Here is a 57,324-nt window from a genome sequence, read left to right as displayed (position 1 = left end):
CGTTGGACCTGCCATCCCAGAAACACCGTCCGCATGTAGCGCTCAGTCTGCAAGAGGCCGGGGATGTAGCCCAGCTGGAACTCTCGCACTCGGATTGCGTCGTGCTCCAGGCTGATGTAACCGCCGCTGTCCGGACCGTAGGCATGCCACCAGCCCTTCTCGCAGGCGCGCTCCCACATGTCGATGAACGGCGCCTCCTCCGCAACGAGCACGCCATAGAGGTCGAGCATCGCCCGCAGGCCGTGATAGTCCGGCAGCTGACCGTTCTCGATGCGGCTCAGCTTCTGGTAGTTGTACCGAAGCCGGTACGCCGCCTCGCGCTGGCTGAGCCCCGCGTGTTCTCGCAGCCTCTTCAGCGCCTCACCTAGGCGCACCTGCCGGAACGTGGGGTCGGACATAGCCCAAACGTTACGGATCAGATCTGACATTCGTGAATCACGCCAGCGAGGTCTGGTGAGGACCGTCCAACCCATGGAGTACGTCCACAGCATCCGGTACCACCACCGCAGCCGCAACGGCCGAATGACGCTCGCCTACGTCGAGAATGTGGAGGATCATGGTTGGTACATAAGGAAAGAAGATGACTGGAAGTCGCGCTACACGATCGCCTGCGCGACCGAGTATCTGGCGCGAGTGTCAGCGGCCGCGGGCACGTTCGCGATCACCGTGTGGCGGGACTCAACGCGCGTCTGCACGGTCGGCGTCGACTGGAATCCTCCGAACAGGTGAAATCAGCTCGGCCAGCAGTCCTGCGATGTTGTAGGCGTCGTCGTGGCCGCGGTGGTGGGTGCCGTCGAGCTCGTGCCCGGCGATGCGCATCGCTTCGGCCATACCGACTTCGCGCTTCAGTGCGTGAGAGAGGGCGAAGAGCGTCTTCACGTTGACGTGCCTCGGCCCGAAGGGATAACCCACGCCGAACGACGCGCACTGCCGTTCGAACATCTTGCGGTCGTAGTCGCCGTACGAAGCCCACACCCGGCGATCCGAGCGGAACTCCTTGCGCAGCACCGCACACGCCTCGACGAACGAGACGCCGTCGGCGACCTGATCGGCGGTCAGCGTCGTCAGCCGGGTGCAGAACGCGCTGACCCGCGACCGCGCCGGGCGCACCAGCACACTGCGCCGCTCACCGCGCACGCCGGTAGCGACCTCGAGCGGGCACACCCCGATCTCGATGATCTCCGACACCTCACCGGGAGGCGGAGATCCTTCCCAACACGTCGACTCCACATCGACGACCAGCACGTGGTCCAACACAATCACGTGCTGATCGTCCCCGACGTGTAAAGCGAAATCCGCCCGGACACACCACAGGGTGACTTCCACGTCTGACCGACTTGCGGGCCCACCACGCCACCTTTACGAAACAGGAGCAGGAATTTCCGCCGGAGCCCTCAGGAGACACTGGTGAGACGTCTGACGCAGCTGGCCATCGCGACGACACTGTTGTTCACAGGCATACCCGTGCTCGCCGGGCAGGCGGCAGCCGCACAGGCGGAGACCAAGCCTCCCGTCAGCTACACCGACTACGCGTTCGCGGAGTCGACGCGACCGCTCGACGACATCACCTTCGGCACCACGGTCCTGGTCGATCCCGGGCGCGCCAACGTCTTCTGGTCCAACCAGTTCGGCACCACGATCAAGGACCACGGCGGCTACATCGGCATGCAGAGCCATCGCGACGGCGTGGGCATGTTCCTGTTCTCGATGTGGAACACGACGGTCGCGGAGCCAGGAGACGAGGGGACGAGGTGCAAGACGTTCGGCGGCGAAGGCACCGGGATGCAGTGCTCGATCGACAGGAGCTTCGTCGCCGGCCACTCCTACCAGTTCTCCGTCAGCCCTGTGCGCGGCAACCGGCTCATGGGGGTCGTGACCGACACGACCACCCTCACCTCGATCGTGCTCGGGACCATCGAGGTCGGTGAGGGTGTGAAGATCGCGACCGGCGGCATGTCGAGTTTCGTGGAGTACTTCGACCAGGGCGAGCTGAAGTGGACATGTGCTGACGAGCCGTTCTCCAAGTCGCGGTTCGAGGTGCCTCGCGGCAACAGGTACACGATCGCGGCCACGATCACCGGTACGCCGTTCAAGGACTGCGACGACCAGATCAAGGTCACCAAGGCCGGAGCGCCCGCGACCGCGAACACGCCGAGCACCGAGTACGTGGTGCACGAGAACGCGATCGGCAACTCCGCGTCCGGTCCCATCCGGCACACCGACGGATCCTGCGTCTCCACCGGCACGGGTACCGCCGGCGGTGCACTCGACCTCGCGAAATGCACCGACTGGGTGCTGGCCGCGGACGGCACGATTCACACGATGACCAAGTGCCTGGACGTCGAGAAGGGCCACGCCCTGCTCAGCGCGTGCGACGGCCGCAAGTCACAGCAATGGACGCTGAAGAACGGGGTCCTGCGCAACGTCGACCTCGACCGATGCCTGGAGCCCTACCAGTCGGGCGACAGCTGGAAGTTCGGTCTCCTGTGGTGCGGCGACAACGACACCGGGCCGTGGACCGTGCCCGGCTGGATCAGGGAATCAACCGGCTAAACGATGACGGCTCCACCGTCGACGACGAGCGTCGCGCCCGTGACATACCCACCGGCCTCCGAGGCCAGGAACACGACGGCCGCCGCGAGCTCCTCCGGGTCGCCGACGCGCCCGGCCGGCAGGGCCGCCTGCATCTTCTCCAGGTAGCCGGGCGGGTACTGGTCGGTCATCTCCGAGGCGAAGAAGCCGGGGCAGATCGCGTTGACGCGGATGCCCTTGCGCCCGGTCCACTGCTGCGCCAGGTCGCGCGTCAGGCCCAGCAGACCGGCCTTGGACGCCGAGTAGGCGGCCTGCGGGATGCCACCCGTCACCAGCCCGAGCACAGAAGAGATGTTGATGATCGACCCGCCGGACTTCATCACCGCGGCGGCGGCCTGCGCCATCCAGTACGCGCCGTTGAGGTTCACGTCGATCACGCCGAGGAACTCCTCGGGCGTCTCGCGGGAGGCCGGCACCGCGGAAGCAACACCCGCGTTGTTCACCAGCACGGAAACGACGCCGAACTCGGCGGCGGCACGCGCTACCTCGCGGCAGTCGTCCGGGCGCGACACGTCGGCCTGCACCACGAGAGCGCGCCGGCCGACCGATTCGACCAGTGCTGCGGTCTCCTTGAGCTTGTCCGCGCGGCGGGCGGCCAGCACGACGTCCGCGCCGGCCTCCGCCAGACCGCGAGCGAACGCCACGCCCAGGCCCGAGGAGGCGCCGGTGACGATCGCTACCTTTCCGTCCAGGCGGAACTTGTCCAGGATTCCCACTACGAAAGCCTCTCCAGGATGATCGCCATGCCCTGACCGCCGCCGACGCACATCGTCTCGAGCCCGAACTGGGCGTCGCGGGCCTGCATGCCGTTGATCAGAGTCGTCATGATCCGGGCACCGGTCGAGCCGAACGGGTGGCCCAACGCGATCGCTCCACCATGCACGTTCAACCGGTCGATGTCGATGCCCAGCGCGCGCTGACTGCCGAGCACCTGGACGGCGAACGCCTCGTTGATCTCGACCAGGTCGATGTCCGAAATGGACAGACCGGCGTGCGCAAGCGCTTGCTGCGTCGCGTCCACCGGGCCGAGACCCATGATCTCCGGCGAGAGCCCGGAGACACCGGTCGACACGATGCGCGCCAGCGGAGTCAGCCCGAGCTCACGTGCCCGCACGTCGCTCATGATCACGACAGCGGCCGCGCCGTCGTTCAACGGGCAGCAGTTGCCTGGCGTGATCGTGCCGTCAGGGCGGAACGACGGCTGCAAAGAAGCAACAGCCTCGTAGGTCACGCCGGCACGCGGGCCGTCGTCCGTCGACACGACAGTGCCGTCCGGCAGTACGACCGGCGTGATCTCGCGCTGGAAGAACCCGTCCGCGATCGCCTTCTCCGCGAGGTTCTGCGACCGCACGCCGAACTCGTCCTGGTCGTGCCGGGAGATCCCCATCTGCGTGGCGACGTTCTCCGCGGTCTGACCCATCGAGATGTAGTAGTCGGGCAGCTTGCCGTCCAGGCGCGGATCGGTCCACGAAACGTTGGACGCGGCCGTGTCCAGCGTTCGCTGCTGCGCCTCGTCGAACAACGGGTTGAACGACGGCACGCCGGAGTGCATGTACCGGGAGACGCACTCGACGCCGGCGGAGATGAAGGCGTTGCCCTCCCCCGCCTTGATGGCGTGGAAGGCCATCCGCGCGGTCTGCACCGACGAGGCGCAGAACCGGTTGACGGTCGTGCCGGGCAACGTGTCGTAGCCGAGCTGCACGGCGACGCGGCGCGCGATGTTCTGGCCGTGCTCGTCCTGCGGCTCGGCACAGCCGAGGTGCAGGTCGGTGATCTCGGTGGCCGGGAGGTCCTTCAGCGCGGCGGAGATCACCTGCGCGGCGAGGTCGTCCGGCCGCAACGAGACGAGGGAACCCTTGCGGGCCCGGCCGATCGGCGACCGGGCGGTGGAGACGATGACTGCTTCAGCCACAAAACACCCCTTACAGGCCCAGGTCGCGGCCGATGAGTTCCTTCATGATCTCGTTGGAGCCCGCCCAGATCTTCGTGACGCGGGCGTCCATCCAGGCGCGGGCGACGCGGTACTCGGTCATGTACCCGTAGCCGCCGTGCAGCTGCACGCAGGAGTCGATGACCTCGTTCTCGATGTCGGCGCTCCAGTACTTCGCCTGCGCCGCCTCGACCGAGCTCAGTTCGCCGCGAACGTGCTGCATGGTCAGGCTGTCGACGAACGCCTGCGTCACGTCGAGCTTCGTGCGCAGCTCGGACAGCAGGAACTTGTTGTGCTGGAACTTGCCGATGGCCTGGCCGAACGCCTTGCGCTCCTTCACGTACTCGAGCGTCTCGTCGAAGACGCCCTGCGCGTGCGCGAGGTTCGAGATGGCGGCACCGATCCGCTCCTGCGGCAGGCGTTCCATCATGTAGATGAAGCCCTGGTTCTCCTCGCCGATCATGTTCGCGGCGGGCAGCCGGACGTCGGCGAAGAAGAGCTCCGCGGTGTCGGACGGGTGCTGGCCGACCTTGTCGAGCTTGCGGCCGCGCTCGAAGCCGGGCATGCCGGTCTCGACGGCGAACAGCGTGATGCCCTTCGCACCCTTCGACGGATCGGTCCTGGCCGCGACGACGATCATGTCGGCGGTGTAGCCGTTGGTGATGAACGTCTTGGAGCCGTTGAGGATCCAGTCGTCACCGTCGCGCACGGCGTTGGTCTTCAGCGCCGCGAGGTCGGAGCCACCGGAGGGCTCGGTCATCGCGATGCCGGTCTTGAGCTCGCCGGAGCACATGCCAGGCAGCCAGCGCTGCTTCTGCTCCTCGGTGCACAGGTCGACGAGGTACGGCGCCACGACGTCACCGTGGATGCCCAGCGACGACGCCACGGCGGCGTTGACCCGGCACAGCTCCTCGGCGAACACCGTGTTGAACCGGTAGTCGTTCGCGCCGCTGCCGCCGTACTCCTCGGGAATCTCGAGGCCCAGCAGGCCCTGGCGACCGGCCTCCAGCCAGACGTCGCGGTCGATCACGCGCTGCTCGATGAACTTCTCGACGTTCGGCGTGATCGTGCGCTCGACGAACGCCTTCGCCGACTCCCGGAACGCGGCGTGATCCTCGTTGAACAGCGTCCGCTGCACGACTACCTCCATACTAAGCGGTTGCTTAGCGCTAAGCGCCCGCTTAGCGTGCAGTACGATCCATCACCTGTCAACACGCGAGGAGCGGCAGATGACGACGACCGGCCTGGACGAGTTCGCGCTGCTCGACGAGACCTGGCGCGCGGTCACCCCGGACGCCGCCCGTCGCATGCTCATCGCAGCAGCACACGCGTTCGCCGGCAAGGGTTATCACGCCACTACGACGCGCGACATCGCCTCACTCGCGGGAATGTCCCCCGCGGCCGTGTACATCCACTACCGGTCCAAAGAGGAGCTGCTCTTCAACATCTCGCTCGTCGGCCACCAGACGTCGCTCACCCTGCTGTCCGGCATCGGCGGCAGCGATGCGGTGGAGCGGCTGAGGAACGCGGTGGCGGCGTTCGCGGGATGGCACGCGGAGTACCACACGACGGCGCGGGTGGTGCAGTACGAGCTCGGCGCGCTCTCGCCGGAGCACCACGCGGAGGTGGCGGAGCTGCGCCGGCAGATCGACCAGCAGATGCGGTCGTTCATCGAGGCCGGTGTGGCGGAGGGTGTGTTCGACGTGCCGGACCTGAAGGGCGCGACGCTGGCCGTGCTGTCGCTGTGCATCGACGTCGCGCGGTGGTACCAGCCGGGCGGGAAGCGAACCCCGGACGAGATCGGCGCGTTGTACGCCGATCTCGTCCTGAGGATGCTCCGGCCTGTCAGCTAGCCGACTGATTTGCGGCCGTACACGCCGGCGACGAGCGAGACGCCGATGGCCGCGACGACGATCTGCACGATCACTTCGATCCAGTCGATGCCGGGCGTGTCCTGCACGCCGAGCAGCCGGGCGATCCACGACCCGATGAACGCGGCCGCGATACCGACCAGCAGGGTCAGCCAGATCGGAATGGCCTGCTTGCCCGGTGCGAACAGCTTGCCGAGCAGGCCCAGGATCAAGCCGATGATGAGTGCGCCGATGATGCTTTCAACGGTCACGGTCGCCTCCTCTTGTCGTCCCCGGAGATACCCGGGAACCTTCGAGGAAAATCATCTCGTTGATCGTGGCGTTCCGCAGTTCGGGAGCTACCTGCGGCTTCCGGCCGTCCACCAGTCGGCCCTGGTCGGGTCACGCAGCGCGTTGGTCACGCAGTGCACCTCGCCCTGCCTCTCGTGGGCGAAGTCCCAGTCCTCGATCCACCGAAGCGACACCGGAGTGCCGGCGAGCGCCTGCTCCGTGGCTCGCTTGAACAGGTCGGTCCCGCCGACGCGCGGCCCGTGCGGGTCGGGTGCGCCGAACACGCCGTTGCCGAGCGAAATTCCGTTGGGGATGCCCGCCGAATGTGCGAGGAAGACCCGCTGAGGCGCCTTGCCGTCCCTCGGCGTCATCCGCTCCAGCAGCTCGGTCTTCATCTGCGGGGTGATCTGGCCGGACGCGTCGAGCCGCTCGCCGCTCGCGAGCTGCTCCCGAAGGATCTCCTTGAACAGCACCGGCACCCGGACGAGGTCGCGTTCGGTGAGACCCGTTTCCTTCTTGAGCACCGCGACCTGGGAGTCCATGTGCCGGGCGGCGGTCTCGTTGTTCTCCAGCACCACCGGATCGGCGAGCGCCTGGTCGATCGTCAGCTCCGAACCGGGGCGAGGCATCCCGTCCCAGCCGAGCGGCGGGCTGAGGAACGCGGCACCGCCGTGACCGTCCCGCGCGGCCTTGCGCACCAGGTCGATCGCGAGCCGGGGATCGGCCACCATCAACGTCCAGCCGCGTGCGTTGCGCGCCGGGATCACGTGCACGGTCTCGTCGGCGTGCCCCACGGTCAGCCAGGACGTGTCGATCACCACCGGGTCCGCGTACTGCGAGCCGATCAGCCTGGTGAACGTCGGGTCCGGCGTCTGTTCCTGCGTGGCGCCGTACAGCGGCCTGCCGAGCTCGTAACCGCGATAGGGCGGCAGGCTCTCGAAGTTGCCGGTCGCGTTCAGCCCGTCCCTGATCTTGGCGTCGCGCTGGAGGGTGTACTGCTGCACGACGCCGACGTCCGGGCCGCGCAGCGTGCTGAACGCCACCCGGCCACCCATCCGCAACGTCGCCGGGTAGGGCTGCCCGGACCAGTCCTCGCCGCCGGGACGGACGTTGGCGCTGCGCAGCAGGACGTGCATCACCTGCGGCTTGCCACCGGGGCCCGGCATGCTGGCCGTGGTGGGTTCGAAGATGTCCTGGAACCACGAGTCGAACTCGCTGACCGCGGTCAGCGAGCTCTCCGGCAGCCCGGCCGCGGCCATGGCCTTCTTCAGGTCCGCGAGGAACTCGTCGTACCCCAGCGCGATCTCGGCGACCGGCGGGATGGACGTGATCACCTTGCGCGGTGGCTTCAGATCGCTTTGCAGGATCAACGGCGCCACCCGGAGCCGCACCGAGTCCCTGCCACTCCCGGCCTTCAGCGTCACGGTCACTTCGCCGTTCCACACGGCTTTGTCCCGGATGACGTCGCGGCCCTCGAGCGCGAGCTTCACGCCGTTGCCCAGCTCCGCGGCGGTGAGGGTGCCGCCCTCGCCGAGCGACGTCCACGTGCCGCCGCGCTCGACCCACAGGCGGGCGTACTTCCCCTCACCCGAGCCGAGCGACACGGTGCCGTCCGCACTCCCCTTGCGCGGCAACGTCCGCAGTGGCGCGAGGTCCGCCACGTCCAGCGGCCCGTTCACGACGTCGTCCTGCGCGTCGTTGCACGCCACGAGTTTCTCGTCGATCTCGATCGCGTTGTTGTTTTGCAGCTCGTCCGGGTCGATCTTGCAGCGCTTCGCGTCGTCGTCCACGTTGGGCAGGAAGATCGCGCCGCGCCGCGGAGTCCACCTGTCCTTGCCCACTTGGTCGGCCCGGTCGACCGAGCCGCTCCGATCGGTGTCGGCCAGCAGCACCGCGCCGGGCGGTGCCGCGAGCGCGGGCATTCCAGAAAAGAGCACTCCCGTCAGCGCCAGCACACCTGACGCCGCAGCCACACGTCTCGGCACAGCTCCCCCTCCACGCACTTGATCAAGTGCGTGGAGGGTAAAAGCCGCGGAGGAACATCGCAGCGAATGTGCCCCATCAGGTGACTGTCGTGCCCTTTCGGACAACTACCAGCGGCTGCCGGAAACCTGGCTCATCCACTGGTTGATCGTCGCGGTCCAGTCCGTGCCGACCGCCTGCTGGTGCGACACGGCGAAACGGCCGTACGCGTCACCGCCCGCGCGGAGCAGGCCGGCGCGCTTGTCCGCCTCCAGCACCACGTGCAGCTCGGTGGGCGTGGTGACGAAGGTCAGCTCGACCTGCTTCACCCGGCCGGCGAACTGCGGCGGCGGGTAGAACTCGATCTCCTGGTAGAACGGCAGCGTCTGCGGCACGCCGTGGATGCGGCCCTTCTCGTTGTCCGCCTTGGTGAAGCGGAATCCCATCTGCCCGAACGCCTGCAGCACCGCGTCCTGCGACGGCAGCGGGTGCACCCAGATCGGGTCGAGGTCGCCGGGGTCGACGGCGCCGCGGACCTCGAGCTCGGTGCGCAGGCCCAGCTGCATGCCGGCGAGCTGCATGCCGCCCACGACGTTGAGCGGGCACTCGACCGGGACCGGGATCTGGAACGGCAGCGAGAGGTTCTGGTGCGGCTGGACCACGATCCGCTGTCCCACGGAGAACTTGTGGAACTCCATGTTGGTGTTGTACTCGTTGTCGCCGCTCTCGATCTCGACACGGGTGAGCAGCGCCAGCGTGACGTGGTCGATCTCGGCGGGATGGTCGCCACCGGCGATCCGAACCTCACCGGACAGCACCTCGCCGGGGCGCACGTTCGGGTTGGTCAGCACCGTGTCGACAGTCGGCCCGCCCACGCCGAACGCGCGCATCATCCTCTTGAACACCACTGCGGCCTCCTGAAGCCCTTCGCAACTTTGCGGGGAAGTCTGCCAACTGAATCGCCGATTTGCGGCGAAGCGTTCCGTTGACGCCTCACCACCCCGATCGGTTCCGTATGGACTTCCGTTGACTTCAGATGGCAACATGCGACCGCCGTCACATACTAAGCGGTCGCTCAGGAGGATTGCCGTGCTGCTCGTCGCCAACCGGGGTGAGGTCGCCGTCCGCGTGCTGCGCGCGGCTGCTGACCTGGGCATTCGCACCGTGGCGGTGTACGCGGAGGACGACGCTGCGGCGCTGCACGTGGGGCTCGCGGACCGCGCTGTCGCCCTGCACGGGCCCGCTCCGTACCTGGACATCGATCAGCTCCTGGACGCCGCCGACGGCTGCCAGGCGGTGCATCCGGGGTGGGGATTCCTGTCCGAGAGCGCCGCGTTCGCTCGGGCGTGTTCGGCGCGCGGGCTGGCGTTCGTGGGCCCGTCCGCTGACGTTCTGGAGTTGCTCGGTGACAAGCGGCGAGCCCGGGAGTTGGCGGCATCGCTGGGGATTCCGGTGCTGGACGCCCCCGAGGGCTCCTTTCCCGTGATGGTGAAGGCGGTCTCCGGCGGTGGCGGCAAGGGCATGCGGGCGGTGTTCGCGCCCGAGGACCTCGACAGTGCCGTCGAGGCGTGCCGGGCGGAGGCGCTCGCGGCGTTCGGGGTCGGGGACGTCTACCTCGAACGGCTGCTGCCCTCCGCCCGGCACATCGAGGTGCAGCTCGTCGGGACGTCCGTGATCGGTGACCGCGACTGTTCCTTGCAGCTGCGGCACCAGAAGCTGGTGGAGATCGCGCCCGCTCCCCTGCTGGATCCCGTTCTGCGCAAGGCGTTGCACACCGCCGCGGCTTCCTTGGCCTCCGCCGTGGGTTACACCGGTGTCGGCACGGTGGAGTTCCTGGTCGCCGGCGACGCGTTCTACTTCATGGAGGCCAACCCGCGGTTGCAGGTCGAGCACACGGTGACCGAGATGGTGTCCGGTGTGGACCTCGTACGCACGCAGCTGCTGCTGGCCTGGGGCGGCGAGGTGGACTACACGCCCGCTGAGCGCGGAAGCGCCGTGCAGGTACGGGTGAACCAGACGTCGGGCGGGGTGCTGTCGTCGTTCGGACTGCCTTCCGGCGCCGGGGTGCGCGTCGACACGCACGGGTACGTCGGGTATCGGGTCGGGACGCGGTACGACGGGTTGCTCGCGAAGCTCGTGGTGCACGGCGAGGACCTGGACGTGGCGCTGAACCGGGCGCGGCGGGCGTTGCGCGAGTTCCGGATCGAGGGCGTCGGGACGAACCTGGAGTTCCTCAAGTCGTTGCTGGACCGCGACATCGTCGGGGCCACGACTGACTTCGTCGTCGAGGAGCCGGCTTCCGGCATGCGAGCGCCGCTGGCCGGCACGGTGGTCGCGGTGTCCGCGGACTCCGTCGTGCTGGAAGCGATGAAAATGCAACACGTCGTCCGGGTGTCGGGCGACGTGCTGGTGGCGGTCGGCGACACGGTGACCGAGGGGCAGCTGCTCGCCTCGGGCGCCGGTGAGTCCACTGAGGACGCAGCGGAGGTCGATCTTTCGCTGGTGCGCCCGGATCTGGCCGAGGTGCTGGCCCGGCACGAGTTCGACCGGCCCTCGTCGGCTTCCCGCCGGCACGCGGCGGGTGGGCGGACCGCGCGGGAGAACATCGCGGACCTCTGCTCGGACTTCGTCGAGTACGGCGGACTGGCGATCGCCGCGCAACGGCAGCGGCGGTCTCTGGAAGAGCTGATCGAACGCACCCCCGCCGACGGCATGGTCGCCGGCATCGGTGTCGTCAACGGCCAACGGATCGTGGCGATGTCCTACGACTACGCCGTGCTCGCCGGCACGCAAGGCATGCGCAACCACCAGAAGAAAGACCGGTTGTTCGCGCTGGCACAGCAGGAGAACCTGCCGGTGGTGCTGTTCGCCGAGGGCGGCGGCGGACGCCCCGGCGACACCGACCACAGCATGGTCAGCGGCCTGGACTGCGGCTCGTTCCACGCGTTCGCCCAGCTGAGCGGCCAGGTGCCGCTGGTGGGGGTGGTCGCGGGCCGGTGCTTCGCGGGCAACGCGGTGCTGCTCGGCACTTGCGACGTGATCATCGCGGTCGAGGGCGCGAACATCGGCATGGGTGGCCCGGCGATGATCGAGGGCGGCGGGCTCGGTGTGTTCCGGCCGGAGGACATCGGGCCGCTCGACGTGCAGGTGCCCAACGGGGTCGTGGACATCGCGGTGGCTTCGGAGGAGCAGGCTGTGGCCGTCGCGAAGAAGTACCTCTCTTACTTCCGGGCTCCCGCAGGCTTCCAGGCTCCCGCAGGCGTCCAGGCTCCCGCAGGCGTCCAGGCTCCCGCAGGCGTCCCCCGCCCGAACGCGCAGACGTCGCCCACGCGCGAAGGGGGACCCCTTGAAGAAATTCTCCCAGACGACACCGACAATTTCGGATCGTGGAACTGCGCGGACCAGCGCCTGCTCCGCCACGCCATCCCCGAGAACCGCCTCCGCGCCTACGACGTCCGAGCCCTGATCGGCACCCTGGCCGACACGGACTCGGTGCTGGAACTCCGCAAGGGCTTCGGCAAGGCCATCGTCACCGCACTGATCAAGGTCGAGGGCCGCCCCATCGCCCTGATCGCGAACGACCCGAAAGTCCTCGGCGGCGCCATCGACGCCGACGCCGCGGACAAGTGCGCGAGGTTCCTCCAGCTGGCAGACGCGTTCGACCTCCCGGTCGTCTCACTCTGCGACACCCCCGGCTTCATGGTCGGCCCGGACGCCGAACGCACCGCCACCGTCCGCCACCTCACCCGCATGGTCGTCACGGGCGCCAACATCACCGTCCCCTTCGGACTCGTCGTGACCCGCAAGGCCTACGGCCTCGGCGCCCAGGCCATGGCGGCGGGCAGCCTCAAGGTTCCGCAGTTCGCGATCTCCTGGCCCACCGGCGAGTTCGGCCCGATGGGCCTCGAAGGCGCCATCAAACTCGGCTTCAAAAAAGAACTCGAAGCCATAGAGGACCCGGAAGAACGCAAGCAGCGCTACGACCAGATGGTCGCCATGGCCTACGAGCACGGCAAAGCGCTGAACGTCGCCTCGGTCTTCGAGATCGACGACGTGATCGACCCGGCCGACACCCGCCGCTGGATAGCGACGGCGCTGGCCCCCACAACTTCCCGCCCCAAGGGGAAGAAACGCCCGTTCGTCGATACGTGGTGAGGAGAAGCCGTGGTCAGTGTCGCCCCGACTGAACAGAAGACCTTGCGCAGGCTGATGGCAGCCGGACTCGTGGGTTCGTCCCTCGAGTGGTACGACTTCTTCATCTACGCGACCGCCGCGGCACTTGTGTTCCCGAAACTGTTCTTCCCCGAGGCAACGCCGATCGTGGCGCTGCTCCTGTCGTTCAGCACGTTCTGGGCGGGCTTCATCGCGCGTCCGATCGGCGGTCTGGTCTTCGGCCACGTCGGCGACAAGGTCGGCCGCAAACCCGCCCTGGTCATCTGCCTCGCGTTGATGGCCGGCGCGACGTTCCTCATCGGTCTCCTGCCCACGACGGCGGCCATCGGCGTCGGAGCACCGGTGCTCCTGGTCGCGCTGCGCTTCCTGCAGGGCATCGCGGTCGGCGGCCAGTGGGGCGGCGTGGTCCTGCTGCTCACCGAGACAGCGGGCCCCAAGAAGCGCGGCTTCGCGGGCACGTTCGGCCAGGCGGGCGTCCCGATCGGCGTGCTGCTCGGCAACGTCGCCTTCATCAGCGCCACCACGTCCCTCTCACCGGAGGCGTTCGCCTCGTGGGGCTGGCGCATCCCGTTCCTCGCGTCGGCGCTCCTCTTCCCGGTGGTGCTCTTCATCCAGATGAAGGTCGAGGACAGCCCGGTCTTCCGTGAGCTGAAGGAACGCCGCGCCTCCGCACCCGCCGTAGCCCCCGCACCGCTGAAGGAGGCCCTGCGCACCCACCGCAAGCCGATCCTGCTCGGCGCGGGCCTGATGTTCGCCTCGAACGCGGTCTTCTACGTGTCGATCGCGGGCGTCCTGTCCTACGCCACCACGACCCTGGGCCTGTCGCGCGAGTCAGTGCTGGTCGTGAGCCTGCTGTCGTCGATCGTGAGCATCCCGGTGATCCTCTACTCCGGGCACCTCTCGGACCGCCTCGGCCGCCGGCCGCTGATCATCGCGGGCGCTGTGGGCCTAACGCTTTGGGCGTTCCCGTACTTCCTGCTGGTCGACACCGGCTCGCTCGTCATGCTGTTCATCGCGGCGGCCGTCGGCGGCATCGCGTCGTCGCTCGTCTACGGGCCGATCGCGGCGTACCTGGGTGAGCTGTTCGAGCCGCACGTGCGGTACTCGGGCGCCTCGCTCGCCTACCAGCTGGCATCGATCCTGGTCAGCGGCGGTACGCCGTTCATCATGACGGCGCTGCTCGGGGCCACCGGGACGTCGATGTCGGTGTCGGCGTTCCTGTGCCTGATGGGGCTGGCGACGCTGTTCTCGGCGCTCAAGCTGCCCGAGACCCACCGAGCAAGCTGACCTGGGAGTTTTGTGAAACGGGGCGAGGTCAACCGGACATTTCGGGCTTCACTGTCAAGACCTCTGCGGAACACACAAGCGATGCCGTACGTTGCTGCCTCGTGACCACTCTCATGGCGCGCTTCAAGCAGCGGATGCGCCGGTTCGCGCAGAAACCGGCGTCGGTTGACCTCGCCCCGTTCCAAGCACTGCTGAAGGACGTGGAGCAACACGCGGACACGTTCAAAGCGTTCAGCGACGAGGAGCTGACGGCACACGCCGCCAAGCTGCGCGACGAGTGCGAAGACACCGAGCTGGTGGCGCTCACGCGTGAGGCCGCCGAGCGCGCCATCGGGCAGCGCCCGTTCGACGTGCAGGTGCTCGGCGCGCTGGGCCTCCTCAGCGGGCTCGTCGTCGAGATGGCCACCGGTGAGGGCAAGACGCTCGCGGGCGCCATGGCCGCGGCCGGGTTCGCGATCAAGGGCAAGCGCGTCCACGTGGTCAGCGTCAACGACTACCTCGCCCAGCGCGACGCGGAGTGGATGGGGCCGCTCTACAAGCTGCTCGGCGTCACCGTCGGGTGGATCAACGGCAGCTCGAAGGCCGAGGAGCGCCGCGAGGCCTACCAGTGCGAGGTCACGTACGCGCCGGTCAGCGAGATCGGGTTCGACATCCTGCGCGACCGGATCGTCACGCAGCCCGACGACCTGATCGTGCCGGAGCCGGAGGTCGCGCTGATCGACGAGGCCGACTCGGTGCTCGTCGACGAGGCCCGCGTGCCGCTCGTGCTGGCCGGCTCGACCAGCGCGGAGGCCGCCGACCCGGTGATCGCCGACCTGGTGAAGCGCCTGCGCCAGAACCTGCACTACGAGATCGACGACGAGGAGCGCAACGTCTTCCTCACGGGTGCGGGCTCCGAGGCCGTCGAGCGCGCGCTCGGCGAGATCGACCTGTACTCGCAGGAGCACGTCACCTCCACGCTGTCGAAGGTCAACGTGGCACTGCACGCGCAGGTGCTGCTGCACCGCGACGTGGACTACATCGTGCGTGACGGCAAGGTGCACCTGATCAACGACACCCGCGGCCGCGTCGCGAAGCTGCAGCGGTGGCCGGACGGCCTGCAGGCCGCCGTCGAGGCCAAGGAGAACGTGCAGACGACCGAGTCCGGCGAGATCCTCGACTCGATGACGGTGCAGGCCCTGCTGTCGCGGTACCCGACGCGCTGCGGCATGACCGGTACCGCGGTCGCCGTCGCGGAGACGCTGCGCGAGTTCTACGAGCTCGAGGTGCTCGTGATCCCGCCGAACAAGGAGAACATCCGCGAGGACGAGCACTTCCGCCTTTACGCGACGCTGGAGCAGAAGGAAGAGGCGATCGTCGGGGAGATCAAGAAGGCGCACGAGTCAGGGCGCCCGATCCTCGTCGGCACGCTGGACGTCGCGGAGTCCGAGCGCATCTCGTCGAAGCTGCGCGACGCCGGGCTCGAGTGCGTGGTGCTGAACGCGAAGAACGACGCCGAGGAAGCGTCGATCATCGCCGACGCCGGCTCGTACCAGCGCATCACCGTCTCGACGCAGATGGCCGGTCGCGGTACGGACATCCGTCTTGGTGGCCACGAGGGCGAGGACCACGACCGCATCGCCGAGCTCGGCGGCCTGTACGTGATCGGCACCGGCCGGCACTCCTCCTCGCGCCTGGACGACCAGCTGCGCGGCCGCGCAGGCCGTCAGGGCGACCCCGGCGGCTCGGTGTTCTTCTCGTCGATGCAGGACGACCTGATCACCCAGTACGCGCCGGACGCCGAGGAACCGTCCGAAGTGGACTCCGACGGCCGGGTCAGCGACAAGGGCCTGCTGCACACCTTCGAGCACGCGCAGCGCGTGGCCGAGGGCGTGAACCTGGAGATCCACCGCAACACGTGGCGCTACAACAAGCTGATCGAGCACCAGCGCGACCTGCTGCTCAAGCACCGCGACGTGGTGCTGCGCACGGATGCCGCGTTCGACAAGCTCGGTGAGAAGGAAGGCGCCCCCGACGAGGTGGCCGGTGACGCCGCCCGCAAGATCACGCTCTTCTACCTCGACGACCTGTGGACGCACCACCTGACGTTCCTGTCAGACCTGCGTGAGGGCATCCACCTGCGCGCGCTGGCACGGCAGAACCCGCTGGACGAGTTCCACCGCGAGGCCATCCCGGCGTTCAACAAGATCGTGCCGGAGTCGTGGGAGCAGGCCGGGGAGAAGTACGAGGCCGCGAAGATCACCGACGCCGGGTACGACCTCGCCGGTGCCGGGGTGAAGCGCCCGAGCTCGACGTGGACGTACCTCGTGCACGACAACCCGTTCGGCTCCGGACTGGAAGAGACGATGAAGGGTCTCGTCAAGATGGTGCGCGGCCAGCGCCGCTGACCGTCACAACTTCGCGGTCACAATTTTTCAGGGACGAGATCGTCGGCAGGCCTGGCGGGCCGGGGCAACGCCTCGGCCCGTCTTGCTGTGCTCATCTCCTCGGTGAGTTGTCTGATCTCCGCGAGGATGTCGAGGTGCTCCTGCGACGGCGGCGGGCCAACGAGGTTGGACCTGTTGTGCGCCGTCCGTTCCGCGCGCTCGGCCAGCAGCCGGATGCGGCGGAAGAGGTCGTGCTCCCCGTCCGGGAGCAAGAAGTCCGTCTGCTCCATCACCCGTGCAAGCTTTCGCGTGCACGGGTGACGCGTCGATCCCCTAGTCGGCTGATTCCAGTTTTTGGACGAGCCACTCGTGGAACCCGCCGATGTGGTGCTCAGACGGCACCAGCACCCCGCCGCGTGCGTAGGCGCGGGACGCCATGGCGGGCTGGCAACGCTCGCAGGCTTCGAAATCCTGCTCGTTCACCCGGTGGAACAGCTCGACCGAGCGAGAGACGTCACGGCCGGTGCTGACCACTTCCTTGGCGTAGAGCCAATCGCACTCCACGATCGTCCGGTCCACCGCCACCGGGTACATGCGGTGCAGGATCACGTGGTCCGGCACGAGGTTGATGAAAACCTGCGGTTTGATCGTGATGGCGTAATACTTCCGGTCGCGTTCTTCTTCCAGCGCCGCAAGTTTTCCGAAGCCCTCGCTGCCGTCGACGGTGAAGCCCTTGATGTCGTCACCGAACTCCGCGCCGTGCCCCACGTAGTACTGCGCCGCGTAGCCGTCGGCGAACTCGGGCAGCACCTCGGTCAGCTCGGGGTGGATCGTCGCGCAGTGGTAGCACTCCATGAAGTTCTCGATGATGAGCTTCCAGTTGGCCTTGACGTCGTAGACGATTCGTTTGCCCACAGACAACTCGTCGATCTCGTAGCCGTCGATGCCCCCGAGCGTGCCGAGGCGTTCCGTCACGGCCTGCAGGACGTCGTCCTCGAAGCTCGGCGGTTCGTCGGCGAGACAGACCCAGGCGTAGCCGAGCCATTCCCTGAGGTGGACTTTCGTCAGCCCGTACTCCACCCGGTCGATGTCCGGCATCGAGGTGAGGTTCGGCGCGGCGATCAGCTTGCCGTCCAACGCGTAGGTCCACGCGTGGTACGGGCACTGGAACGCCCGCTTGACGCTGCCCGCCTCGTCGACGCAGATGCGCGCGCCGCGGTGCCGGCAGACGTTGAGGAACGCGTTGAGGTTGCCGTGCCTGTCCCGCGCGATCAGCACGCTCTCGCGGCCGATCTGCACGGTGCGGAAGTCGCCGGGGTTCGCGAGGTCGCCCGACTTCACCGCGCAGAACCACATCTTCTCGAAGATGGCCGCCTGTTCCTGGGCGAAGATCAGCGGGTCGGTGTAGTAGCGGCCCTCAAGGGTGGAGATCAGGCTGCCGGTCATGCTCCGCCTCTCAAGCGAGCAGGGTCGAAAAGTGCGATCGGGTGCCGCGTGGCCCCGTCGATCGTGAGGTCGGCGAGGATCTCGCCGACGACGGGCACGAACTTGAAGCCGTGCCCCGAGAAACCGCACGCCACTGTGACGTTCTCGTGCCTGGGGTGATGTGCGATGACGAAGTGCTCGTCCGCGGTGTTGGTGTACATGCACGTGGCGGCCCGCAGGTACCGGCCGACGATGCCGGGCATCACCCGGCGCGTGGCCTCCGCGACGGCCCTGACCTCGTGCTCGTGCACCGTGCGGTCGATGGTCTCCGGCGTGCAGAGCTGCCCGCCGCTGTGGAACGCGACCTTCACCGCGCCGTCGATCTCCGGAAACCCGTAGAAGGTGTCCGCGCGGTCCCAGATGTAGATCGGGTGATCGCGGAACTCCTCGGTGTGCGGCTCGAAGAAGAACTGGATCTGCCGTTCGATCTCAAACGGGATGTCCAGGTCTGCCAACAGCGAAGGCGCCCACGGGCCAGGGCACACAACGATGTGGTCGGCTTCGTAGGGCGCGCGAGCCGTGGTGACCTTGCCGTCTTCCCAGTGCGTCACCGGCTCTTCGAAGTGCAGCTCGGCGCCCGCTGCGACAGCGAGGTCGAGGTGGGCTCGCACCGCGTTCTCGGGCACGACGAAACCCGCACCGGGCTCGTACAGCGCGACGTCGTCCACGGCCGGCCGCATCGTCGGGAAGCGGTCGCAGATTTGTGCTGCGTCGAGCAGTTCGTGTTTCAGACCGAACTGCTCGACGCTCGCCCGGCCACCCGTGATGGCGCTGCTGTCCGGGGGGCCGACGAGGATCCCGCCCACCCGGTGAAAGATGCTCTGCCCGCTGTCGCGCTCGATCTGGTCCCACATCTCGTGGGCCCTGAGCAGCAACGGCACGTACGCGGGGTCCTCGAAGTACGCCTGCCGCGTGATGCGCGACCCGCCGTGACTGGACCCCTGCGTGTGCACGGCCGTGAACTTCTCCAGCCCCAGCACCCTCTTGCCGCGCTGGGCAAGCCGGTACGCGGCGGCACTTCCCATGCCGCCGAGCCCGATCACGATGACGTCGTAGGACACCTCAACCCCTGAGCCGCTTCATCTCGGGGTCGAACAACGGCTCCTGCGCGGGCCGTGCCGTGATCCTGGTGCCGAAGTACTCGATCTCCACCTCGTCGTCGATGTCGCCGGGCAGCCACGCGTAGGCGATGTTGAGCCCGGTCGTGTACCCGTAGGCCGCGCTGGTGACGTAGCCGACCGGCTCCCCGCGGTGGAACACGGGTTCGCTGCCCAGAACGACGCTGTGCGCGTCATCGATGGTGAGGCACGTGAGCTTCTTCCCGGACGTGCGCTTGTCGAGCGCTTCCTTGCCCAGGAAGTCCTTGTCCTTGCGCACCGCGAACCCGATCCCGGCCTCGAACGGGTCGTGCTCGGTCGTCATGTCGGTGCCCCACGACCGGTATCCCTTCTCCAGCCGGAGGCTGTTGAACGCCCCGCGCCCGGCCGCGATGACCCCGTGCTCCTGCCCCGCCTCCCACAGCGTGTCCCACAGCTTCGCCCCCATGTCCGCCGTGGTGTAGAGCTCCCAGCCGAGTTCGCCCACATAGGACAGTCGCAGCGCCGTCACCGGCACGTTCTTGATGAACGCCCGCTGCGCCGTGAAGTACGCCTTCTGCGTGTCCAGCGTGTGCGCGACCCCGTCGAGCAGGTCGCGTGCTTTCGGTCCCCACAAACCGATGCAGCACGTGCCGGCCGTGATGTCCTTGATGTAGACGTTGTCCGGCGCGTGCCTCGTGAGCCACTCGAAGTCGAGGTTGCCGTTCGCACCGACCTGGAACGTGTCCCGGTCGAGCCGCGCGATCGTGAGGTCGCTCCTGACCCCACCCTGCTCGTCGAGCAGCAACGTGTACACGACCGCGCCGGGCTTGCGGTTGAGGTTGTTGGTCGTCATGCGCTGCAAGAACTCCAGCGCACCCGCCCCGCTGACCTCCAGCCGCTTCAACGGAGTCATGTCGAACATCGCGACCCGCTCACGCGTCACGAGCGCCTCGGCCCCGCAGATCGGCGACCAGTACCGCCCGGCCCACTCGTTGCGCGGCGGCACTTCCGCGATCTCGGGAAGGTCAGCGTTGGCCTCGTACCAGTGCGGCCGCTCCCACCCGGACGCCTCCAGGAAGAACGCCCCGAGCTGCTTCTGCCGCTCGTAGAACGGACTGGTCCGAAGCGGCCGCGGACTCTCCATGGGCTGCAACGGATGCAGCACGTCGTAGACCTCGACGAAGTTCTGGCAGCTGCGCTCCAGCACGTAGTCCGGCGCGAGCTGCACCTGCTCGAACCGGTTGAGGTCACTGGAATGCAGATCCAGCTCGGGCTGCCCGTCGACGATCCACTCGGCCATCGACCGCGCGACACCGGCGGAGTGCGTGATCCACACCGCCTCCGCCACCCAGAACCCGCGCAGCCCCGGATGCTCCCCGAGCAACGGCATCCCGTCACTCGTGAACGAGAACAGCCCGTTGAACCCGCTCTCGAGCCCGGCCTCGGCCAACGCCGGAATCAGCTCGACGGCCGCCTCCCACGACGGCTCGAAGTCCTCCTTGGTGAACGGCAACTCCGACCCGGCGATGTCCCTGGCCGCGATCGGCATGGGCCGATGCCCGTAGGCCCCGATCCCCAACGCCTCACCGTGGGCCCGGAAGTACAGGTCCGCCTCCTGGTGCCGCAGAATGGGTTGCCGCGCAAGCGCTTCCGCACCGACCCCCACCTTGCCCGTGAACGCGTACTGGTGCGCCATCGGCACGAGCGGAACGGTCAGCCCGACCATCTCCCCCAGCACCGGCCCCCACATCCCGGCACACGACACGACGATGTCGGCGGGATAGGTGTCCGTCTCGGTCCGCACACCGGTGACCCGATCCCCAGCGGTCTCGACCGCGACGACCTTCTGCCCGAACTCGAACCGCGCGCCCCGCCCAACGGCCCGCCGCGCCTGCACCTCCGCCGCGGCCACGGGCCTGGCAAGGCCGTCGCTAGGAATCAGGAACCCGCCCAGAATCGGCTCCGGGTCCAGCAACGGATGCAGCCGAGCCACCTCGTCCGGCCCGATGAGCCGGCTCGGCACACCCCACGACGTGGCCCACCCGTGCCGGCGGGTGAGGTCGGCCAGGCGGGCAGGCGTCGTGGCGATCTCCAGCCCGCCGATCTGGTCGAAGCACCCCAGCGCGGTGTACTTCTCGACCGTGTAGCGGGCGAAGGCCGTCATGCTGCGGCACGAGTTGGTCTGGAACACCAGCCCCGGCGCATGACTGCTCGAGCCGCCGGCGGCGAGGCCCTGCGCCTGGTCGAGGACCGTGACGTCGGTGAAGCCCCGTTCGGTGAGCTCGTCCGCCAGCGCACAGCCGACGATCCCCGCCCCCACGAGCACCACGCGAGGCACATCTCCAGGCATCTGGACACCCCTTCGCCGCCGTTGCGCGGAACGGAACCTGTTCCGCTATCTGCAACAAGTTGCGCCCAGCGCGTCCAGGTGTCAATACCGCGTTCGGGCGGCGGAGGTTTGGAGGACGCCGGAAACGGACATCCGGTGAGGTTCGGCCCAGCGGCAGGCCGACAATCGGGGGATGGAGTCCGGGGGATGGAGTCCGCCACTGGGTCCGCGAGTCGATCAAGCGACGGCTGACCCAGCCGGGCCTGGCGGTGGAGCCGCTGGGCTACCGCCGCGTGCTGACCGACGAGGAGTCTCTGCCAGGCGGGACAGCCCCGGTGCGAGGCAGGCCCACGTGGAGCTCGGCGCCCCGCGCGATTCCTTATACGCGACGACCGTAACAGCGTTTTGGGACACGTCGATCGGGTGAAACACGCCGAAGCCCCCTTCACGCTCGGTCACACGGCCGGACCTTCCGGCCCTCCGAGAACAAGACTGCGAAGGGGGCGATTCAGGACAACACGTTCAGGTGAAGCCGAGGCCCGAGCAGCTACTTGACCGAGCCGAAGCCGTCCCAGAGGCCAGGAAGATCAGCGGCCTGCGAAGAGCAGCCCGCGAAGGCCAGCGAAGACCAGCCCGGGGAGACCGGCCCTCGAAGGCCGTCGAAGATCAGCCCGGGGAGACCAGCCCGCGGAGACCGGCCCGAGAAGGCCAACGAAGATCAGCCCGCGAAGTACCCAAGCTGAGCCGAAAGATCAGCCGCGGCAGAAGACATCGCCGGAATGATCTGCTCCACCCGCTCCCGAGACAACCGATACGAGGGCCCAGAAGCACTCATGGCCGCAACAACCTCACCCCGATGCCCCCGCACCGGAACAGCGACCGCGTGCAGCCCAAGCTCCAACTCCTCGAAGCACGCGGCATAGCCCTGCGAAGCCACCGTCTCCAGCTCCAAAAGCAGCTGATCAGGAGAAATGACGGTGTTCTCGGTGTAGGAGTCGAGCGGCAACGACACCAGCCGCTTCCGCTCGTCAGCAGCCAGATAGGCCAACAGGATCTTGCCGGACGAGGTGGCGTGCAGGGGTGTTCGCTGGCCGATCCAGTTCACCGCCGAGACGGCGGCCGAGCCGCGGGCCTGGGTGATGTTGATGGCCACGCCGGCGTCGTGGACGGCGATGTTGACGGTCTCGCCGAAGGAGTCGGCGAGTGACTGGCAGACCGGCTGGCCCAGCTTGGTGAGGTCCATGCGGCCGGTGGCTGCACCGGCCAGGCGCACCACGCCGAAACCGATCGCGTATTTGCCTCTTTCTCCGAGTTGCTCGACCAGGCCACGCGCCTCCAGGACGGAGACGAGTCTCGACACCGTGGACTTGTGCACCCCCAGCTCACCTGCGATTTCGGTGATGCCGGCCTCTCCCTGGGCCAGAAGTTCCAGCACACTGATGGCTCGATCCACGGACTGCACCTGAGCTGCCGAATCGGAGTTGCTCATCACGCAACAGTAGTCGCAGGGCAAAACAACCCGCTCGAACTCTTGACGGCGCGTCGTTGGGGCCGCACATTGTGTTGCGTCATTCGGAACGCGTGCCGCGTAACGCAACGGAGGCCGACGATGATCCGCGCCTGCGCTCTCACGGACCTGCCCCCAGGAGAGGCGGTGCGCATCGTCGGTCCCCATGCGCCGATCGCCGTGTTCAACGCCGACGGCGTGCTCTACGCGATCGACGACACCTGCAGCCATCAGGACGCCTCCCTCAGCGAGGGGTGGCTCGAGGGCTGTTTCGTCGAATGCCCGCTGCACGCCGCGTCCTTCGACCTTCGCACCGGCGAGCCCACTTGTCTGCCCGCCAAAAGACGAGTGAAGACCTACCCCGTTCTTGTGAAAGATGGAGAGGTCTATGTCGATGTCGAGGTGAACGAGGACGTGGCGTGAGGACGATCGCGATCATTGGCGCATCACTCGCCGGTTTGAGGTCGGCGCAGGCACTGCGCCAGCAAGGGTTCGACGGGCGGATCGTCGTCGTGGGCGACGAGGTGCACCTGCCCTACGACCGGCCTCCCCTGTCGAAGGACTTCCTCCTCGGCAAGTGTGAGGCGGTGCCGCTCGCGGACCAGGAGGATCTCGACGCGCTCAACGTCGAGTGGCGGCTCGGCAACCGGGCCACCGCGCTGCTGTCGAGCGGCGAGGTCGCGTTGCAGGACGGGACGATCGCGGCCGACGGTGTCGTGATCGCTACCGGTGGGCTGCCGCGGGCCATCCCGGGCAGTCATGTGCTGCGCACCCTCGACGACGCCACCAGGCTCCGCAACGCCCTGACTGACGCCCAGAGCGTCGCCGTCATCGGCGCGGGCTTCATCGGTGCGGAGGTCGCGTCCAGTGCGCGCGCGCTCGGCAAGGAGGTCACCGTCGTCGAGGCGTTGCCGACGCCGTTGACGCGGGTGCTGGGTGCGGAGATGGGCGCGGCGTGTGGACAGCTGCACGGCGACCACGGGTCAACGTTGATTACGGGCGTCAATGTTGATTCAGTCAACATCAAGCATGACGGGATCAACCCCGAGGTTGACGGGATCAAGCTCGGCGACGGTCGTCATGTCAACGCTCAAGTCGTCATCGCCGGCATCGGCACGCGTCCGGCCACGGACTGGCTCGCAGGCGGGCCCGTCAAGATTGACAACGGCGTCGTGTGCGACGCGGGCGGCGTGACAAACCTCAAGAACATCGTGGCCGTCGGCGACGTCGCGAACTGCGCCGGACATCGCGCCGAGCACTGGACGAGCGCTACCGAGCAGGCGCAAGTTGCCGCTCGCAACCTGCTGGCGGGCGACACGGTCGCGACGCACACCAACGGCGGTTATGTGTGGTCGGATCAGTACGGCGTGCGCATCCAGTTCATCGGACGAGCGACAAATGATGTTCGCGTCGAAGATGGGTCCATCGAGGACCGGAAGTTCGTCGCGACCTATCGAGACGGTGCCAACCCGGAGGACGTCGTCGGCATCCTGGCAATGAGCAACGCTCGTCTTTTCACCCGATTCCGCAGGAATCTCAAGTAGAGACGGTCGTCACGGTTTACCGCCACCGGCGACCGGCTATACCCCGATGTCCTTCGTGGACATACGAACAGGGAGGCAGTCCGTGTCGCCGGTGCGGCAGATCATCAACCCCTTCGACCAGAGCGTCATCACCGAGGTCGAGGACCAGACCCGCGAACACGCCGAAGCCGCCATCGCGAAGGCCCGGCACGCCTTCGACCACGGCGACTGGCAGCACTCCACCCCCGAGCACCGTGCCGCCGTCCTGAACCGCGTCGCCGACCTGCTGGAACGCGACAAGGAGGACATCGCCCGCACCGAGACGCTCGACACCGGCAAGACGCTGGTGGAGAGCCGGATCGACGTGGACGACGTCGCCGCCGTGTTCCGCTACTACGGCAACCTGGCCGGCCTGCTGCACCCGAAGATCGTCCAGGGCACACCGCCGGACGTCATCAGCCGCATCGACTACGAACCGGTCGGCGTCTGCGGCATGATCGCCCCCTGGAACTACCCGCTGCTGCAGGTCTCCTGGAAGATCGCCCCGGCTCTGCTCGCGGGCAACACGCTTGTCGCGAAGCCCAGCGAGATCACCCCGCTCACCACGATCAAGCTGTTCGAGCTGCTGCAGGAGGCCGGGCTGCCCGACGGCGTCGCGAACCTCGTCCTCGGCACCGGCCCCGAGGTCGGAGCGCCGCTGAGCGAGCACCCCGACGTCGACCTGATCTCGTTCACCGGCAGCTTCGCCACCGGGCAGCGCATCATGGCCGCGGCCGCGAAGACCGTGAAGAAGGTCGCGCTGGAGCTCGGCGGCAAGAACCCGAACATCGTGTTCGCGGACGCCGACATCGACACCGCGGTCGACTACGCGCTCACCGCCGCGTTCTTCCACGCGGGCCAGGTCTGCTCGTCCGGCACCAGGCTCATCGTGCACACCGACATCTACGACGACTTCGTCGACGAGGTCGCGCGCCGGGCCGACCTCATCAAGCTGGGCAACGGCTTCGACGAGGACACCGAGTCCGGTCCGCTCGTCAGTGCCGAGCACCGCGCCAAGGTCGAGAGCTACATCCAGGTGGCGAAAGACGAAGGCGCCACCCTCAAGGCCGGCGGCAAGCGCCCGGACGAACCGGAGCTGCAGAACGGTTTCTTCTTCCGCCCCACGGTCTACGCGGACTGCCACAAGGACATGAAGCTCGTCCAGGACGAGACGTTCGGCCCGATCATCACCGCCGAGCGCTTCACGACCGAGGAAGAGGCCGTCAGCCTCGGCAACAACACCGACTACGGCCTCGCCGGCGGCGTCTGGAGCCAGGACCTCGACAAGGCCCAGCGGGTGGCGAAGAAGCTCCGTCACGGCACGGTGTGGATCAACGAGTTCGGCCCGTACCTGCCGCAGGCCGAGTGGGGCGGCTTCAAGCGCTCCGGTGTCGGGCGCGAGCTCGGCACCGCCGGTCTGCACGAGTACACCGAGCCCAAGCACGTGTACCAGAACCTCAAGCCTGAAGCCCAGAACTGGTTCGCGCGAAAGGATCCCAAGTGACCGCATACGACTACGTGATCGTCGGTGGCGGAACGGCCGGCTGCGTGCTCGCCGCGCGGCTCACCGAAGATCCCTCGATCACGGTCGCGGTCATCGAAGGCGGCCCGTCGGACGTCGGCGACGAGAAGATCCTCAACCTGCGCAACTGGATCAACCTGCTGGAGACCGAGTACGACTACGACTACCCCACGGTCGAGCAGCCCAGGGGCAACTCGCACATCCGGCACAGCCGGGCGAAGGTCCTCGGCGGCTGTTCCAGCCACAACACGCTGATCTGCTTCAACCCGCTGCCGCAGGACTTCGACGACTGGGGCCACGGCTGGACCTGGGACGCGCTCGGCCCGTACTACGACAAGGTCGCGCTCAACATCATCCCGGTCGAGGAGAAGGACCGGAACCCGATCGCCAAGGACTTCGTCGCCGCCGCGCAGAAGGCCGTCGACGTCCCGGAGATCGACAACTTCAACGCCAGGCCGTTCGAGGACGGCGTCGGCTTCTTCTCCCTCGCCTACCACCCGGAGAAGAACAACCAGCGGTCGTCGGCGAGCACCGCGTACGTCCACCCGATCCTGGACCGCCGCAACCTCACCCTGCTGCTCAACACCTGGGCCGGCCGGATCGAGTTCGACGGCGACCGGGCGATCGGCGTGCACACCGACAAGGGCTACATCGAGGCCGGCAAAGAGGTTCTGCTCTGCGCGGGTGCCATCGACACCCCGCGGCTGATGATGCTCTCCGGCATCGGCGACGCCGAACACCTGAGCAGCATCGGCATCGAGCCGAAACACGACCTGCCCGGCGTCGGCGAGAACCTGCTCGACCACCCGGAGTCCGTCATCGTCTGGGAGACCACGAAACCGTTGCCGGAGAACTCGGTGATGGACTCCGACGCAGGCCTCTTCATCCGCCGCGACGAGACCGACCCGCGCCCGGACCTGATGTTCCACTTCTACCAGATCCCGTTCACCACCAACACGGAACGCCTCGGCTATCCCAAGGTGGAGCACGGGGTCTGCATGACGCCGAACATCCCCAGGCCGCACAGCAAGGGCCGGTTGTGGCTCAAGTCCAACGACCCCGCCGAAAAGCCCGCACTCGACTTCGGCTACTTCACCCACCCCGACGGCTACGACGAGCAGACCCTCGTCGACGGCTTCAGGATCGCCCGCAGGATCGCCGAGCAGGAACCGCTGAAGTCCTGGCTCAAGCGGGAGATCGCGCCCGGACCGGACGTCACGAGCGACGAGGCTTTGTCCGAGTACGGCCGCAGGGCCGCCCACACCGTCTACCACCCGGCCGGCACGTGCGCGATCGGGTCCGTTGTGGACGGTGAGCTGAAAGTCATCGGACTCGAGGGCCTCCGGGTCGTCGACGCGTCCGTGTTCCCCACGATGCCGACGGTGAACCCCATGGTCACCGTCCTCATGATTGGAGAACGCGCCGCGGACCTGATCAAGGAGGCGTAGTGACAGCAACAGCCGAGGACAGGCTCCGGGATCTCGGTTACACGTCGGAGTTCAAGCGGGACATGAGTCCCTGGGCGAACTTCTCGCTGGGCTTCACCTACCTCTCCCCCGTGGTCAGCACGTACACGTTGTTCGGCACCGCCCTGATGCTGGGCGGTCCGCCGATGATCTGGAGCTTCGTCGTCGCGGGCGTCGGCCAGTTCCTGGTCGCGCTCGTGTTCGGCGAGCTCGTCGCGCAGTACCCGGTCGCGGGCGGCGTGTACCCCTGGGCGCGCCGCCTGTGGGGCAAGCGCTGGGCGTGGATGACCGGCTGGGTGTACATGATCGCCCTGCTGGTCACCATCGCGTCCGTCAGCTACGGCGCGGGCCCTTATCTGGCAACACTTCTCGGCTACACCGCCACCGTCGGCAACACGGTGCTGTGCGCGGTCGCGATCATCGTGGTCTCCACGCTGATCAACTACGCCGGGACCAAGGTGCTGAGCTGGGCCGCCATCTTCGGGTTCGCCGCGGAGATCATCGGCGCGCTCGCGGTCGGCATCTGGCTGCTCGCCGACAACCGGATCCACGGCCTGGGCGTGCTGTTCGACAGCTTCGGCGCTGGTGGTTCCGGCAGCTATCTGCCCGCGTTCTTCGCCGCCGGCATCATCGGCCTCTACCAGTACTACGGCTTCGAGGCGTGCGGTGACACCGCCGAGGAGGTCAAGGACCCCGGCCGCGTCATCCCGAAGGCCATGCGCCGCACCATCTACATCGGCGGCGCGGCGGCCACGTTCGCGTGCCTGTCGCTGCTGCTCGCGGTACCGGACTTCGGCAAGGTCATCAGCGGCGAGGACGCCGACCCCGTCACCAACATCCTGACGAACGCCTTCGGCCCGGTCGGCTACAAGATCGTGATCGCGGTCGTGCTGATCTCGTTCCTCTCCTGCACGATGAGCCTCCAGGCGGCGGCCAGCAGGCTCACCTACTCCTACGCCCGCGACAAGATGCTGTTCGGGCACAAGGCGCTCGCGAAGTTCAACCCGAAGCGCCACATCCCGCCCTACGCGCTGGCGCTCGCCGGCATCATCCCGGCGATCATCATCTTCGCGTCGATGCTGTCCTCGGACGCGCTGGCCAAGATCGTGTCGTTCGCGACGCTCGGCATCTACCTGGGCTTCCAGATGGTCGTGTTCGCCGCACTCCGCGCCAGGCTCAAGGGCTGGGTGCCGTCCGGCGAGTTCACGCTGGGCCGCTGGGGCATGATCGTCAACGTCCTGGCGCTCGCGTACGGCGTCGCCGCGATGGTCAACATGGTCTGGCCGCGCACCCCGGACGCACCCTGGTACGACAACTACGTCGTCATCCTGTCCGGCGTCCTGGTGGTCGGCATCGGCGGTGTCTACATGCTGATCGCCAAACCGTTCGGCAACAGCGACGCGCCCGCCGGAGACGCGCTACAGCAGGCGCAGTAGCCGCAGAGCGAGCTGCATCTCCAGCAACCGGTCCGGCGACTGCCAGTCGCCGAGCAACGACGACACCCGGTCGAGCCGTTGCGTCACCGTGTTGACGTGGAGGTGCAGCTCCGCCTTGGCACGACTCAGGTTCGCACCGCAGGCGAAGTAGACCTCCAGCGTGTGCACCAACTCCGTGCCGCGCTCGGTGTCGTAGTCCAGCACCGGCCCCAGCACCGACCGCACGTACCCGGAGACGTCCGCACGATCGCCGAGCAGCACCCCGACGAACCCCAGGTCGGCCATCGTGGCGGCCTCACCGCTGCGCCCCAGCTGCTGCAACGCCCGCAGGCACCGCCGTGCCTCGCCGAACGCCTCCGCGATCGCCACCGGCCCCACCACCGGCCCGGCGGCACCGACCGTCGCGTCCAGCGCCTTCGCGACCTCGCGCGCCACCTCCGTGGACGGCGACGGCAACGCCAGCACGACATCGCGGCCACGCGACCCGGCAAGTCCTCTGTGGACCGACGCGTAGTGCGTTGCCGCGGAAAGATTCCCGTCGGCAACCAGCACGACGTGCGGATCCTTGAGCTCCACGCCCACCCGCCGCGCACGGGCCAGCAGCCCGGCCGGGTCCCGCCCGTCCAGGATGTCGGTGATCAGCTCGCCGCGGACCTTGTTCTCCGCCTCCGCCACGGTTCTGCGCAGCAGCAACAACAACGCCGTCACCGCCGCCGACCGCTCGAACAACCGCCGTTCCGCGTCCGAGAGCTCCGGCCGCCCGGCCAGGGTGATCCCGCCCAGCAGCTCCGAACCGGCCAGCACCGCGCACACCCACGTCGAACCGACCAGCACGGCCCGCCCGTTGGCCCGCACCGCGAGCGACGGCACCGTGTCGAGCACCTCGACCGGCCCGCCGAGCAGCTCCCCCACGGCCGCCGCCACCTCGGCGGAAGAACCGCCACGCAGCACCAGGTCCGTCAACCGGTCGTGCGCCTCCTCGGCGCGTTTCATGGCCTCGTTGTGCGACTGGATCGTCGCGAACAACGACGCCGTGTCGATCGCGATGGCCGCGTGGTCGGCCAGCGACGACAGCAGCGCCACCTCCTCCGGCGGGAACTCCCGCGACGAACGATCCGCCGCGTACAGCACGCCGATGACCTTCGAGTCGAGCTTCAGCGGCACGCCCAGGATCGCCACCAGGCCCTCGTCGTGCACCGCCGAGTCGATCGGCCTGGTGTGGTTGAACCGGGCGTCGGCGAAGTAGTCGGAGGTCGCGTACGGCCGCGCGGTCTGCGCCACCAGACCGCCGAGGCCCTCTCCCAGGCCCAGCCGCACCTTCTGGAACAACGGCGAGACCGACCCGTCCGTCACCCGCATGTAGGTGCCGGCCGGGTCGTTCATCGACAGGTACGACACGTCGGTGCCGAGCAGCGTCCGCGCCCGCCGCACGATCGAGCGGAGCACCGCGTCCGGGTCGCGGATGCCCGCGAGCTCGGACGCGGTCTCGAACAACGCCGCCAGTTCGGCCTCACGCCGTCGTGTCACACCCCAACCCTGTCACGTCCCTCGAGATCCGCACCACGGGTCTCACGCGCGATCAGGATCGCCGCGGTCGTCACCACGCAGGTGATCAGCACGTAGATGGCGATCGGCACGGACGACTTGTAGGCCTGCAACAGCGCCGTCGCGATCAGCGGCGCGAGCGCACCGGCCACGATCGACGCCAGCTGGTAGCCGATCGACGCGCCCGAGTACCGCACCCGCGTCCCGAACATCTCCGAGAAGAACGCCGCCTGCGGCCCGTACATCGCGCCGTGCAGCACCAGCCCGACCGTCGTCGCCAGCGTGATCAGCACCGGGTCCTTGGTGTTCAGCAGCGCGAAGAACGCGAAGATCCACCCGCCCATGCCGACCGCGCCGATCAGGTAGATCGACCGCCGCCCGAACCGGTCGGACAACGCGCCCCACATCGGGATCGCGAAGAGGTGCACCGCCGAGGCGATGAGCACCGCGTTGAGCCCCACCGACTTCGACAGCCCGAGCCCGGTCACCACGTAGACCAGGATGAACGCCGTGATCACGTAGTACGACACGTTCTCGGCGAACCGCGCGCCCATCGCGATCAGCACCTCGCGCCAGTTGTGCTTCAGCAGCTCCACCACGGGAGGCTTCTCGAGCTTGGGCGCCTTCTCCAGCTTTTCCTGCGCGGCCAGGAAGATCGGCGACTCGGACACCGTCAACCGGATCCACAGCCCGATCACCACGAGCACGCCCGACAGCAGGAACGGGATCCGCCAGCCCCACGCCAGGAAGTCCTCGTCCGACTGCACCGCCGCCAGCACCGCCAGCACCGAGGTCGCCAGCAGGTTCCCGCACGGCACACCGGCCTGCGGCCACGACGCCCAGAACCCGCGGCGCGCCGGATCGCCGTGCTCGGACACGATCAGCACGGCCCCGCCCCACTCACCGCCCAGCGCGAAGCCCTGCACCAGCCGCAGCAACGTCAGCAGCAACGGCGCCGCCAGCCCGATCGTCGCGTACGTCGGCAGCACGCCCATCAACATCGTCGCGCCACCCATCAGCAGCAACGACAGCACCAGCAACTTCTTGCGCCCCAGGCGATCCCCGTAGTGGCCGAACACCAGGCCGCCCAGCGGCCGCGCCAGGAAGCCGATCGCGTACGTGGTGAACGCGAGCAGCGTGCCGGTCAGCGGATCCGCGGTCGGGAAGAACAGCTTGTTGAACACCAGCGCGGCGGCCGACCCGTAGAGGAAGAAGTCGTACCACTCGACCGTTGTTCCGATGAGCGAAGCGCCTACCACTTTTTTGATCATCGAGAACTCCTCCGTGAGGGACCGCGCCTCATTGCGCGGTCCAGCCGCCGTCGACGACCAGCGACGTGCCGGTGACAAAACTGTTGTCGCACAACCACAACACGGCGGCGGCCACCTCGGAAGGCTCGAGCAGCCGTTTCACCGCACTGCGCTGCAGGAAGATCTGCGCGGGTACCTCTTCAGGAGCAATCCCGTGCACCCGCGCCTGGTCGGCGATCTGCCGCTCCACCAGCGGGGTCCGCACGTAGCCGGGCGCGACGCAGTTGGACGTCACGCCGTGAGGGGCACCTTCGAGCGCGGCGACCTTGGAGAACCCCTCCAGGCCGTGCTTCGCGGCGGTGTAGGCCGACTTGAACGCGGACGCGCGCAACCCGTGCACGCTGGAGATGTGGACCAACCGGCCCCAGCCGCGGGAGTACATGTGCGGCAGCACGTGCCGGGTGAGCCGGAACGCCGCCACCACCATCAGCTCGACCATCGCCGAGAAGCGCTCGGCGGGGAACTCGTGGATGGGCGCGACGTGCTGCACGCCGGCGTTGTTGACCAGGATGTCGATCTCGGCGGGCAACACCTCGACCGAGCCCGTCAGGTCCAGGACGTGCCCGGTACCGCCCAGTTCGGCGGCGAAGGTCAGGACCTGGGGATCGAGGTCGACCAGATGGACTTCGGCGCCCTCAGCGGCCAGCGCGCGGGCGCAGGCCAGGCCGATCCCGCTCGCGGCTCCGGTGACCAGCGCGGTGTGACCCGCAACACTCGACATACCCCAGAACGGTAGGGGTCACGCGCCGTGACCGACATGTGGCGGCCCCACATAATGCCTGGTAGCAAGGTGGGTTTAGCCAACATTTAGTCGCGCTCAGGCATATCTGGCGATCCGCCTGGGTACAGGGGCGTAAGCTCCCGTCACCTGTTCGGGGGAAGATCTGCAAGAGGGGGCTACACGATGTCAGCAACACCGATCTACGACGACCTCCTGCGCGAGCTCGAAGAGATCGCACAGGAGGCCGGACTGACGGGCGCGGAGCCCACTCCCGCACCCGTCAAGCAGTAGGAACAGCTACTTCGGAGGGGCGATCAGGTCGGCCGGAATCGGCTCGTCCTTGCTGATCAGGTCGAACAGCTGAGAAGCCTTCTCCTTGTTCCACTGCACGACCGAGCCCGCCCCGGGCACCGTCGGCGTGGACCCGACCGGCACCGTTCCGCTCGTCGCGTCGCTCATGTTGAGCGCGACGCTCGCCAGGTGCCACACGTGGTCGTCCTGGTTGACCGACACCGAACCGGACGCCGCGTTCATCAGCGGGATCACCCGGAACGGGTTCGCGAGCGTGGCCGGGCTCTTGACCTTCTCGAACAACGCCGACAGGAACTTCCGCTGGTTCTGCACGCGCTGCAGGTCGGCGGTCGCGAACGCGCGGGTCCGCACGAACCCGAGCGCCTTCGGGCCGTCGAGCTCCTGGCAGCCCGCGGGCAGGTCGATGCCGGCCAGCGGGTCCTTGATCGGCTCGTCGATGCAGATGTCGACACCACCGACCGCGTCGACCATGTCGGAGAACCCGCCGAAGCCGATCTCCATGTAGTGGTCGATCCGCACGCCGGTCGCACCCTCGACGGTCTGCACGAGCATCTTCGGCCCGCCGAACGCGTACGCGGCGTTGACCTTGTTGCGGCCGTTCTCCGGGATCGCGACGTACGAGTCACGCGGAATCGACAGCAGCGTCGGCTTTGCGGCGCTGTTGTCCGGCAGGTGCAACATCATGATGGTGTCGGTGCGCCGCCCGGCGGCGTCACCCGTGGCGAGCGCGTCCTTCTGCTCCTGCGTCAGGCCTTCGCGCGCATCCGAACCGACGAGCAGCCACGTGGTGCCCGGCGTCTCCGCAGGACGGCCCTCGTAGTCCGGCAGCGCGTCGATCCGCGTCAGCGTCGAGTCCACGTAGAACCCGAATCCGACGGTGCCCAGCACCAGGACGAGCAGCAGCACCAGGATCACGCGCCCAGGACGCTTCTTCTTCCTCGGCCGCTGCGGCGGCATGGGACGCCGCGGCTGCTGGTAGCCGTGGTGATACCCAGCGCTCATGTGTCGCCAACCCCGATCGCGTTAGTTTCGCTTTGCACCTAGGGACGCGAAGCGCCCGTTCAGGTTGCGAGGAAACCTACCTCGGAGGCAGCACCAGTGCTTCGAAAAGCCGGTTGACCTCGGCCGACGGGTCCTCGGTCCACCCCGTGTGCGCGGGTGAGGTCTGGACGATGGTGCTGCGCGGCGCGGTCAGCCAGCGGAAACGCTGCCCGATCGTCGTCCCGCTCACCGGACCGGCGTCGGGCGTGCCGTCGCACGAGTTCGTGAGGTGCTTCAGGCTCGTCTCCAGCACCTCGACGTCCAGCTGCGGGTCCAGCACCCGCAGCCGGTCACCGTCCACATAGGTCTTCGCGCACAGGAAGTCCAGCGCGGCGCAGTAGACGATGACGCCGACGTTCATGAACTCGCCCCGCTCCTGCCGCGGTACCGCCCGCAGCAGGGCGTACTCAAACACGTGCGGCACGCGCGGCCTCCAGCGAGTCGACCCAGCCGCGGTTCGCGAGGCGGTAGGTGAAGAAGTCCTTGTAGCGCTGCCGCATTTCGGCCGGGACGCCTTCCAGCCACTCGTCCGGGACGAGCGCGAGCACCTCGTCGAGCAGCTCCGGCGTCACCTGCCCTGCCAGCTCGGCGTCCACATCGGACAGTGCGCCGGCGTTCGGCAGCATCGCGTGGTCGGACGGGTCGAACCGGAAGTCCTTCGTGGCGGGCTTCTCCTGGCTCCACGAGTAGTGGAAGTACAGCGAGGCGCCGTGGTCGATCAGCCACACCTGGCGGTGCCACAGCAGCATGTTCGGGTTGCGCCAGCTGCGGTCCACGTTGAGCACCAACGCGTCCAGCCACAGCAGCTTCGTCGCGAGCCCGACGCCGGGGTCGCGCACGACCGGGTTGAAGTCGAACGAACCGGGCAGGTAGTCGAAGCCGATGTTGAGGCCGCCACTGGCCCGCAGCAGCTCCTGGACCTCCTGGTCCGGTTCCGCGCGCGCCAGCTCCGGGTCGAGGTGCACCAGCACGATCTCGGGTATGCGGAAGCCCAGCCGCCGGGCCAGCTCGCCGACGATGATCTCGGCGACCAGCACCTTCACGCCCTGTCCGGCGCCGCGGAACTTCACCACGTACATACCCAGGTCGTCGGCCTCGACCAGCCCCGGCATGGAACCGCCCTCGCGGAACGGCGTCACGTACCGGGTGGCCGTGACCTCCCTCAACGAATCCACTGCCACATTCACCAGCGCATGATCACACGAAGACCTGCTGGAAGCCGACCAGAATAGCGCCCCAGCCACCCTCTCCGGCGACACCCTCGCTCACGCGTTCCGGCTTGGTGAAGTGCCGCTCGAACGCGCCGTGCACCAGCTCAACGCGGGTGCCGGAACCCTCTGGCGTGAAGGTGATCTCCACCTCGGACGCCCGCGCCGGGTCCGGGTCGTAATTCCAGTCACCGTCGAGGTGCCAGGCCAGCAGCAGGCGCACCGGCGGTTCCCAGGCCTTGACGGAACCCCACTCGCACTCCGCTCCATCGGTGCCGATCTCGTACCAACGACCACCGCTGAACGGCTCGACGACGACATCTTTCAGGTCCGCCTCGCCGATGTGGTGCCCGGAAGGCCACCACGTCACGAACTTCTCCGTGAACACCTTGAAGGCGTGGTCCGCCGAAGCGTTGACCAGCACCGATCTCCGGACTTCCGTCATCGTTCCTCCACGACCGCAGCGAAGTTCGCGAGTGCCTGACCCCAGACGTCGTCGAGGTAGTCGCGCATCGCGGCCACCCCGACGTGATCGACGGAGTACCGCCGCCGCGTGCCCTCCGCCTCGACGCAGACCAGCCGTGCCTCCCTGAGCACCTTGAGGTGCTGGGACACGGCCGGCCGCGACACGGGCAGCTCGGCGGCGATCTCCCCCACTGCTCGCGGCCGCGCCACGAGCAGCGTGAAGATCTCGCGGCGGGTCGGATCGCCGAGCGCCGCGAACGCCACTTGGTAAGTCTCCACGAACGGTAAGTCTGAACTTACCAACCAGCGGAAGTCAACGCCTGGAGGTAGGCGGCCTGACCGGCCTTGTTCGGGTGGTAGGAGTCCTCGGTCGGGCTGACCAGCGCGTTGATCCACGGCTCCGAGGCACAAACACCGTGCTCCGCGAACGCGTCCCGCACGTCGACGTAGCGCGCACCGGTCCGTTCCGCCGCCGCCCCGATCACCCCGGCCAGCTGGTCGGCGGCCTCGTTGAGCACCGCGCGTTTGGCGGGGGTCAGCGTCCGGCAGCTCTCGCTGGGCGTGAACAGCCGCGGATAGCCGAGCACGACCAGCGTGGCGTCCGGCGCGGCCGCCTTGATCGTGGCGTAGGTGGCGTCGAGCCGGGCGGGCAACTGGTCGCGGATGAAGTCCCCGGCCTTCCCCACCCTCTTCGCGCACGCCCGGTCACCGCTGAGCGTGCAGGTCGTCAGCACGTCGACGAAGCCGAGGTCGTTGCCGCCGATCGTGATCGTGACGAACGTGGTGGCCGGGGTGAGCGCCGCGAACTGGCGCTTGAGCGACCTCGTGGTCGCACCCGAGCACGCGACGAACTTGAACGACGGGAAGCCCTCGCCGTGCAACGCCGGATAGGAGTTCGAGCTGCGCCGGCACGAGCCGTCCACATAGGAACCAGCGCCCGCCCCGCTCGCGTAGGAGTCGCCGAGTGCGACGTACTCCGGTGCGAGCGGAACGGGCGCCAAGAGAGCTACTGCGAGCACACCAGCCATGAGTCCCATAGGGCCGGAGTACCACTGTGGACGATCGACCAGAAGAGCGTTAACCCAGTCGTGTCGGCAGCACGCAGACCGGGATCTCGGTCTTGAGGGGCGTGCCGGACGGCGTGAGCTTGCCCGTGGCCCGATCCACCGCGAACGACGTGACCAGGTTCGAGTTCTGGTTGGCCGCGAAGAGGAACTGCCCGGACGGGTCGAACGTGATGTGCCGCGGGTACTTGCCGCCGACCGGCGTGGTGCCGACCAGGGACAGCTCCGGGCCGTTGACCGCGAACTGGGCCACGCTGTCGTGCCCGCGGTTGGACAGGTAGACGAACCTGCCGTCGCCGGAGACCAGCACCTCGGCCGGGTAGTTGCGCACGGTCGCGGGTGGCGCGGTCCTGAGCACCTGACCCGGCGTGAGCTTCCCGTCCGCGTAGGCGCAGGACACGATCGTCGAGTCCAGCTCGTTCGCGACGTAGGCCACGCGACCGTTGGGGTGGAACGCGATGTGGCGCGGTCCGGCCCCCGGCTTCAGCTTCGCCGTCGAGACGAGCTTGAGCTGACCGGCGGTGAACGAGTACACGAACACCGAGTCGGCGCCGAGGTCGACCGCCGCCGCGTACCGGCCCGCGGTGTCGAACACGATGTGGTGGGCGTGCGGCCCCGTCTGGCGCTCCGGGTCTGGCCCGGAGCCCTTGTGCTGCACCTTCTGCGTGCGCGCACCGAGGCTGCCGTCCGGGTTGACCGGGAACACGCTGAGCGACCCCGACGAGTAGTCCGCGGTGATCAGGAACTTCCCGGACGGGTCGAGCGTCAGGTGGCACGGGTCCGCGCCGCCCGTCGCGACCTTGTTGATCACCTTGAGCGTGCCCGCGTTGATCGCGGTGACCTCGCCCTTGGTGTTCTCGTTGACCGCGTACAGGAACCGGCCGTCGCGCGACTCGATCACGAAGGACGGGTTGACCACCCCTGTGATCACGCCTGTCGTCTTCAGCTGGCCGTTCGCCGTGTCGTAGGTGCCGATGCCGATGCCCTTGGCTCCCCCGTTCCACGTCGTGTAAGCGCCGAAGAAGACTCTCCGCGTCGCAGGTGCCGCCTCGGCGGTTCCTCCGGTCATCAGCAGTCCAGCTCCCACACCCATGGCTCCGAGAAAACGTCGCCGGTCCACACCCACGTCCGCACCTCCGGGATAATCAGCGGCGGCGCATGACACAGTGGCCTAGACCATCAGGCCCAGGCAATAGGTGCAACGAAGATTGCGTCTAGCGCAACGGATCCGCGGAGATCAGCCGGGCCTTCTCGGCCTCGATGTCGTAGGCGGGCGGCGGGAACTTCGGGTCCATCTCGCGCATGGTCTCCAGCAGCAGCCGGCTCACCGCCCAGTTCCGGTACCACTTGCGATCCGAAGGAATCGCGTACCACGGCGTGGCCGAGCAGTTCTTCAACGCCTGGGTGTACGCGTCCTGGTACCTGGACCACTTCGAGCGCACGTCGATGTCGGCCGGGTTGTACTTCCAGTTCTTGCGCGGGTCGTCCAGGCGCGCCAGCAGACGTTCCTTCTGCACCTCGGGCGAGATGTGCAGGAAGCACTTGATCACCGCGGTTCCGGCGTCCGCGAGCTCCTTCTCGAACGCGTTGATCTCCTTGTAGCGGCCCCGGATCTCCGCGGCGGTGAGCAGACGCTCCACCTTGGGCACGAGGACGTCCTCGTAGTGGGAGCGGTCGAACGCGCCGATGCGCCCCTTCTCGGGCAGGACCTTCTTGATCCGCCACAGGAAGTGCTGGCGGCGTTCGGCGGGAGTCGGTTTCTTGAACGACGCGATGCGCACGCCCTGCGGGTTCACCAGCCCGACGACGTGGCTGACCACACCACCCTTGCCGGAGGTGTCCATGCCTTGCAGCACGAGCAGCACCGCGCGAGAGTTCTCCGCGTAGAGCGCCTCCTGCAGGTCGTTCAACTCGGCCCCGGTGGCGGCGAGGTCGTCCGCCGCCTCCTTCTTGTTCTTGGGACCGGTCGGGCGGCCGGCGGGGTCGAGGGTGGAGAGATCCACCTCATCGAGTCGCAGAGCTTCACGAACCGACTTCTTCGCCATCACCAGACCGTAGCGATTCACCGCCGATTCCGCCCGTTGTGCAAAGATCTGCCACAGATTGTTGAATCTACGCAACGAACTGAGGCAGTGCGCAACGCTTCACGGTCGAAATCGCTTGTCCGGGCCCCTAGCCTTGGAGGATGACCGCCATCGCTGAGCACCAGACCACCAGTGCGGACTTCGTAGCACTCGACGAGGAGTGGAGCACGCACAATTACCACCCGCTGCCGGTGGTCATCTCGCACGGCGAGGGAGCGTGGGTCACCGACGTCGAGGGCCGCCGCTACCTGGACTTCCTGTCCGGCTACTCGTCGCTGAACTTCGGCCACCGCCACCCCGCCCTGGTCGCCGCCGCCATCGAGCAGCTCGGCCGCGTGACGCTGACCAGTCGCGCGTTCCACCACGACCAGTTCGGCCTGTTCTGCCGCGAGCTCGCGGCGCTGACCGGCACCGAGATGGTGCTGGCGATGAACTCCGGCGCCGAGGCCGTGGAGTCCGCGATCAAGGTCGCCCGCAAGTGGGCCTACCAGGTCAAGGGCGTGCCCGAGGGCACCGCCGAGATCATCGTGGCCGGATCGAACTTCCACGGCCGCACCACGACCATCGTGTCGTTCTCGACCGACGAGACCGCGCGCAACGACTTCGGGCCGTTCACGCCGGGCTTCAAGGTCGTCAAGTACGGCAACCTCGACGAGATCGAGTCCGCGATCTCCCCGCGCACCGCCGCCATCCTGATCGAGCCCATCCAGGGCGAGGCCGGCGTCGTCGTGCCGCCCGCCGGGTACCTGGCCGGGATCCGCCGCCTGTGCGACGAGAACAACGTCCTGTTCATCGCCGACGAGATCCAGTCAGGGCTCGGGCGCACCGGCACGTTGTTCGCGCTCGACCACGAGGGCATCCGCGCCGACCTCTACACGCTGGGCAAGGCGCTGGGCGGCGGCATCCTGCCGGTGTCCGCCGTCGTCGGGTCGAAGGCCGTGCTCGGCGTGCTGAAGCCCGGTGAGCACGGGTCGACGTTCGGCGGCAACCCGCTGGCCTGTGCCGTCGGCCGGGCGGTCGTGCGACTGCTGGAGACCGGTGAGTTCCAGGAGCGTTCCCGCGAGCTCGGCGACTACCTGCACACGTCGCTGGGCCGGCTGATCGGCTCCGGCGTGGCCGAGGTGCGCGGACGCGGACTGTGGGCCGGTGTCGAGATCGCGCCGGGCGGCCCGGTCGGCCGGGCCGCGTCCGAGGCGCTGGCCGCACGTGGCGTGCTGTGCAAGGAGACGCAGGCGACCACGCTGCGGGTCGCTCCCCCGCTGGTCATCACCCGTGACGAGATCGACCTGGGCGTGCAGGCGATCGCCGAGGTCGTTCGTCCCGTTTAGGGTGATTTCGTTCCGCTGAAGGTCACAAATGCGGCGGACGGGCCACGCGGCTCGTCCGCCGCAGGCATCATGACCCTTATGGGTGAACGGGTGAGAGCGCAGGCCGCCGCCGCTCTGGGCACGTGGACGGAGCCGGAAGAGGTCTACGCACGGGGTCGCGCGCTGCGGTCCTCTGTGGACTTCAAGGCGCACCGCGCGATGTCGCTGGCCGCCGACCGCCCGTCGATGCAGCAGTTCATGCACACGTCCAACGACGGCCGGCTCGAGCACCTGATCCCGTTGCGCATCGGGCGAATGCTCGCCAACCCGTTCGCGTTCTTCCGCGGCGCCGCCGGTCTGCAGGCAGGCGATCTCGCTGCCGGAGTGTCAACGGGTGTGCACACTCAGTTGTGCGGTGACGCACACGCGGCGAACTTCGGGCTCTACGGCACGCCCGAGGGCCAGATCATCATGGACATCAACGACTTCGACGAGACCCTGCCCGGCCCGTGGGAGTGGGACCTCAAGCGCCTCGTCGCCTCGCTGGTGCTGGCCGGCCGCACCGGCGGCGTGTCCGACAAGGGCTGCCGCGACGCCGCGGAGGACGCCGTCAAGGCGTACCGCGCCGTGATCAAGCACCTCGCCGAGATCCCGTTCATGGACTCGTGGACCGCGCTGGGCGACGAGTCGACGCTGTCGAAGGTCAGGGCGGACGACCTGGTCAACGACTTCGCCAAGGCCGCGGAGAAGTCGCGCAAGAACACCAGCGCCCGCTTCGCCGCGAAGTGGACCGCGCACGACGGCGAGAAGTGGCGGTTCATCACGAACCCGCCGACGTTCACCGACGTCACCCCCGAGACCGAGCAGGCCGTGATCGCCGCGCTGCCGTCCTACGTGGACACCCTGCGCGAGTCGCGGACCAACCTGATCATGCGGTACGGCGTGTCGGACGTGGCGTTCCGCGTCGTCGGCACCGGCAGCGTCGGCCTGCGCAACTACCTGATCCTGTTGCACGGCAACGGTGACGAGGCCGTCGTGCTGCAGGCCAAGGAGGCCCGGCCCTCCGCCTTGGCGCCGTTCCTCGACGTGGAGCCCGCCAAGCACGAGGGCAAGCGCATCGTGCACGGCGCACGGCTCGTGCAGGCGGAGACGGACATCCTGCTGGGCTGGACGACGATCGAGGGCCGCCCGTTCATCGTGCGGCAGTTCCGCAACCGCAAGGGCGAGATCGACGCCACCACGCTGAAGCGCGACGACCTCGACGACTACGGCCGCTTCGCCGGCGCGCTGCTGGCCCGCGCACACACGCGTTCCCTCGACCCGCGGCTGCTGGCCGGGTACTTCCAGAACGGCGACGGCGAGGCGCTGGACGAGGCGATGGCGAAGTACGCGTTCGACTACGCCGACCAGACCGAGGCCGACCACGCTTCGCTGGTCGACCTGGTCAAGAACGGGAAGCTGACCGCGCACGTCGAATGATCGCCGCCGAGACGAGCCAGAGCGTCACGGCGTTGAGGATGTGCCACAGGAAGTGCATGCCGAGGGGCCACTCCCCGCAGAGTGGCTCGTCGAGCGTGCGCAGGGTCAGTGAGACCGCGAACAGATGCCGGGGCCGACGCGCACGACCAGGCCCGTTCCGATGGCGAACACGAGGAACGCCGGCGCGGCGAGCCACGCTCTCGACCAGCGCACACCGCGGTAGTGGTGGGTGAAGACGACCACGTAGTACAGGACGAACACCGCGATGAACGCGCTGTCCAGCGCCCCGGTGAGCGACGTGGCGAGCGTGTGGAACGACAGGCTCGCGAGCCCGACCAGCGCCAGCAGGATCGGCAGTGCCCTGAGCGACGGCGGTGCCTGGTGGCGCAGCAGCAGGAACGCGGCGATCAGGAACGCGAGATTGGTGATCGCGTTGAGCGGCTCCGCCCACAGACCGGGGCCGAGACGTTCGCAGTAAGCGTCTACGGACACGCCCGGTGTTGTAGCGCACGCAGGTGAACACAGAAAGATTGCTTAGCCTGGCGTCATGAAGATCCGACGCGCCGCCTCCCCCGACGACGTGTTCGCCGCAGCGCACCTGTTCGACGCGCCACCGCAGCCGGACGCGACCTCGCGGTTCCTCGCGCAGGATCACAGCCACCTGTTGATCGCGTACATCGGCGACCAGCCGGCCGGATTCGTGTCCGGGGTGGAGACGACACATCCGGACAAGGGCACCGAGATGTTCCTGTACGAGCTGGGCGTGGACGACGCGTTCCTGCGCCGCGGCATCGGCACCGCGCTGGTCGAGGCGTTGAAATCCCTTGCGGTGGAACGGGGTTGCTACGCGATGTGGACCGGCACCGCCGCGGGTGACGCGGCGGCGCAGGCCACCTATCGGAAGGCGGGCGGGTCGATCGCCGACGGCGCCTTCGTGAGCTGGGACCTCTAGGTCCAGACGGGTTCGTCCACTTCGGACACCCGGCCGTCCGCCCGGAAGTGCAGGAACCGGTCGAACGACTTGGCGAACCACCGATCGTGGGTGACCGCCACGACCGTGCCCTCGAAGTCGTTCAGGGCGTTCTGCAACGCCTCGGCCGACGCGAGGTCCAGGTTGTCCGTCGGCTCGTCCAGCAGCAGCAACGTCGCTCCGGACAGTTCCAGCAGCAGGATCTGGAACCGGGCCTGTTGCCCGCCCGACAGGTTCTCGAACCGCTGATCACCCGCGTGGTGCAAGCCGTAGCGCTGCAGCACGGACATCGCGGCGCCACGATCCTTCCCCGAGCGCTGGCCTTCACCGTGCCAGAGGATGTCCACGAGCGTGCGGCCGAGCCATTCCGGATGCTGGTGCGTCTGCGCGAACAGTCCCGGCACCACGCGCGCGCCGAGCTTCCACGCGCCGGAAGTCCTGACCTCGTCGCCGCCGAGCAGCCGCAGGAAGTGGCTCTTGCCCGAGCCGTTCGAGCCCAGCACCGCGACCCGGTCGCCGAAGAAGATCTCCTGGGAGAACGGCGCCATCAGCCCGGTCAGCTCCAGCCCCTCGCACGTGATCGCGCGAACACCCGTGCGGCCGCCTTTGAGCCGCGGGCTGACCTTCTCGTCGGTGGGGATCTCCGGCGGCGGGCCCGCTCGCTCGTACCGTTCGAGGCGCGCGGCCATGACCCGGTACTTCTGAGCCATCACCTCGGAGGACTTGGCCAGCTGCTGGAGCGTGCGGACGAGCTCCTTGAGCCGCTCGTGCTCCTCGTTCCAGCGCCGGTGATCTTCCAGCAGCCTCTCGATGCGTTTCGCGCGGGCGGCGTGCCAGGTCGCGAACGAGCCGGTGTGCGTCCACGCGGAGTGCGCCTCGACCGTGACGACGTGCGTCGCGGAGTTGGCCAGCAGCTCGCGGTCGTGACTGACGACGAGAACGGCCTTGTCGGTGGCTTTGAGCCGATCTTCGAGCCAGCGCTTGCCGGGGACGTCGAGGTAGTTGTCCGGCTCGTCGAGCAGGAGCACCTGTTCGTGGCCGCGCAGCAGCGTTTCGAGGACCAGGCGTTTCTGCTCGCCACCGGAGAGGGTGCGTACTTCGCGGAACCGCGCGCGGTCATACGGCAGACCCAGCGCCGCAACGGTGACGGTGTCCCAGAGGACCTCGATGTCGTAGCCGCCCGCCTCACCGAAGTTCGTGAGCGCGGTGGCGTACCGCATCTGGGCGGCTTCGTCGTCGGTGTCCATCAGCGCGAGCTCGGCTTCGTCGAGCGCCAGAGCCGCGTCACGCAGCGCCGCGGGTGCGACAGAAAGCAGCAGGTCCCGCACGAGCGAGGAGTCGCGGACCGAGCCGATGAACTGCGGCATCACCGCCAGGCCGCCCTGGACGTGCACGCTGCCCTGTTTCGGGGTGAGCTCACCCGAGAGGATGCGTTGCAACGTGGTCTTGCCGACGCCGTTCGCGCCGACCAACGCCACCACGGTGCCGCCGCTCACCTTGAACGAGACGTCGCGGAACAGCTCCCTGCCGTCCGGCAGGGTGTACGCGAGCCCGTTCGCTTCCAGATATCCCACGCCGTGATGGTCGGGGGTCCCCGGCGCGGGCGCCAGCGAGTTTCCGGCTAGCGGAGGCGGATCGGGTACCGGCGGAGCACGAAACCGGCGGCCACGACCAGCATGCACTGGAGCGCGGGACCGAACGCGCCGATCACCATGAGAAGTACGCCGAGCCCGCCGAACACGAGCAGGAAGAGGTAGAACAGCCAGGGCCGCACCCCGCGGTTCATGGTGCGGGCGAGCCTGGGTTCATCAGCTAACAACCGCTGCTCGATCTCCTGAAGCGAGCGGCGTTCGGCTTCACTCAGCATCGGTGCCTCCGGAGGACGTCGGGACGTCATCATTCCCGCCCGTCACCCAGTGGATACTCGAACGCCGCCGGAGTCAAACTCAGCTCGCCCCAATCGTTCATACTCTCGCGCATGTCCGGGGGATATTCGAAGAAGCTCGCGCTGAGACTCGACGCGCGGCAGTTCACCGCCTACGAGGGCACGCCGCCCACTCGGCCGGAGTGGACGGCGGCCCGCGTCGCACTGGTCGGGTTGTCCGCGGCGCTGGTGGTGCTGGTCGCCGGACTCGCCGCGCTGGGCGGGTGGCTGGTGCTGCGCGGCTTCCCGTCGTTCTCGATCCTCGGCGGGGTGCCTCTGCTGCTGGTCGCGTCGGCGCTGCGGCCTCGGCTGGGGCGCGCGGGAGACGCGTGGCACCTGCTCGGCCGCGACGAGGCGCCGACGCTGTTCGCGCTGCTCGACCGGATCTCGGCCGCTTCAGGGGCGCCGATGCCGGATCGGGTGGTGCTGGACGCGCGGTTCAACGCCTCGGCCGGAACCCACGGACTGTTGCGGCGGCGAACGCTGACCATCGGGCTGCAGTTGTTCGGAGTGCTCACACCCCAGCAGCGGGTCGCGGTGCTCGGCCACGAGTTCGGGCACTTCGTGAACGGCGACCCGGCACGGGGCCTGCTGACCGCACCCGCGCTGGTCACCCCGTTGATCGTCGCGGACCTGGTGCGGCCGAGCGAGGCGCACGTCAGCGGAGGTCCGCTGAGCAGGCTCGTCGAGCTGGCGATGCGGCCGTTCCAGCTGCTGCTGGAGCGGTTGTTCCTGCTGATCGGCGCCGGTGTCCAGGCGGTGGCGGCACGAGACCGCCAGAGGGCCGAGTACTGCGCCGACGCGCTCGCCGTGCGGCTGGCCGGCACCTCGGCGCTGGTGGCGTTCATGGCCGACGCGGCGTCCGCGGACAAGCTGGCCGCCGTGATCGCGGCGACCGAGCGCGGTACCCAGGCGAACCCCGAGACCGCCCGCCGCAACCATCCCGGTGCGGCGCGGTGGAAAGAGGCTGCCGACGCGTGGCGGGCGACCTCGGACGCGGACGAGGCGCTGGAGAAGTCGATCACCGAGGAAGCCTCGTTGTGGCAGGACCACCCGCCGTCGGGCCTGCGGGCGCGGATCGCGCGGTCGTGGCCGTACACCGATCCGTCGGTCGTGCTCAGCCAGGCCGACTCCGCGAAGATCGAGGCCGAGCTGCACCGCTTCTACACGCGTGCGGGCCGCGACATCGCCTGGTCAGCGGCTTAGCGCGACGAGCCGGGAGACGGCCCGCAGGTACTTCTTGCGGTAGCCGCCGCGCAGCATCTCGTCCGTGAACAACTCCGACAGCGGCTGCCCGGACACCGCGACCGGGATGTCGCGGTCGTACAGCCTGTCGCCGAACGCGACGAGCCTCAGCGCGACCGACTGGTCGGGTGCCGGCTTCACGTCCTTGAGGTGCACCGTCGAGACGCCGTCGACGAGCCTGCCGTACTTCGACGGGTGGATGCGGGCCAGGGCTTTGCACAGGTCGTCGAAGTCGTCGATGGTCGACCCGGGGTTGCCGGCGGCCTTGGTCTCGAGCTCCTCGGCGGACATCGGCGGCGGCGCGTCGGGCAGGCCGCGGTGGCGGTAGTCCGGGCCGTCCACGCGCACCACGTCGAACCTGGAGGACATCGACTGGATCTCGCGCAGGAAGTCGGCCGCCGCGAACCGGCCCTCGCCGAGCTTGTCCGGCAGCGTGTTCGAGGTGGCGGCGACGAACACGCCCTGCGCGGTCAGTTCCTTGATCAGCCGCGTCACGAGCATCGTGTCGCCGGGGTCGTCCAGTTCGAACTCGTCGATGGCGAGCAGCTTGTGGCCGCTGAGCCGCTTGACCGCCTCCGGGAACGTGAGCACACCGACGAGGTTGGTCAGCTCGACGAACGTGCCGTACGCCTTCGGGCCGGGCACGGCGTGCCACAGCGACGCCAGCAGGTGCGTCTTGCCGACACCGAATCCGCCGTCGAGGTAGAGGCCCTGCTTGCCCTCGTCCTCACCCTTGCCGAACAGCGACCACTTCTTGCGCCGCACGCTGACGCGTGCCGCGAAGAGCCGGCCTGCCTCGACCGCGGCGGCCTGGCTGGGCTCGTCCGGGTTGGGGAGGTAGCTGTCGAAGCTGACGTGGTCGAACCTCGGCGGCGGCACCAGGCCCTCGACGAGTTCGTCAGCCCCGATCTGGGGGTCCCGGTCGGACAGGCGCATGCCCGCAGCCTATCGGCGTGATGGGATGTGTTCGTGCAGATGTTGTGGCCCTCACCGGGCGTTGAGATGACCGACACAGCGCTGGAGTCGCTGTACTCCTACCCCGCGGACGGCACCTGGGTGACGGCGAACTTCGTGTCCAGCGTGGACGGTGCGGTGTCGGTCGACGGGCGCTCGCGAGGGCTGGGTTCCCCTGCCGACAAGCAGATCTACCTGCTCGGCCGCGACCTCGCCGACGTCGTGCTGGTGGGCGCGGGGACCGTGCTGGTCGAGGGGTACCGGGGCGCGCGGCCCGATGCGGACCGCCGGGCCCGGCTGGGGCTTGCGGCCTCGTTGCCGATCGCGGTGGTGACGGCACGGGGGACGTTGACGCCGGACCTGCCGCTGTTCACGGACGCTCTTGAGCCACCGATTGTGATCACCTGCGCCTCGGCCGGGATGTCGAAGCTGCCCTGCGACGTGATCACCGCAGGAGAGGACTCTGTTGATCTCGGGTTGGCGGTCGAGGCGCTGAAGGCGCGGGGACTGCACCGGATCAACCTGGAGGGCGGGCCGCGGCTGTTCGGGTCGATGGTGGAGGCGGGCCTGGTGGACGCGCTGAACCTGACCGTGTCGCCGTTGCTGGCGGTCGGCGACGCCCCGCGGATCACGGCGGGGCCGGTGGTTCCTCCCGTCGATCTGGCGCTGGCGTCGGTGCTGCGCGCGGACGACGTGCTGCTGATGCGGTATCACCGGCGAAATTCCAGCTGAAGGGGCAGGATGGCCGCGTGGACCTACCGCTGACACCCCCTCTGCAGCCGATGCTCGCCGCCGCGGTCGACGGCATCCCCGAGGACGCGGACCTGCTGTTCGAACCGAAGTGGGACGGCTTCCGCTGCTTGGTGTTCCGCTCCGGCGACGAGGTCCTCCTGCAGTCCCGCAGCGGCAAACCGCTCAACCGCTACTTCCCCGAGGTCGTCGCCTCGATGCTCGAGGTGCTGCCGGAACGCGTGGTCGTCGACGGCGAACTGGTGGTGGCGCGCAACGAGGAGCTCGACTTCGACGCGTTGTCCGAACGCATCCACCCGGCGGCCTCGCGCGTGACGATGCTGTCCGAGTCGACGCCGGCCACGTTCGTCGCGTTCGACCTGCTGGCTCTGGGTACCACGGTGCTGCTGGACTCACCGACCGTCGCACGGCGCGAGGCGCTGCTGAAGCTGCCCGGCCTCAACATCACCCCCGCCACGACATCGGTCGCCACCGCACGCGAGTGGTTCACGTTGTTCGAGGGCGCGGGCCTGGACGGCGTGATGGGCAAGCCGTCGTCCGGCCCCTACACGCCGGGCAAGCGCACGATGATCAAAATCAAGCACGCCCGCACCGCGGACGTCGTGCTGGCCGGCCTGCGCTGGCACAAGGACACCGAGCCCGGCACCGCCGTCGGATCGCTGCTGCTCGGCGTCTACGACTCCAACGACCTCCTGCACCACATCGGCGTGTGCGGCTCCTTCAAGGCAGCCGAACGCCGCGCGCTGGCGGCGGAGCTGGCACCGTTGATCGACACGTCCGGCACCCACCCGTGGGCGAATCCTGTTGCGGGCCAGCGGATTCCCGGCGAGATCAACCGCTGGCGCGGGCAGCAGGCCGAGTACGTGGCGCTGCGTCCCGAGCGGGTGCTGGAGATCCACTACACCCAGACCGAGGGCGACCAGCCGGTGCGGCTGCGGCACAACGGCCAATTCGCGCGGTGGCGGCCGGATCGCGAGCCTTCGTCTTGCCGGTACGACCAGTTGGAGATTCCGGCGCGGTACGACGTCGCGTCGGTGTTGAAGGGTGAGCTGCGGGCGCGGTGACGCTCGCGAGCTGATGGCGTCTGCAAGTACCGCCAACTCAACGTCAACTCGCACTTTTCTACTGCCAACTGTCTTCGCGACGGCCGGCCGCACCGGCAGATCCGTTCGGCGAGTGGTGGTACTTGCGGACGCCATCAGGCCGCGGCTGTCAGACCCGCTGAGTACGTTGAGATGTAGGGGTTCCCAGCTCGGGGGGACGCCTGCGTGAGCGTGCCCAGGCGGATCAGGGAGTCGTTGCAACGCTCTGGTTTGGGTGCGCCGGCCGGGATGACGAAGACGCTGCCGCGCCCGAAACAAGCCGAGCTCGCTGCGAACCGGCGGTTGTGTCCGCGGATCGACCGAGCGTCGCGCCGTGCCCGGTCAATCGTTGCAACGAGCGCCCAGGCGGATCAGGGCGGGCAGACGGTGCCGTTCGACGGCACCTTCGCGTCGATCAGATACTCACGAACCGCCGTGGTCGCGCAGCTCGACAACGTCAACGCGCCGTGCCCACTGCCCTGCCAGCCGATCAACGCCGAACCGGGCAGCCGCTGAGCAGCGCGCTCGGTGCCGGACGACGGGGTAGCGACGTCGTTGGCCGTGCTGAGCACCACGATCGGCGGAGCGCTCTTGAGCGGATCGAGCTTCTCGGCCTTGGGCGGCGGGAACGGGTTGCAGTGCAGCAGCTGGCGCGCGAACACGGCACCGAACATCGCGTGCTTGCCCTGCCAGTCGGCGGTGAGCGCCTTGACCCGGTCCGGCGGGATGCGGGTCGCGGTGTCGTTGCAGCCGATGATCAGGCCCGCGTCGAAGCGCGGCGGGTTCTCGTCGAGGTCGTTCACGAGCGGGTCGAGCAGCATGAACAGGCCGCTGCCGTCACCGGCGCGGGCCTTCACGATCGCGTCGGCCAGTGCGGGCCAGCGGGCCCGGTCGGCCAGGCCGGCCAGGATCGCGTTCAGGGCGGATCCCGGGGTCAGGTCCACGTACTCGCCGCGGATGCGGTTCGTGCGCAGCTGGGTCAGCAGCGCCTGGACGTCCGCGCGCGGGTTGGCGAGCGCGCAGGCGCGGGTCTTGCAGTCGACGGCGAACGCGTCGAAGGTCGCCTCGGCCGCCACGGCCCGTGACTCGAGGACGCCGACCTGGTCGAGCGTCGGGTCCGGGGCGCCGTCGAGCACGATCCGGCCGATGCGGCTCGGGTAGCGCTGGGCGTAGAGGGTGACCACGCGGGAGCCCTCACCGAGGGCGATCGCGTTGAGGCGCTCGGTGCCGAGGTAGTCGCGGAGGCGTTCGAGGTCGGCGGCCGCGCGCCACGAGTCGAACGCGGTCAGCCTGCCTTCGAGGTCGAGCACGCATTCCTGGCTCGCCTCACCGGCGGCGACGACGAGGTTCGACTGCTCGGGCTCGGCGGGGTCGTACTCGAAGAGTTGCGCGCGCGTCGCCGGCGGCACGCACCCCATGCCGTCCGAACGGCCGGTGCCGCGCCGGTCCACGCCGATGATCGTGTACGTGCTGAGCAGCTCTTTCGGCAACGCCGCCGCGAGCCGCGCCGCCTTGATCGTGCCGGGTTCGCCGCCCGCGTCGTTGACCACGACCAGCGGGGTCTTGCCGGTGCCGACGCGCAGGAGCGCGATCCCGAGCGTGCCGCGCCCGGGACGTCCTGGCGGGTCGAGCACGACGGTCATGCGCGCGCACTCGTACTTCTGATCACCTTGCGGAGCGTTGGTGCCGAAGCGGTCCTTCATCTGCTCGTTGCACGGCGACCAGCCCAGCGAGTCCGTCCGGTACTCGCCGAGCGGTGGCACGGGCTGTGGCCCCGCGAGCGCGCTCTGGTCGACGGGCAGGTTCTCCTCGCCCTTGACCGCGATGACAGGCCGGGTCGATGGTCCCGCGCTGCACGCCGTCAGCACGCTCACTGCCAGTAGGACCAGGGCAGCGCGACGCACAGATGTCCTCACTCTCGTTCACACTCCGGGGAGGTGAGCGTCGCACGCCCAAGGTGAGAACAAGGTGAGTCAGGTCGAGCAGACGAACATCGGGATCTTCCGCGAGGTGCGCCGCTGATAGTCCTCGAACGGCGGGTAGTTGCGCACCGCGACCGGCCACAGTCGCGTCCGCTGCTCGTCGTCCGCCTCGGCCGCGCGCATCACCCGTCGCCATCCGCCGACCTGGATCTCGATCTCGGGGTGCGCCTTCAGGTTGTGGTACCAGGGCGGGTTCTTCGGTGCACCGCCCATGGACGCCACCAGGATCACCTCGTCCCCGTGCGCCGTGTACATCAGCGGGATGGTGATCCGTTTCTTCGACCGGGCGCCGGTCATGGTCACGAGGCAGATCGGGGCGCCGTTGAGCGTGTTCGCGACCCGCCCCTTGGTGAGCCGGTAGACGACGACGTTCACCTTGCTGATCCACCGCATGATCGGCACCGGTGGCGGTTGGGAGGAGTTCACGGAATCCGAGTTTGTCAGGTGAATGACCGATGTGTCGTCGTTCACCGGCGGCCTTGCCCGAATGGACGTGAGCCAGACTGACGACCATGGCTCACGCTGACCGGCTCCCCGTCGCCCGCATGCTGGGCGCGATCCCGCCGCCGGCACTCGTGCTGCTCGGCATCGTGAGCCTGCAGGTGGGCGCGGCCCTGGCGAAGCAGTTGTTCGCCGTCGCGGGCGCGGCGGGCACCGTGACGTTGCGCCTGGTCTTCGCCGCGGTGGTGCTGCTCGCGATCTGGCGCCCGTCACTGCGCATGGACCGCCGCACGCTCGTGGTCGTCCTCAGCTACGGCACGGTGCTCGCGGCGATGAACCTCTGCATCTACCACGCGTTCGAACGCATCCCGCTCGGCGCGGCGGTGACGATCGAGTTCCTCGGCCCGCTGGCGGTGGCCGTGTTCGGCTCACGCCGGTGGCTCGACGGCGTGTGGGTGCTGCTGGCGGCTCTGGGAGTGCTGCTGCTGACCCGCGCACAGGGCGGTCTGGTGTGGACGGGCGTGCTGTTCGCACTGGCCGCGGGGGCGTGCTGGGCGGCGTACATCATGCTGGCGGCGAAACTCGGCAGCGCGACCTCCGACGGCAAGGGCCTCGCGCTGGCGATGGTGGTGGGCTCGCTGATCGCGTTGCCGTTCGGTGTGTCATCGGCGGGCACCGCGATGCTCGACCCGATCGTGCTGGCGGCGGGGTTCGCGGTGGCGCTGATGTCGTCGGTGATCCCGTACTCGCTGGAGCTGGAGGCGTTGCGCCGCATGCCTCCGCGCGTGTTCGGGATCTTGATGTCGCTGGAGCCCGCGGTCGCGGCGCTGGCCGGGTTGGTGGTGCTGGGTGAGCACCTCAGGCCGGCTCAGTGGGTCGCGGTGTGCTGTGTCGTCATCGCTTCGGTGGGGGCTACGAGGTCGGCTCGGCCGGACATCTAGGTCGCACACCGCTCAAAGCACGGCAACACGTCGTACCACCACGGATCCAGCTCCGCGTCCAGGTCGATCATGTTGCGGAAGTGACGGCGCTGGTGCGGATCGGGCAATGTCCGCCACCGGAACTCGACGTCGAGCGGCAGCACCAACCGCCAGAGTTCAGCCCTCGCGCGTACCGGCAGCCGTTCCAGCACATGTTCAAGCAGGTCACGGGCGTGCACGACGCTGTCGTCGAGCGGGCAGCCCGGGCACTCGCACACGACCGGCAACGGGTACAGCGGCCCAGGCCGGAGTGTGAACGCCCGATACGAGTCGACAGCGCGCCGGGTAGAGCCGACGAACACGTAGTTGTTGCCGGACGCCTGTTCGACGCGGAAGATCGCCAGCGAGGTGGCGGTGGAAAGCCCGCGGATCGGTTCCGGAATGCGTTGGGACCACACACGTGCGGCGCTCAGGCACGCGCTCCGCAGGGCGCCCGGCCGGTTACGCGGCATCGGCCTTTCGGGTCGTCATGACCGCAGACTACCTTGCCGCCCAACCGTTTTCCGCCGCCCGGAACAACGCGAGCCTGACGCGGGGAGCCTCCCCCCGCCGCCGACCAGCGCGGAGAAGCTCCCTGCTCGAACCTGATGTCAGCAGCTAGAACAGCAGCCGCAGCCGGGACCCGTGCACCCGGAACAGCACCCACACGTACCCATCAGGGCCTCCCCGTCCTCGTAACGCCGGACCTGCGCGGGACATCCGCGCAATCCACGGTCCGCCCCGGCGCCAGACCTGGGAACCCCTCTCACCCGAACGCGGCGGCACAACCACCGAGGCGTCGCAGCGCGTGAACTCGCTAAGCGCCCAGGTCGTCCAGAGCCTTCTGGGCTGCCTCCAGTTCGGCGCGCAGTTGCTCCACGCGGGCAAGTTGCTGTGCACGCGCCGCGTTCAGCACGCCCTCGACGATCTCGGCGACCTCCGGGGTGAGCAGCTTCGACGCCTGGGCCACCGATGCCGGGGACACCGGGGTCGGGCGGACGACCTTGCGGGTGCCCTGCAGCACCTCGACGGTCCACTCGCCCTCGCCGACGCTCACCAGCGTCACCGTGACCTCGGGGGTCGCGCCCTTGGCCGGCTTGCGCGCGGGCTTCGGCGCGGGCTCGGCGGCAGCGGGTGCGGCGGCAACGGGCTTCGGCTTGGGTGCCGCGGGCTTCACCGGCGCCTCCGGGACGTAGGGGTAGGTGACCACAGTCTCGCGCGGTGGCTCAGGTGGCGCAGGAGGTGGGGCCGCCGGCTTCTTGCGCGGCGGCGGTTTCTCCAGCGTCAGCTCCGCCGGGGAGAAGCTCATCTCGTCCTTCGAGCCCGTCGGCCGGACCTGGATGAAATCGCCCTCCGGAGGGTCGGTGAACGCGAGCACCTTCGCCGACTTCCCCGCCTCCATGCCCACCGCGGCCGCCGTGAACCACACCAGCGGCTGGGTGCCTCCGTCCAGCTGCGAGCGCAGGCTGTCGACCTCTTCCGCCGACAGCCCGCTCTTCTTCGCCATCGCGCTGCCTCCCGCCGTTCGAACACCTGTGCCCCAGCATGCCCTACACCCCTGACAATTCTGAGCACCGGGTCGGCGGCAAGATCATCACGGATTGCCATCGACTCCACAGATGTAGCCCGCGTTGATGCAGTTGCGGACGCGGCGTTCCAACTCGGCGGGCTCCCACGCGTTCATGAAGTCGCCGTGGAACGTGTAGCCGGGCACGCTTGTCACGTTCGCCCCGTTGAGCGTGCCTCCCAATGACAGGCCGGTGCCGTTCACCGGATAGGTGATCAGGAGCTCCAGCCGCGGCACCACCACGGGATGCGAAGACGGGCAGACCAGCCCGACCGCGAACGCCATGTGGTCGCGGTGGTTCGCCGAGTCCAGGTCCCGGCCGTTCCAGCACGTCGGGAAGTCCAGGTACGTCTCGACCTTGGTGCCCGCTGGGCAGTTCAGGAAGTTGCGGTCCGACGGCGACTGCGTGGTGCACGACCACCGCGCCGCCGGATTTTCGGCGGGTGACGCGGCCTTCGCGTTGCCCACCACGTACCGCAGCCCCTGCGGATGCGCGACCGCCCGCGTGCGGTCGTGAATCCCCTGGTAGTAGATCGTCACGCTGTCCGGCGCGACCGCCTGCCCGTTCTTGTACAGGGTCGGCACCCAGTACGCCGACCTGTCCGAGACCGGGTTGCAGTTCGTCGACCCCGCGCGCAACGACGTCAGCGTCGAGAACGCGTTCGTCGTCCGGTTGCCGAAGAACTCGTGCATGTGCGAGACACCGGACTGGTTCTGGAAGACGATCGGATCGTCCTGCCTCCGGTGGCTCGACGCGCAGGTCACCCGGAACTCGGACCCCGGAATCGCCTGTGCGCCCTGTTCGATCGCCTGCGCCTGCTCAGCGCTGTAGACATGGCTGTGGCCGGCGTGGGAAACGGACGGCTGCCCGACCACCAGACCTGCTGCCACGAGCGACACCGCCACCGCCGCGACGCCGATCGCTCCTCGAATCCTGACCCGCATGGACTCTCCTCTCGCACTTCGGTGTGTGAGAGCGCTCTCATGACAAGTAAGGTAAACCCGATTGCCAACGCGTGTCCACGTGAGGGTTGCTCAGACTTCGTCGGCGCGCAGCCGGTACTCACATCCGTACTCGACCGCGTACGACAGGTCGTAGACGTGAACGATCTTCGGGCCGCCATGCAGGTGCACGTACGTCACCGTCTGCTTCGGGTCTTCCGGCACGGACGGCAGCGAGTCGACCCGGCCGTCGAGAGGACCGCCGACGTACCGCACGACATAGGGCTGAGCCATGGCGACCTCCTCTCGCGTTGCACTCATTCTACGAGGTCGCCCGGTGGATCGGTCACCGATACAACCGGTTGGCTCACTCCCCGAACCACCGTACGGCGAGATCGTCCAGCATGTCCGCCTTGGGCATGACGTTCATGAACCACGTCATGTTGCTGTAGACGTGCATCAACGTGTACGCCAGCACGCGCCGCGGATCCGGCGTCCGCCCGTAGGCGTCGACCATCGCCTGCCAGCACCGCCGGTCGCCCTTTGTCACGAAAATGCCCGCACCGACGAACTCGTACTCGAACGGGCCCCGCATCGCCGGCTCGAAGTCGAACAGCCCGGACAGCTTCCCGTTCTGCTGCAACAGGTGCACGGACATGATCTCGGTGTGCAGCAACACCGGCTCTTCGGGCTCCAGATCCACGCTGTCCAGGAACTCCCCGACCTGGACGCTGATCTCGACGTCCGGCACCTCGGGCTCGTCGCCGTGCAACCGCGACATGAGCACGTACGCCCACTCGTCCAGCAGCCCCGTGTCGTGCAGCTTCGGCGTCGGCACGGGCAGCTTGCCGTGCAACGCCTCCATGACCGCGACCTCGGTCGGCACCTCGTCGTGGTGCTCCGGCGGCCACAGCTTCAGCACCAGGTCGTCACCGATGGCGAACACCGGCAGTGAGCCCGCCTCGAACCGCGTCACGTCGCCACGCAGGCCGAGGCGGTCGCGCAGCAGCTCGCCGTCCACGCCCCGATCTTCGCGCAACTGCTACTCCTGCTTGCGGGCGCGAGAAGGCTGCACCCGCATCGGCTCGCCCGGCATCTTCGGGTAGTCCGGCGGATACGGCATCTCCCCACGCGGATCAGCCGCGTACCACTCCAGCAACGTCTCGATCCCGAACGCCTCGGAGTCCAGCCCGGCGTGCAGATCGCCGCGCTCCTCCAAATACTTCGGCACAGTCAGCACATCGAAGTCATCAGGGTCCACAGTAGACAGTTCATCCCAGGTCACCGGAGTAGAAACGGTGGCACGAGGAGTACCACGAACGGACCAAGCCGAAGCGATCGTGCGATCCCGCGCGGCCTGGTTGAAGTCGATGAACACCCGAGAGCCGCGCTCTTCCTTCCACCAGGCCGAAGTCGCCAACGACGGCGCCCGCTTCTCCACTTCACGAGCCAGCGCGATCACGGCATGACGAACGTCGATGAAGTCCCACTCAGCCCGAATCCGCACCGCGACGTGGATACCGCGGCCACCAGACGTCTTCGGATAGCCGACGAGACCGGCGTCGGAAAGCACCTCACGCAACACCGCAGCAACAGCAGCCGCGTCGCGAAAGTCGGTGCCCGGCTGCGGATCCAGGTCGATGCGCAGCTCGTCCGGATGATCGACGTCGGACCGCCGCACCGGCCACGGGTGGAAGTCGAAGGTGCCGAGATTCGCGGCCCACACGATCACGGCTTCCGAGGTCGGGCAGATCTCGTCGGCGGGCCGGCCGGACGGAAACCGGACCTGCACGGTCTCGACGTACGACGGCGCGCCCTTGGGCACGCGCTTCTGGTAGAACGCCTCGCCCTCGACGCCGTCGACGTAGCGCTTCAGCACGACAGGGCGATCGCGCAGCACCGACAGCAGCGCCGGGGCCACCGTGCGGTAGTACTCGACCACCTGCCCCTTGGTGATGCCCCGCGCCGGGAAGTACGGCTTGTCCGGGTTGGACACCCGCACCAGCTGGTCGCCGACCTCTAGCTCGATCGCCTTGGAAGCCACGCCCGAACACTAAAGGCCGCGGACGAACGCCGCGAGCGCCAGCTCGAAGCTGTCGCGGTCCAGTTCGCGGGCCACGCCGGGGAGCAGGTGGGCGCGGTCGAGGTGCGGGTAGCGGCCGGAGTAGTCGGCGGGGTCGGCGGAGAAGCCGCTGGAGAACGACGACAGGGCCGAGCCGAACACGATGTACATCAGGCCCGCGGCGATCATCGTGGCCTCGCGGCGCGACCAGCCGGCGTCGACCAGAGCGCCGTGCAGGAGGTCCAGCCGCTGAAGAGACTCGTCACGACCTGCGGGGCCGTACGCCAGAAAAGGAACGATGTTCGGGTGCGAGGAGAGCGCCAAACGATAGGAGCGCGCGCACCTCAAGAGCCCCTCACGCCAGTCCACGGCGAAGCCCGAGACGTCGACGGACGACAGGATCGTCGACGCGATGTCGTTGAGCAGCTGGTCCTTCGTGCGGACGTGGCCGTAGAGGGACGCCGCCTGCACACCGAGGGAAGCGGCCAGCTTGCGCATGGACAGGCCGTCGAGGCCGTCCCGGTCGATGATGGCCAGAGCCACCGACCTGATGCGGTCGGGGCTCAGCAGAGGGGTGCTCGGCCGGGGCATGTGAGTTAACCTAACACTGTTCGGTTAATCGGGAGGACCCGTGGATCTGACGCTTTCGGACGAACACCGGCAGCTCAAGGAGCTGGCCCGGCGCTTCACGGACGAGCAGATCGTCCCCCACGCCACGCGCTGGGACCGCGAGGAGGCCATCGACAAGTCGCTGGTGCCCGCGCTCGGCGAGGTCGGGTTCCTCGGGCTCGGCATCGACGAGTCCTACGGCGGCTCCGGCGGCGACAACCTCGCCTACTGCCTGGTCCTCGAGGAGATCGCCAGGGGCGACAGCGCCGTGCGCGGGATCATCTCCGTCTCGCTCGGGCTGGTCGCGAAGTCGATCGCCAAGCACGGCACCGAGGAGCAGAAACAACGCTGGCTGCCCGGCCTCACCGCGGGCACGCAGATCGGCTGCTTCGCCCTCACCGAGCCCGGCACCGGCAGTGACGCGGGCAGCCTCGTCACCAAGGCCACGAAGACGGACAACGGCT

Annotated in this window: 55 protein-coding genes (2 of these 55 only partly in view); 18 read left to right on the top strand and 37 right to left on the bottom strand. The window is 68.3% G+C overall.

What is annotated here, in order from left to right:
* Together ACIA8G_RS26665 and ACIA8G_RS26660 are read right to left on the bottom strand one after the other, a co-directional pair.
* Positions 1–398, bottom strand: the start of a protein-coding gene (locus tag ACIA8G_RS26665) for a helix-turn-helix domain-containing protein (RefSeq protein WP_396421389.1). The gene continues 415 nt to the left of window position 1, outside the view; the window shows 398 of its 813 coding nt (coding positions 1–398); the start codon lies at positions 396–398; its stop codon lies off the left edge, out of view.
* A 280-nt stretch (positions 399–678) separates the two neighbouring features.
* Positions 679–1,263: an exonuclease domain-containing protein gene (locus ACIA8G_RS26660; protein WP_396421388.1), complete on the bottom strand. Its 585-nt coding sequence runs from the start codon at positions 1,261–1,263 to the stop codon at positions 679–681.
* A 144-nt stretch (positions 1,264–1,407) separates the two neighbouring features.
* On the opposite strand from ACIA8G_RS26660, the gene ACIA8G_RS26655 reads away from it, so the two are divergent.
* Entirely contained in the window at positions 1,408–2,553 is a 1,146-nt protein-coding gene (locus ACIA8G_RS26655) for a DUF3472 domain-containing protein (RefSeq protein ID WP_396421387.1), read from the top strand.
* Here ACIA8G_RS26655 and ACIA8G_RS26650 read toward each other — a convergent pair.
* From ACIA8G_RS26650 to ACIA8G_RS26640, 3 genes are read right to left on the bottom strand one after another with little or no spacing between them, the layout of a single operon-like run.
* A complete protein-coding gene (locus ACIA8G_RS26650) occupies positions 2,550–3,308 on the bottom strand; it encodes an SDR family NAD(P)-dependent oxidoreductase (RefSeq protein ID WP_396421386.1) in 759 nt (252 codons plus the stop codon). The two genes, ACIA8G_RS26655 and ACIA8G_RS26650, sit on opposite strands and share 4 nt — an antisense overlap.
* Positions 3,308–4,504: an acetyl-CoA C-acetyltransferase gene (locus tag ACIA8G_RS26645; RefSeq protein WP_396421385.1), complete on the bottom strand. Its 1,197-nt coding sequence runs from the start codon at positions 4,502–4,504 to the stop codon at positions 3,308–3,310. Before ACIA8G_RS26645 ends, ACIA8G_RS26650 begins: the two co-directional genes overlap by 1 nt.
* A gap of 10 nt (positions 4,505–4,514) precedes the next feature.
* Positions 4,515–5,660 carry an acyl-CoA dehydrogenase family protein gene (locus ACIA8G_RS26640; protein WP_396421384.1) on the bottom strand — a complete coding sequence of 382 codons (1,146 nt, stop codon included), beginning with the start codon at positions 5,658–5,660 and terminating at the stop codon, positions 4,515–4,517.
* Between the two features lie 91 nt (positions 5,661–5,751).
* Between ACIA8G_RS26640 and ACIA8G_RS26635 the strand changes: the two genes are divergently transcribed.
* Positions 5,752–6,375 carry a TetR/AcrR family transcriptional regulator gene (locus tag ACIA8G_RS26635; protein WP_396421383.1) on the top strand — a complete coding sequence of 208 codons (624 nt, stop codon included), beginning with the start codon at positions 5,752–5,754 and terminating at the stop codon, positions 6,373–6,375.
* Here the strand turns inward: ACIA8G_RS26635 and ACIA8G_RS26630 are convergent.
* From ACIA8G_RS26630 to ACIA8G_RS26620, 3 genes are all read right to left on the bottom strand, one after another.
* On the bottom strand, positions 6,372–6,644 hold the full coding sequence (locus tag ACIA8G_RS26630; RefSeq protein ID WP_396421382.1) for a GlsB/YeaQ/YmgE family stress response membrane protein: 273 nt from the start codon (positions 6,642–6,644) through the stop codon (positions 6,372–6,374). The genes ACIA8G_RS26635 and ACIA8G_RS26630 overlap by 4 nt on opposite strands.
* Positions 6,645–6,731: 87 nt before the next feature.
* Complete coding sequence (locus tag ACIA8G_RS26625) at positions 6,732–8,648, bottom strand: protein-arginine deiminase family protein (protein ID WP_396421381.1); 1,917 nt, start codon at positions 8,646–8,648, stop codon at positions 6,732–6,734.
* Between the two features lie 105 nt (positions 8,649–8,753).
* On the bottom strand, positions 8,754–9,533 hold the full coding sequence (locus tag ACIA8G_RS26620) for a sporulation protein (RefSeq protein ID WP_396421380.1): 780 nt from the start codon (positions 9,531–9,533) through the stop codon (positions 8,754–8,756).
* Positions 9,534–9,669: 136 nt separating this feature from the next.
* On the opposite strand from ACIA8G_RS26620, the gene ACIA8G_RS26615 reads away from it, so the two are divergent.
* The 3 genes from ACIA8G_RS26615 (at position 9,670) to secA2 (ending at position 16,472) form a co-directional block, all read left to right on the top strand.
* Complete coding sequence (locus ACIA8G_RS26615; protein WP_396421379.1) at positions 9,670–12,780, top strand: carboxyl transferase domain-containing protein; 3,111 nt, start codon at positions 9,670–9,672, stop codon at positions 12,778–12,780.
* A gap of 9 nt (positions 12,781–12,789) precedes the next feature.
* Positions 12,790–14,085, top strand: coding sequence for an MFS transporter (locus tag ACIA8G_RS26610; protein ID WP_396421378.1), 1,296 nt, complete (start codon positions 12,790–12,792; stop codon positions 14,083–14,085).
* A 101-nt stretch (positions 14,086–14,186) separates the two neighbouring features.
* Positions 14,187–16,472, top strand: coding sequence for an accessory Sec system translocase SecA2 (gene secA2 / locus ACIA8G_RS26605; protein ID WP_396421377.1), 2,286 nt, complete (start codon positions 14,187–14,189; stop codon positions 16,470–16,472).
* Between the two features lie 17 nt (positions 16,473–16,489).
* Here the strand turns inward: secA2 and ACIA8G_RS26600 are convergent, their stop codons facing one another.
* The 5 genes from ACIA8G_RS26600 to ACIA8G_RS26580 all read right to left on the bottom strand — a co-directional run bounded on the left by ACIA8G_RS26600 (position 16,490) and on the right by ACIA8G_RS26580 (position 22,833).
* Complete coding sequence (locus tag ACIA8G_RS26600) at positions 16,490–16,741, bottom strand: hypothetical protein (protein ID WP_396421762.1); 252 nt, start codon at positions 16,739–16,741, stop codon at positions 16,490–16,492.
* Between the two features lie 43 nt (positions 16,742–16,784).
* Complete coding sequence (locus ACIA8G_RS26595) at positions 16,785–17,897, bottom strand: aromatic ring-hydroxylating dioxygenase subunit alpha (protein ID WP_396421376.1); 1,113 nt, start codon at positions 17,895–17,897, stop codon at positions 16,785–16,787.
* Positions 17,894–18,997 (bottom strand): N-methyl-L-tryptophan oxidase, encoded by a 1,104-nt coding sequence (gene solA, locus ACIA8G_RS26590; protein WP_396421375.1) that lies wholly within the window; start codon positions 18,995–18,997, stop codon positions 17,894–17,896. The genes ACIA8G_RS26595 and solA overlap by 4 nt, the downstream gene beginning before the upstream one ends.
* A gap of 1 nt (position 18,998) precedes the next feature.
* Positions 18,999–21,365, bottom strand: coding sequence for an FAD-dependent oxidoreductase (locus tag ACIA8G_RS26585; protein ID WP_396421374.1), 2,367 nt, complete (start codon positions 21,363–21,365; stop codon positions 18,999–19,001).
* Positions 21,366–22,062: 697 nt separating this feature from the next.
* Positions 22,063–22,833, bottom strand: coding sequence for an IclR family transcriptional regulator (locus ACIA8G_RS26580; protein WP_396421373.1), 771 nt, complete (start codon positions 22,831–22,833; stop codon positions 22,063–22,065).
* 120 nt (positions 22,834–22,953) lie between these two features.
* Between ACIA8G_RS26580 and ACIA8G_RS26575 the strand changes: the two genes are divergently transcribed.
* From ACIA8G_RS26575 to ACIA8G_RS26555, 5 genes are read left to right on the top strand one after another with little or no spacing between them, the layout of a single operon-like run.
* Positions 22,954–23,274 carry a bifunctional 3-phenylpropionate/cinnamic acid dioxygenase ferredoxin subunit gene (locus ACIA8G_RS26575; protein WP_396421372.1) on the top strand — a complete coding sequence of 107 codons (321 nt, stop codon included), beginning with the start codon at positions 22,954–22,956 and terminating at the stop codon, positions 23,272–23,274.
* Positions 23,271–24,395, top strand: a complete 1,125-nt coding sequence (locus tag ACIA8G_RS26570; protein ID WP_396421371.1) for an NAD(P)/FAD-dependent oxidoreductase — start codon at positions 23,271–23,273, stop codon at positions 24,393–24,395. The genes ACIA8G_RS26575 and ACIA8G_RS26570 overlap by 4 nt, the downstream gene beginning before the upstream one ends.
* A 46-nt stretch (positions 24,396–24,441) precedes the next feature.
* Positions 24,442–25,917 (top strand): aldehyde dehydrogenase family protein, encoded by a 1,476-nt coding sequence (locus ACIA8G_RS26565; RefSeq protein WP_396421370.1) that lies wholly within the window; start codon positions 24,442–24,444, stop codon positions 25,915–25,917.
* Positions 25,914–27,383 carry a GMC family oxidoreductase gene (locus ACIA8G_RS26560; RefSeq protein ID WP_396421369.1) on the top strand — a complete coding sequence of 490 codons (1,470 nt, stop codon included), beginning with the start codon at positions 25,914–25,916 and terminating at the stop codon, positions 27,381–27,383. The genes ACIA8G_RS26565 and ACIA8G_RS26560 overlap by 4 nt, the downstream gene beginning before the upstream one ends.
* On the top strand, positions 27,383–28,837 hold the full coding sequence (locus ACIA8G_RS26555; protein WP_396421368.1) for an APC family permease: 1,455 nt from the start codon (positions 27,383–27,385) through the stop codon (positions 28,835–28,837). Before ACIA8G_RS26560 ends, ACIA8G_RS26555 begins: the two co-directional genes overlap by 1 nt.
* Here ACIA8G_RS26555 and ACIA8G_RS26550 read toward each other — a convergent pair.
* The 11 genes from ACIA8G_RS26550 to ACIA8G_RS26500 form a co-directional block, all read right to left on the bottom strand.
* Entirely contained in the window at positions 28,820–30,364 is a 1,545-nt protein-coding gene (locus ACIA8G_RS26550; protein ID WP_396421367.1) for a helix-turn-helix domain-containing protein, read from the bottom strand. The two genes, ACIA8G_RS26555 and ACIA8G_RS26550, sit on opposite strands and share 18 nt — an antisense overlap.
* On the bottom strand, positions 30,361–31,653 hold the full coding sequence (locus ACIA8G_RS26545; RefSeq protein ID WP_396421366.1) for an MFS transporter: 1,293 nt from the start codon (positions 31,651–31,653) through the stop codon (positions 30,361–30,363). The genes ACIA8G_RS26550 and ACIA8G_RS26545 overlap by 4 nt, the downstream gene beginning before the upstream one ends.
* A 28-nt stretch (positions 31,654–31,681) precedes the next feature.
* Positions 31,682–32,413 carry a 3-hydroxybutyrate dehydrogenase gene (locus ACIA8G_RS26540; RefSeq protein WP_396421365.1) on the bottom strand — a complete coding sequence of 244 codons (732 nt, stop codon included), beginning with the start codon at positions 32,411–32,413 and terminating at the stop codon, positions 31,682–31,684.
* Positions 32,414–32,710: 297 nt separating this feature from the next.
* Positions 32,711–33,727 carry an LCP family protein gene (locus ACIA8G_RS26535; RefSeq protein WP_396421364.1) on the bottom strand — a complete coding sequence of 339 codons (1,017 nt, stop codon included), beginning with the start codon at positions 33,725–33,727 and terminating at the stop codon, positions 32,711–32,713.
* Between the two features lie 76 nt (positions 33,728–33,803).
* The gene (locus tag ACIA8G_RS26530; protein ID WP_396421363.1) at positions 33,804–34,190 is read right to left on the bottom strand and encodes a DUF3037 domain-containing protein; all 387 of its coding nucleotides are present in this window, start codon (positions 34,188–34,190) and stop codon (positions 33,804–33,806) included.
* A complete protein-coding gene (locus ACIA8G_RS26525; protein ID WP_396421362.1) occupies positions 34,174–34,953 on the bottom strand; it encodes a HipA family kinase in 780 nt (259 codons plus the stop codon). The genes ACIA8G_RS26530 and ACIA8G_RS26525 overlap by 17 nt, the downstream gene beginning before the upstream one ends.
* Positions 34,954–34,963: 10 nt before the next feature.
* Positions 34,964–35,419 (bottom strand): SRPBCC family protein, encoded by a 456-nt coding sequence (locus ACIA8G_RS26520; RefSeq protein ID WP_396421361.1) that lies wholly within the window; start codon positions 35,417–35,419, stop codon positions 34,964–34,966.
* Positions 35,416–35,718, bottom strand: a complete 303-nt coding sequence (locus ACIA8G_RS26515) for an ArsR/SmtB family transcription factor (RefSeq protein ID WP_396421360.1) — start codon at positions 35,716–35,718, stop codon at positions 35,416–35,418. The genes ACIA8G_RS26520 and ACIA8G_RS26515 overlap by 4 nt, the downstream gene beginning before the upstream one ends.
* 17 nt (positions 35,719–35,735) lie before the next feature.
* A complete protein-coding gene (locus tag ACIA8G_RS26510) occupies positions 35,736–36,467 on the bottom strand; it encodes an SGNH/GDSL hydrolase family protein (RefSeq protein ID WP_396421359.1) in 732 nt (243 codons plus the stop codon).
* Between the two features lie 49 nt (positions 36,468–36,516).
* Positions 36,517–37,572 carry a lactonase family protein gene (locus ACIA8G_RS26505; RefSeq protein ID WP_396421358.1) on the bottom strand — a complete coding sequence of 352 codons (1,056 nt, stop codon included), beginning with the start codon at positions 37,570–37,572 and terminating at the stop codon, positions 36,517–36,519.
* A gap of 145 nt (positions 37,573–37,717) precedes the next feature.
* Positions 37,718–38,548 (bottom strand): PPK2 family polyphosphate kinase, encoded by an 831-nt coding sequence (locus ACIA8G_RS26500; protein ID WP_396421357.1) that lies wholly within the window; start codon positions 38,546–38,548, stop codon positions 37,718–37,720.
* Between the two features lie 140 nt (positions 38,549–38,688).
* Between ACIA8G_RS26500 and rocD the strand changes: the two genes are divergently transcribed.
* Together rocD and ACIA8G_RS26490 are read left to right on the top strand one after the other, a co-directional pair.
* On the top strand, positions 38,689–39,915 hold the full coding sequence (rocD, locus tag ACIA8G_RS26495; protein WP_396421356.1) for an ornithine--oxo-acid transaminase: 1,227 nt from the start codon (positions 38,689–38,691) through the stop codon (positions 39,913–39,915).
* Positions 39,916–39,993: 78 nt separating this feature from the next.
* A complete protein-coding gene (locus ACIA8G_RS26490) occupies positions 39,994–41,373 on the top strand; it encodes a DUF2252 domain-containing protein (RefSeq protein ID WP_396421355.1) in 1,380 nt (459 codons plus the stop codon).
* Positions 41,374–41,478: 105 nt separating this feature from the next.
* Here the strand turns inward: ACIA8G_RS26490 and ACIA8G_RS26485 are convergent, their stop codons facing one another.
* Complete coding sequence (locus ACIA8G_RS26485; protein WP_396421354.1) at positions 41,479–41,865, bottom strand: hypothetical protein; 387 nt, start codon at positions 41,863–41,865, stop codon at positions 41,479–41,481.
* A 55-nt stretch (positions 41,866–41,920) separates the two neighbouring features.
* Here ACIA8G_RS26485 and ACIA8G_RS26480 point away from each other — a divergent pair, with 55 nt between their 5' ends.
* Positions 41,921–42,325: a GNAT family N-acetyltransferase gene (locus ACIA8G_RS26480; protein ID WP_396421353.1), complete on the top strand. Its 405-nt coding sequence runs from the start codon at positions 41,921–41,923 to the stop codon at positions 42,323–42,325.
* Here the strand turns inward: ACIA8G_RS26480 and ACIA8G_RS26475 are convergent.
* Both ACIA8G_RS26475 and ACIA8G_RS26470 read right to left on the bottom strand, forming a co-directional pair.
* Positions 42,322–43,917: an ABC-F family ATP-binding cassette domain-containing protein gene (locus tag ACIA8G_RS26475; RefSeq protein ID WP_396421352.1), complete on the bottom strand. Its 1,596-nt coding sequence runs from the start codon at positions 43,915–43,917 to the stop codon at positions 42,322–42,324. The genes ACIA8G_RS26480 and ACIA8G_RS26475 overlap by 4 nt on opposite strands.
* A gap of 47 nt (positions 43,918–43,964) precedes the next feature.
* A complete protein-coding gene (locus ACIA8G_RS26470) occupies positions 43,965–44,210 on the bottom strand; it encodes a DUF3040 domain-containing protein (RefSeq protein WP_396421351.1) in 246 nt (81 codons plus the stop codon).
* Between the two features lie 111 nt (positions 44,211–44,321).
* On the opposite strand from ACIA8G_RS26470, the gene ACIA8G_RS26465 reads away from it, so the two are divergent.
* Positions 44,322–45,473, top strand: coding sequence for a M48 family metalloprotease (locus ACIA8G_RS26465; protein WP_396421350.1), 1,152 nt, complete (start codon positions 44,322–44,324; stop codon positions 45,471–45,473).
* Here the strand turns inward: ACIA8G_RS26465 and zapE are convergent.
* The gene (gene zapE / locus ACIA8G_RS26460) at positions 45,462–46,448 is read right to left on the bottom strand and encodes a cell division protein ZapE (protein WP_396421349.1); all 987 of its coding nucleotides are present in this window, start codon (positions 46,446–46,448) and stop codon (positions 45,462–45,464) included. The two genes, ACIA8G_RS26465 and zapE, sit on opposite strands and share 12 nt — an antisense overlap.
* Before the next feature lie 66 nt (positions 46,449–46,514).
* Between zapE and ACIA8G_RS26455 the strand changes: the two genes are divergently transcribed.
* A complete protein-coding gene (locus ACIA8G_RS26455) occupies positions 46,515–47,198 on the top strand; it encodes a pyrimidine reductase family protein (RefSeq protein ID WP_396421348.1) in 684 nt (227 codons plus the stop codon).
* Positions 47,199–47,215: 17 nt separating this feature from the next.
* On the top strand, positions 47,216–48,280 hold the full coding sequence (locus ACIA8G_RS26450; RefSeq protein WP_396421347.1) for an ATP-dependent DNA ligase: 1,065 nt from the start codon (positions 47,216–47,218) through the stop codon (positions 48,278–48,280).
* 389 nt (positions 48,281–48,669) lie between these two features.
* On the opposite strand, the gene ACIA8G_RS26445 is transcribed toward ACIA8G_RS26450, so the two are convergent.
* Entirely contained in the window at positions 48,670–50,172 is a 1,503-nt protein-coding gene (locus ACIA8G_RS26445) for an alpha/beta hydrolase (protein WP_396421346.1), read from the bottom strand.
* 99 nt (positions 50,173–50,271) lie between these two features.
* On the bottom strand, positions 50,272–50,706 hold the full coding sequence (locus tag ACIA8G_RS26440) for a nitroreductase family deazaflavin-dependent oxidoreductase (protein ID WP_396421345.1): 435 nt from the start codon (positions 50,704–50,706) through the stop codon (positions 50,272–50,274).
* Between the two features lie 86 nt (positions 50,707–50,792).
* Between ACIA8G_RS26440 and ACIA8G_RS26435 the strand changes: the two genes are divergently transcribed.
* Positions 50,793–51,662, top strand: a complete 870-nt coding sequence (locus ACIA8G_RS26435) for an EamA family transporter (protein ID WP_396421344.1) — start codon at positions 50,793–50,795, stop codon at positions 51,660–51,662.
* On the opposite strand, the gene ACIA8G_RS26430 is transcribed toward ACIA8G_RS26435, so the two are convergent.
* From ACIA8G_RS26430 to ACIA8G_RS26400, 7 genes are all read right to left on the bottom strand, one after another.
* The gene (locus tag ACIA8G_RS26430) at positions 51,659–52,099 is read right to left on the bottom strand and encodes a hypothetical protein (RefSeq protein WP_396421343.1); all 441 of its coding nucleotides are present in this window, start codon (positions 52,097–52,099) and stop codon (positions 51,659–51,661) included. The two genes, ACIA8G_RS26435 and ACIA8G_RS26430, sit on opposite strands and share 4 nt — an antisense overlap.
* 398 nt (positions 52,100–52,497) lie before the next feature.
* A complete protein-coding gene (locus ACIA8G_RS26425) occupies positions 52,498–53,187 on the bottom strand; it encodes a DUF6319 family protein (protein WP_396421342.1) in 690 nt (229 codons plus the stop codon).
* Between the two features lie 87 nt (positions 53,188–53,274).
* Positions 53,275–54,192, bottom strand: a complete 918-nt coding sequence (locus ACIA8G_RS26420) for a DUF1996 domain-containing protein (protein WP_396421341.1) — start codon at positions 54,190–54,192, stop codon at positions 53,275–53,277.
* A gap of 90 nt (positions 54,193–54,282) precedes the next feature.
* Positions 54,283–54,483 (bottom strand): hypothetical protein, encoded by a 201-nt coding sequence (locus tag ACIA8G_RS26415; RefSeq protein WP_396421340.1) that lies wholly within the window; start codon positions 54,481–54,483, stop codon positions 54,283–54,285.
* Between the two features lie 73 nt (positions 54,484–54,556).
* Positions 54,557–55,228 (bottom strand): aminoglycoside phosphotransferase family protein, encoded by a 672-nt coding sequence (locus tag ACIA8G_RS26410; RefSeq protein WP_396421339.1) that lies wholly within the window; start codon positions 55,226–55,228, stop codon positions 54,557–54,559.
* 3 nt (positions 55,229–55,231) lie between these two features.
* The gene (gene ligD, locus ACIA8G_RS26405) at positions 55,232–56,233 is read right to left on the bottom strand and encodes a non-homologous end-joining DNA ligase (RefSeq protein ID WP_396421338.1); all 1,002 of its coding nucleotides are present in this window, start codon (positions 56,231–56,233) and stop codon (positions 55,232–55,234) included.
* 9 nt (positions 56,234–56,242) lie between these two features.
* On the bottom strand, positions 56,243–56,842 hold the full coding sequence (locus tag ACIA8G_RS26400) for a TetR family transcriptional regulator (RefSeq protein ID WP_396421337.1): 600 nt from the start codon (positions 56,840–56,842) through the stop codon (positions 56,243–56,245).
* A gap of 40 nt (positions 56,843–56,882) precedes the next feature.
* On the opposite strand from ACIA8G_RS26400, the gene ACIA8G_RS26395 reads away from it, so the two are divergent.
* Positions 56,883–57,324, top strand: the 5' portion of a protein-coding gene (locus tag ACIA8G_RS26395; RefSeq protein WP_396421336.1) for an acyl-CoA dehydrogenase family protein. The gene runs 704 nt beyond the window's last position; only the first 442 of its 1,146 coding nucleotides appear in the window; its start codon is at positions 56,883–56,885; its stop codon lies beyond the right edge, outside the window.

The organism is Lentzea sp. NPDC051213, from assembly GCF_044455585.1.
Taxonomy (GTDB): domain Bacteria; phylum Actinomycetota; class Actinomycetes; order Mycobacteriales; family Pseudonocardiaceae; genus Lentzea.
This window is presented reverse-complemented; position numbering and strand designations above follow the sequence as displayed.

Coding starts and splice junctions, on each gene's coding strand:
- ACIA8G_RS26635 (WP_396421383.1), top strand. CDS start 5,752: ATGACGACGACCGGCCTGGACGAGTTCGCGCTGCTCGACGAGACCTGG.
- ACIA8G_RS26615 (WP_396421379.1), top strand. CDS start 9,670: ATGCGACCGCCGTCACATACTAAGCGGTCGCTCAGGAGGATTGCCGTG.
- ACIA8G_RS26600 (WP_396421762.1), bottom strand. CDS start 16,741: ATGGAGCAGACGGACTTCTTGCTCCCGGACGGGGAGCACGACCTCTTC.
- ACIA8G_RS26595 (WP_396421376.1), bottom strand. CDS start 17,897: ATGACCGGCAGCCTGATCTCCACCCTTGAGGGCCGCTACTACACCGAC.
- ACIA8G_RS26585 (WP_396421374.1), bottom strand. CDS start 21,365: ATGCCTGGAGATGTGCCTCGCGTGGTGCTCGTGGGGGCGGGGATCGTC.
- ACIA8G_RS26580 (WP_396421373.1), bottom strand. CDS start 22,833: ATGAGCAACTCCGATTCGGCAGCTCAGGTGCAGTCCGTGGATCGAGCC.
- ACIA8G_RS26575 (WP_396421372.1), top strand. CDS start 22,954: ATGATCCGCGCCTGCGCTCTCACGGACCTGCCCCCAGGAGAGGCGGTG.
- ACIA8G_RS26565 (WP_396421370.1), top strand. CDS start 24,442: ATGTCCTTCGTGGACATACGAACAGGGAGGCAGTCCGTGTCGCCGGTG.
- ACIA8G_RS26545 (WP_396421366.1), bottom strand. CDS start 31,653: ATGATCAAAAAAGTGGTAGGCGCTTCGCTCATCGGAACAACGGTCGAG.
- ACIA8G_RS26540 (WP_396421365.1), bottom strand. CDS start 32,413: ATGTCGAGTGTTGCGGGTCACACCGCGCTGGTCACCGGAGCCGCGAGC.
- ACIA8G_RS26535 (WP_396421364.1), bottom strand. CDS start 33,727: ATGAGCGCTGGGTATCACCACGGCTACCAGCAGCCGCGGCGTCCCATG.
- ACIA8G_RS26520 (WP_396421361.1), bottom strand. CDS start 35,419: ATGACGGAAGTCCGGAGATCGGTGCTGGTCAACGCTTCGGCGGACCAC.
- ACIA8G_RS26510 (WP_396421359.1), bottom strand. CDS start 36,467: ATGGCTGGTGTGCTCGCAGTAGCTCTCTTGGCGCCCGTTCCGCTCGCA.
- ACIA8G_RS26505 (WP_396421358.1), bottom strand. CDS start 37,572: ATGACCGGAGGAACCGCCGAGGCGGCACCTGCGACGCGGAGAGTCTTC.
- ACIA8G_RS26500 (WP_396421357.1), bottom strand. CDS start 38,548: ATGGCGAAGAAGTCGGTTCGTGAAGCTCTGCGACTCGATGAGGTGGAT.
- rocD (WP_396421356.1), top strand. CDS start 38,689: ATGACCGCCATCGCTGAGCACCAGACCACCAGTGCGGACTTCGTAGCA.
- ACIA8G_RS26490 (WP_396421355.1), top strand. CDS start 39,994: ATGGGTGAACGGGTGAGAGCGCAGGCCGCCGCCGCTCTGGGCACGTGG.
- ACIA8G_RS26480 (WP_396421353.1), top strand. CDS start 41,921: ATGAAGATCCGACGCGCCGCCTCCCCCGACGACGTGTTCGCCGCAGCG.
- ACIA8G_RS26470 (WP_396421351.1), bottom strand. CDS start 44,210: ATGCTGAGTGAAGCCGAACGCCGCTCGCTTCAGGAGATCGAGCAGCGG.
- ACIA8G_RS26465 (WP_396421350.1), top strand. CDS start 44,322: ATGTCCGGGGGATATTCGAAGAAGCTCGCGCTGAGACTCGACGCGCGG.
- zapE (WP_396421349.1), bottom strand. CDS start 46,448: ATGCGCCTGTCCGACCGGGACCCCCAGATCGGGGCTGACGAACTCGTC.
- ACIA8G_RS26455 (WP_396421348.1), top strand. CDS start 46,515: ATGACCGACACAGCGCTGGAGTCGCTGTACTCCTACCCCGCGGACGGC.
- ACIA8G_RS26435 (WP_396421344.1), top strand. CDS start 50,793: ATGGCTCACGCTGACCGGCTCCCCGTCGCCCGCATGCTGGGCGCGATC.
- ACIA8G_RS26425 (WP_396421342.1), bottom strand. CDS start 53,187: ATGGCGAAGAAGAGCGGGCTGTCGGCGGAAGAGGTCGACAGCCTGCGC.
- ACIA8G_RS26420 (WP_396421341.1), bottom strand. CDS start 54,192: ATGCGGGTCAGGATTCGAGGAGCGATCGGCGTCGCGGCGGTGGCGGTG.
- ACIA8G_RS26415 (WP_396421340.1), bottom strand. CDS start 54,483: ATGGCTCAGCCCTATGTCGTGCGGTACGTCGGCGGTCCTCTCGACGGC.
- ACIA8G_RS26400 (WP_396421337.1), bottom strand. CDS start 56,842: ATGCCCCGGCCGAGCACCCCTCTGCTGAGCCCCGACCGCATCAGGTCG.